The 57,671-nt window shown below is 51.5% G+C and carries 41 protein-coding genes and 1 tRNA gene (2 of these 42 only partly in view); 22 read left to right on the top strand and 20 right to left on the bottom strand.

The window, feature by feature from the left end:
* The 3 genes from GmarT_RS19720 to pglW form a co-directional block, all read right to left on the bottom strand.
* On the bottom strand, positions 1-2,523 hold the 5' portion of the coding sequence (locus tag GmarT_RS19720) for a DUF6079 family protein (protein WP_002646768.1). The gene continues 1,182 nt to the left of window position 1, outside the view; the window shows 2,523 of its 3,705 coding nt (coding positions 1-2,523); its start codon is at positions 2,521-2,523; its stop codon lies off the left edge, out of view.
* Between the two features lie 268 nt (positions 2,524-2,791).
* Positions 2,792-6,529 (bottom strand): BREX-2 system adenine-specific DNA-methyltransferase PglX, encoded by a 3,738-nt coding sequence (pglX, locus tag GmarT_RS19715; protein ID WP_002646769.1) that lies wholly within the window; start codon positions 6,527-6,529, stop codon positions 2,792-2,794.
* Between the two features lie 556 nt (positions 6,530-7,085).
* The gene (pglW, locus tag GmarT_RS19710; RefSeq protein WP_002646771.1) at positions 7,086-11,303 is read right to left on the bottom strand and encodes a BREX system serine/threonine kinase PglW; all 4,218 of its coding nucleotides are present in this window, start codon (positions 11,301-11,303) and stop codon (positions 7,086-7,088) included.
* A 428-nt stretch (positions 11,304-11,731) separates the two neighbouring features.
* Here pglW and GmarT_RS19705 point away from each other — a divergent pair, with 428 nt between their 5' ends.
* The 4 genes from GmarT_RS19705 (at position 11,732) to GmarT_RS19690 (ending at position 14,817) form a co-directional block, all read left to right on the top strand.
* Positions 11,732-12,838, top strand: coding sequence for a DUF4268 domain-containing protein (locus GmarT_RS19705; RefSeq protein ID WP_002646772.1), 1,107 nt, complete (start codon positions 11,732-11,734; stop codon positions 12,836-12,838).
* Between the two features lie 165 nt (positions 12,839-13,003).
* Positions 13,004-13,648: an endonuclease/exonuclease/phosphatase family protein gene (locus GmarT_RS19700; protein WP_002646773.1), complete on the top strand. Its 645-nt coding sequence runs from the start codon at positions 13,004-13,006 to the stop codon at positions 13,646-13,648.
* Positions 13,649-13,868: 220 nt separating this feature from the next.
* Positions 13,869-14,135, top strand: coding sequence for a hypothetical protein (locus GmarT_RS19695; RefSeq protein ID WP_002646775.1), 267 nt, complete (start codon positions 13,869-13,871; stop codon positions 14,133-14,135).
* A 73-nt stretch (positions 14,136-14,208) separates the two neighbouring features.
* The gene (locus GmarT_RS19690; protein ID WP_149303148.1) at positions 14,209-14,817 is read left to right on the top strand and encodes a helix-turn-helix domain-containing protein; all 609 of its coding nucleotides are present in this window, start codon (positions 14,209-14,211) and stop codon (positions 14,815-14,817) included.
* A gap of 445 nt (positions 14,818-15,262) precedes the next feature.
* Here the strand turns inward: GmarT_RS19690 and GmarT_RS19685 are convergent.
* From GmarT_RS19685 to GmarT_RS19675, 3 genes are all read right to left on the bottom strand, one after another.
* A tRNA-Ser gene (locus GmarT_RS19685) sits at positions 15,263-15,349 on the bottom strand.
* A gap of 55 nt (positions 15,350-15,404) precedes the next feature.
* Positions 15,405-15,653, bottom strand: coding sequence for a hypothetical protein (locus GmarT_RS19680; protein ID WP_002646777.1), 249 nt, complete (start codon positions 15,651-15,653; stop codon positions 15,405-15,407).
* 263 nt (positions 15,654-15,916) lie between these two features.
* Positions 15,917-16,183 (bottom strand): BON domain-containing protein, encoded by a 267-nt coding sequence (locus GmarT_RS19675; RefSeq protein ID WP_002646778.1) that lies wholly within the window; start codon positions 16,181-16,183, stop codon positions 15,917-15,919.
* Between the two features lie 427 nt (positions 16,184-16,610).
* Here GmarT_RS19675 and GmarT_RS19670 point away from each other — a divergent pair, with 427 nt between their 5' ends.
* Positions 16,611-18,434, top strand: coding sequence for an ArnT family glycosyltransferase (locus tag GmarT_RS19670; RefSeq protein ID WP_157158953.1), 1,824 nt, complete (start codon positions 16,611-16,613; stop codon positions 18,432-18,434).
* Positions 18,435-18,480: 46 nt separating this feature from the next.
* Entirely contained in the window at positions 18,481-19,824 is a 1,344-nt protein-coding gene (locus GmarT_RS19665) for a CehA/McbA family metallohydrolase domain-containing protein (protein WP_002646780.1), read from the top strand.
* A gap of 4 nt (positions 19,825-19,828) precedes the next feature.
* Here the strand turns inward: GmarT_RS19665 and GmarT_RS19660 are convergent, their stop codons facing one another.
* The 3 genes from GmarT_RS19660 to GmarT_RS19650 form a co-directional block, all read right to left on the bottom strand.
* Positions 19,829-21,820 (bottom strand): hypothetical protein, encoded by a 1,992-nt coding sequence (locus tag GmarT_RS19660; protein WP_002646781.1) that lies wholly within the window; start codon positions 21,818-21,820, stop codon positions 19,829-19,831.
* A 199-nt stretch (positions 21,821-22,019) separates the two neighbouring features.
* Positions 22,020-23,477, bottom strand: a complete 1,458-nt coding sequence (locus GmarT_RS19655) for a DUF1501 domain-containing protein (RefSeq protein WP_002646782.1) — start codon at positions 23,475-23,477, stop codon at positions 22,020-22,022.
* A 232-nt stretch (positions 23,478-23,709) separates the two neighbouring features.
* Complete coding sequence (locus tag GmarT_RS19650; RefSeq protein WP_002646783.1) at positions 23,710-26,400, bottom strand: FAD-dependent oxidoreductase; 2,691 nt, start codon at positions 26,398-26,400, stop codon at positions 23,710-23,712.
* Between the two features lie 301 nt (positions 26,401-26,701).
* Here GmarT_RS19650 and GmarT_RS19645 point away from each other — a divergent pair, with 301 nt between their 5' ends.
* From GmarT_RS19645 to GmarT_RS19605, 9 genes are all read left to right on the top strand, one after another.
* Positions 26,702-27,658, top strand: coding sequence for a DUF1559 domain-containing protein (locus GmarT_RS19645; RefSeq protein WP_002646784.1), 957 nt, complete (start codon positions 26,702-26,704; stop codon positions 27,656-27,658).
* A 169-nt stretch (positions 27,659-27,827) separates the two neighbouring features.
* Positions 27,828-28,289, top strand: a complete 462-nt coding sequence (locus GmarT_RS19640; protein ID WP_002646786.1) for a transthyretin-like family protein — start codon at positions 27,828-27,830, stop codon at positions 28,287-28,289.
* Between the two features lie 377 nt (positions 28,290-28,666).
* Positions 28,667-29,602, top strand: a complete 936-nt coding sequence (locus GmarT_RS19635; protein WP_002646788.1) for a DUF1559 domain-containing protein — start codon at positions 28,667-28,669, stop codon at positions 29,600-29,602.
* Between the two features lie 390 nt (positions 29,603-29,992).
* Complete coding sequence (locus GmarT_RS19630; RefSeq protein WP_002646791.1) at positions 29,993-30,928, top strand: DUF1559 domain-containing protein; 936 nt, start codon at positions 29,993-29,995, stop codon at positions 30,926-30,928.
* Positions 30,929-31,038: 110 nt separating this feature from the next.
* Positions 31,039-31,434 carry a carboxypeptidase-like regulatory domain-containing protein gene (locus GmarT_RS19625; protein ID WP_149303146.1) on the top strand — a complete coding sequence of 132 codons (396 nt, stop codon included), beginning with the start codon at positions 31,039-31,041 and terminating at the stop codon, positions 31,432-31,434.
* Positions 31,435-31,638: 204 nt separating this feature from the next.
* Entirely contained in the window at positions 31,639-34,251 is a 2,613-nt protein-coding gene (locus tag GmarT_RS19620) for a PSD1 and planctomycete cytochrome C domain-containing protein (protein WP_002646793.1), read from the top strand.
* Positions 34,252-34,256: 5 nt separating this feature from the next.
* Complete coding sequence (locus GmarT_RS19615) at positions 34,257-35,705, top strand: DUF1501 domain-containing protein (protein ID WP_002646794.1); 1,449 nt, start codon at positions 34,257-34,259, stop codon at positions 35,703-35,705.
* Positions 35,706-35,774: 69 nt separating this feature from the next.
* Positions 35,775-36,800 (top strand): hypothetical protein, encoded by a 1,026-nt coding sequence (locus GmarT_RS19610; RefSeq protein WP_002646795.1) that lies wholly within the window; start codon positions 35,775-35,777, stop codon positions 36,798-36,800.
* Positions 36,801-37,060: 260 nt separating this feature from the next.
* The gene (locus GmarT_RS19605; protein WP_002646796.1) at positions 37,061-37,855 is read left to right on the top strand and encodes a hypothetical protein; all 795 of its coding nucleotides are present in this window, start codon (positions 37,061-37,063) and stop codon (positions 37,853-37,855) included.
* Between the two features lie 20 nt (positions 37,856-37,875).
* Here GmarT_RS19605 and GmarT_RS19600 read toward each other — a convergent pair whose 3' ends face one another.
* Positions 37,876-39,333 (bottom strand): TolC family protein, encoded by a 1,458-nt coding sequence (locus tag GmarT_RS19600; RefSeq protein ID WP_187782310.1) that lies wholly within the window; start codon positions 39,331-39,333, stop codon positions 37,876-37,878.
* Between the two features lie 731 nt (positions 39,334-40,064).
* Between GmarT_RS19600 and GmarT_RS19595 the strand changes: the two genes are divergently transcribed.
* Both GmarT_RS19595 and GmarT_RS19590 read left to right on the top strand, forming a co-directional pair.
* The gene (locus tag GmarT_RS19595; protein WP_149303144.1) at positions 40,065-40,520 is read left to right on the top strand and encodes a hypothetical protein; all 456 of its coding nucleotides are present in this window, start codon (positions 40,065-40,067) and stop codon (positions 40,518-40,520) included.
* A 585-nt stretch (positions 40,521-41,105) separates the two neighbouring features.
* Positions 41,106-41,333 (top strand): hypothetical protein, encoded by a 228-nt coding sequence (locus GmarT_RS19590; RefSeq protein ID WP_149303142.1) that lies wholly within the window; start codon positions 41,106-41,108, stop codon positions 41,331-41,333.
* A gap of 77 nt (positions 41,334-41,410) precedes the next feature.
* On the opposite strand, the gene GmarT_RS19585 is transcribed toward GmarT_RS19590, so the two are convergent.
* Both GmarT_RS19585 and GmarT_RS19580 read right to left on the bottom strand, forming a co-directional pair.
* Entirely contained in the window at positions 41,411-42,325 is a 915-nt protein-coding gene (locus GmarT_RS19585; protein ID WP_002646800.1) for an aminotransferase class IV, read from the bottom strand.
* Positions 42,326-42,337: 12 nt separating this feature from the next.
* Positions 42,338-43,369, bottom strand: coding sequence for an FAD:protein FMN transferase (locus GmarT_RS19580; protein ID WP_002646801.1), 1,032 nt, complete (start codon positions 43,367-43,369; stop codon positions 42,338-42,340).
* A 54-nt stretch (positions 43,370-43,423) separates the two neighbouring features.
* Here GmarT_RS19580 and GmarT_RS19575 point away from each other — a divergent pair, with 54 nt between their 5' ends.
* From GmarT_RS19575 to GmarT_RS19555, 5 genes are all read left to right on the top strand, one after another.
* Positions 43,424-44,473 carry a formylglycine-generating enzyme family protein gene (locus tag GmarT_RS19575; RefSeq protein WP_149303140.1) on the top strand — a complete coding sequence of 350 codons (1,050 nt, stop codon included), beginning with the start codon at positions 43,424-43,426 and terminating at the stop codon, positions 44,471-44,473.
* 142 nt (positions 44,474-44,615) lie between these two features.
* Entirely contained in the window at positions 44,616-45,944 is a 1,329-nt protein-coding gene (locus tag GmarT_RS19570) for a Gfo/Idh/MocA family oxidoreductase (RefSeq protein WP_149303137.1), read from the top strand.
* 142 nt (positions 45,945-46,086) lie between these two features.
* A complete protein-coding gene (locus tag GmarT_RS19565) occupies positions 46,087-46,536 on the top strand; it encodes an acetyltransferase (protein ID WP_149303135.1) in 450 nt (149 codons plus the stop codon).
* Between the two features lie 175 nt (positions 46,537-46,711).
* On the top strand, positions 46,712-48,163 hold the full coding sequence (locus tag GmarT_RS19560; RefSeq protein WP_157158968.1) for a hypothetical protein: 1,452 nt from the start codon (positions 46,712-46,714) through the stop codon (positions 48,161-48,163).
* Between the two features lie 149 nt (positions 48,164-48,312).
* Complete coding sequence (locus tag GmarT_RS19555; protein ID WP_002647615.1) at positions 48,313-49,164, top strand: ion transporter; 852 nt, start codon at positions 48,313-48,315, stop codon at positions 49,162-49,164.
* Between the two features lie 5 nt (positions 49,165-49,169).
* On the opposite strand, the gene GmarT_RS19550 is transcribed toward GmarT_RS19555, so the two are convergent.
* From GmarT_RS19550 to GmarT_RS19515, 8 genes are all read right to left on the bottom strand, one after another.
* The gene (locus tag GmarT_RS19550) at positions 49,170-50,528 is read right to left on the bottom strand and encodes an MFS transporter (RefSeq protein ID WP_002647616.1); all 1,359 of its coding nucleotides are present in this window, start codon (positions 50,526-50,528) and stop codon (positions 49,170-49,172) included.
* 138 nt (positions 50,529-50,666) lie between these two features.
* Positions 50,667-51,560 (bottom strand): hypothetical protein, encoded by an 894-nt coding sequence (locus tag GmarT_RS19545; RefSeq protein WP_002647617.1) that lies wholly within the window; start codon positions 51,558-51,560, stop codon positions 50,667-50,669.
* Positions 51,557-52,420 (bottom strand): hypothetical protein, encoded by an 864-nt coding sequence (locus tag GmarT_RS19540; RefSeq protein WP_002647618.1) that lies wholly within the window; start codon positions 52,418-52,420, stop codon positions 51,557-51,559. Before GmarT_RS19540 ends, GmarT_RS19545 begins: the two co-directional genes overlap by 4 nt.
* A 3-nt stretch (positions 52,421-52,423) precedes the next feature.
* Entirely contained in the window at positions 52,424-53,152 is a 729-nt protein-coding gene (locus tag GmarT_RS19535) for a hypothetical protein (RefSeq protein ID WP_002647619.1), read from the bottom strand.
* The gene (locus GmarT_RS19530) at positions 53,149-54,411 is read right to left on the bottom strand and encodes a fibronectin type III domain-containing protein (protein ID WP_002647620.1); all 1,263 of its coding nucleotides are present in this window, start codon (positions 54,409-54,411) and stop codon (positions 53,149-53,151) included. The genes GmarT_RS19535 and GmarT_RS19530 overlap by 4 nt, the downstream gene beginning before the upstream one ends.
* Before the next feature lie 6 nt (positions 54,412-54,417).
* On the bottom strand, positions 54,418-55,548 hold the full coding sequence (locus GmarT_RS19525) for a hypothetical protein (protein ID WP_002647621.1): 1,131 nt from the start codon (positions 55,546-55,548) through the stop codon (positions 54,418-54,420).
* Between the two features lie 25 nt (positions 55,549-55,573).
* Positions 55,574-57,412 (bottom strand): glutamate mutase L, encoded by a 1,839-nt coding sequence (locus GmarT_RS19520; RefSeq protein ID WP_002647622.1) that lies wholly within the window; start codon positions 57,410-57,412, stop codon positions 55,574-55,576.
* Positions 57,413-57,477: 65 nt separating this feature from the next.
* On the bottom strand, positions 57,478-57,671 hold the 3' portion of the coding sequence (locus GmarT_RS19515) for a hypothetical protein (RefSeq protein WP_002647623.1). Its footprint extends 193 nt past the window's final position; only the last 194 of its 387 coding nucleotides appear in the window; the start codon falls outside the window, past its right edge; the stop codon is at positions 57,478-57,480.

The raw sequence follows: 57,671 nt of genomic DNA, 5'->3' as shown, positions 1-57,671 counted from the left end.
CAGCGTACTCTTTTTGATCTCGCCTTCAAACAGCGGGGCTGCCGGAAATTCGTGTTCCAGCGCCTGGCTGAGTAGATTCTCCATCGCGCCTGACAGATTCGCTGCGACCGGTGGTTGCGGCGTAAAGCCTGGTTTCAGAGAGGCATAATGTTCGTTCAGCTCCAGGTCGTGTGTGCTGTCGATGGACTCACTGGCGTGACGATCCAGACCGTAGGCGGCATCCAGGTTATTTTTCACACGCTGTCTCAACTGGTTCCGTTGACTCTCCAGAATAGTTTTTGCCGACTGACGATCCTGCGGAGAGAGGTGGCTGGAATACTCGCTGAAACGCTCACCGGTCATCAGAAAGTCCAGCAGGTAAAGCATGCCCACATCCTTTTGGGAATCCGCAGTAAAGAACGAGGGGACCCAGCAGAGGGTACGACTTCCTTCCGGATGCGACTGCATAAACCGCTGGAGCGTGCTCAGGTCGTCGCGGGGTCCATGGCCTGGTTCATCAAAGGGAAAATCGATGACCAGCTTCCAGTCGGCGCTTTCATTATCCAGCGATGAATCTGGCAGCTCACGAATATTACGGAACAGCACATTGCAGACCCGCTTTGTATTCCGCCAGGTAAATTCGTGAAACTGTTCGAACTGACCCTCTCCCTGAATGCCGAGCTGCTCGAACAGAATCTGCCGGATCAGGCGGCTGCGGTTCCCCTGGTTGTCTTCGCGACGGACCTGCTCGATAATGCTTTCGGTATCCACGCCGGAAAGCTGGACTGTGATCGTCGGGTTGCTTTCATCGCCCAGCCGGATTTCACCAACACTTCCAGACCAGTGCTTGAAGCGACGGAGTACCTCGGCTGCTTCCTTACCGGGGATCGGAGTTTTGATAGTGCCGTGATTCAGCGCAGCCAGCTTTTCAGCATTCAAAGCCCGCAGTGATTCCACATTGGGAACCAGGGCCGAGAGCAGCAGGGTTTTGATCAAGCGGTCATCGTTGCGAAATGCCTTCCGCGTGGGGTCATTGTAAGGCAGGTCTTCCAGATCTTCGTGATGTATGTTGTGTTCTTTTTCGAGCAGCGGGAGCAGCTTGAGATGATAGAGCCGCTTGGCATTGTCGAAGTGAATCCCCATTTCCGGGCTGAAGGCTTCGTCTCCATGCGCGACGACATCGAACAGGTCGCCCACCGGAATCAACTCGCCCAGTTCCAGCGTTTCGCGATGATCGACGAGCAGCTGCAGCATGACCTTGAGCGCCGTTCGTTCGCGCTGCAGGACACTTGAGACGCCAATCAGCGTCTGTACCAGCGCGGGGCTGAACGGGTAGACCTGCCGGAACATCTCCTGGTTCCCTTCATGGGTCAGCAGAATATTCATGACGTTGTCTTTGATCCGTGCGGTTTTGTCGAAGGCGGCATTCAGTTCCCTGCGGGCCGAATCATTCTTACATCGCAGAACACGTTTGGAAGCGATCGCGGGCAGGTTGCGGTCTTCCAGGGTAATCGTGTCGAAGCGTCCCTGCTGCCAGTCGAGCGAATCGCTGAAGCTGAGTTTTTCGGCACCGGGAACATGATCGCCGACCAGCTCGCGCAGATCCCGCTGCCGGGCCACGAAGCTGATCAGGGGGATCGGGCGTTCGGCGGACTGGGCTTCGACCAGATTGGTCAGCTTGGCGGCTTCGCTGCGGACAAAACTCAGATCGGCCGATTGTGTCGCCAGCCAGAGAATCAGTTCGTCCAGAAACAGGATCAGCGCATCGTAGCCCAGGCTGTGGGCGTGCTGGCTCATCAGCGAGAGCCCTTTGTCGAAACGGACAAAGTTCCCGCCGCGCTGGCTGACGACTTCGGCGTGGGACGAAGCGACTGTCTTAAGCAGCGTGCTGACCAGCTTGAGATGCGGTTCCGAATCGGGATCGGCGGCCGCGGCTGCTTCGAACGACTCTGCCGTCCAGACGCTTTCCAGGTCTCCCCATCCGCCGCTGCTGGCACCCTGGTCATTGTTGAGGCGTTTGAAAAAGGGTTCGTCGCCGTAGTTTTCACGTTCGTTCTGCGCCTGTTCGATGAGTGAGGCAGAAAGATAAACGGGGGGCGTGGGGGCCTCGGGATGCGTGCGCCGCATGAAGTCGACGTAGTTCCCCAGGATGCCCGATTCCATGTCGTGCGCGCCGATCATGTGGTAGGGAACCAGCAGGAACTTTTTGCCGCCCAGCCAGGCGTTGTGTTTCTGAATGACGGCCGCCAGTTCGGGAATGCTGCGGGCGGCGGTGTTCCCCTGCAGGATCAGATGCAGGACCGCCATGAAATGACTCTTCCCGGAACCGAAGCTGCCGTGCAGGTAACTGGCTTTGCTGGAGCGGTTCTGAACCGAGTTGCCGATAAACGAGAGCGCACTGTCAAAGCAGGTCGCCAGCTCAGGCGTGACGACATAATGATCGAGGACCACATCCGGCCGATCAATGTCCTCAGAGAGCTTTAAGACAAAATCCCCCTTCTGCACACGCTCGGGGATGTCGATGAGTTCTTTGATGAGTGTCATGGGTATCGTATCGCTTGAACTGTTGATGTTGTTATTTATTTCGCTGATTTATTGCTAAGTCAGTCTGACTGTTTTCTGATTGTCGCTGATTTACTGCTCCAGTTCGTGGTCTGGTTTGCTCATCAGAGCAGTCTCTGTTTCGGAAGTCGAACCGGGGCTAACGCCCTGCGGCTAATGGTCTTTCTGGCTTTCATCGTATCCGAAATTAAGGTCAGCTGCCTGTTTTCGGGCGCGGATATTTTCGATTCTGCTAAATCGATGCGATTTATCATTTCCCGGCCTTTCGTTTGGCTTTGCTCACTTTTTTGGGCGGTTGCCAGTTTTTGATTTCTGCTGATGTCATTTCGAGGGCTTTGGCTTCGGCGGTGATGAAGCCGGCGAAGACTTCGTCCATGCGTTGGTTGAATTCGGGGTCGAGGTCGTGGTGCCACTGTTTTAGCCAGGGGAGTAGTTCGATCTGACATGCTAACAGCGGGATCAGGCGGGGATCGTCGCGGCCGCCGAACTGTTCCTGGACTTCGACGAAGTAGGCGCTGATGGCGCGGGCGAGTTGCAGATGGTCGTAGCCGGCCCAGGCGATGACGGGGGTGCCGTCGGGGCCCTCGCAGTGGGGGAAGCTGATCCAGCGTTCCTTGGGGACGTCGAGCTTGCCGCGGAGCGCCCAGTAGCGGACGCCGCCGGTGGAGAAGAAATCGCTGCTCTTATATTTCGGGGGGACGGGGATGTCGCCCACCTCGGCCTGTTTGAGATCGCGGGCGGCTGCCTCGGTCAGGTACTGCGGATCGTCCTCGGGGAGCTGTGTGCGGGCGTCGATGGCGTCTTCGCGGCGCTGGAGTTCCCAGGTCTGTTCCCACTCAGCGCGTTTGCGGAGACCGGCGGGTTTGTAGCGGAGGATGGGGAGCAGGGGGACCTGTTCGGCGTGGACGAGTTCGGCGATCAGCCGCTGCACGTCGAACGCATCGTCATCGCGGTACACCGCGCCGACCTCCAGGAACTGCGGATCGCGGCCCGCGATATCGGCCAGCTGGGCGATGCTGATGAGCTGAATGTCGACCTCGGCGGTCGGCGTCCCCTCGGGATTCATCCGCCCGTCAAAATCAAAATACCGCTCCAGACGATCCAGCAGCCAGTTCTTTGCTGCATCAAGTAGTTCATTATCTGAACGTTGATGATTGAACAGACCTTGTCGACCAATCCAGCGTCGTTTGTACATGGAACTCTCGATAAGTCGCAGTGACTTATTCGATTCCAGTTCTTTGAGACGCGCGTTCCACAGTGCCTGAATTTCTTCTGGCCAGTCTTCCGGAACCGATGCAGGCACATCAAATCCATCTTCATTCTTACCAGCACGAATGCAGAAGGGACGTGCTCCAGCCGTAAGATCGAAATCGATTTGATCTGTCTCCTCACCAATCAGTCTGTCGGGTATGAGATCGAACATTCGGTAGACGGTGAAATCGATCTGCTCCTGTAAAAAGATCTGACGTGAACGCAGCTTCTGTCTTTGATGCTGATTTTCTTCCCATGTTTTTAAAAGTGAATCCTTGGTGAGGTTGTCTGCAGAGAGAACTGTTTCAGCTTTTAAATTGCTGAACTTCATAGTGGCTTGGTCCATCTCTTGTGTTAGATCTAACAGTCGGTCGCGTAATGCTCCTTTGGTCCAGCTTTCAGGAATTGGCAATTTGCCAACGGCAGTGGCATTGAATGCGTAAGGTACTTTGGCTTTGGATTCGATCCGGATACCATCGCCTCCCATCATTTGTTTCTGATGGCATACCTGTTTCATCCAGAATCCAACAGTCGAACTGTTGAGCAGCCCTAATAAGGTCAGATGGTCGTCTTCGGATGCTTCTTCTGATAATTTAATAACAGGGGCGGTTTGTTTAAATACTTTATCACCTCGGTCTAAAGCGAAATGATTGTGTGTAGCCACTTCTGCTTGACCAATCCTGAAATTCCCACTCAAACGATCTTTGAAGAACATAGAATATTCATACCAGGTCTTACCATGTTCTATTTGTGATTTACCAAATGCAATTCGACTTGATAACCCTGACCGGTAAGGCCAAAGATAACGGTGCTGTTCTTGATCTTCAAAGGGATTGAATGTTTCTGGATTGTATGGCCAAATGCCTAATTCAAATCCATCGATAGCCCAATCCCGAACATGTTCACCATCAATAAGCGCACGTGATTGAAATGTTGAAATCCTTTTTCTACTAAGGGTTGATTTTCCAGTCTGATAAACATCATCTTCTCTTGTTACTACACTTGCACCTATCTCTGAAATCAAGTTTTGTAATTCACTAGAAGTTCTATTCTCTATTATTTCTTTTAGCTCTGATGCTCCCCCCCCTGTGATTGACCAGGGATGTTTATGAAAGAGTTCCCGGTCTGAATCCGCGACACTCATGAATTCGCTTTCTGAATCGACGTGGTCAATTTGATTGACGATGGCAGACCAAACGAATCCCTGGGCCGGATTTTTTGGCGTACTCGGTTCGCCACGGATGCCCATGACAGTGCGGATCGTGCTGGTGACCGGTTTGCGGTGACGGCCGAAGAGGATCACGGTGGGGGTGCCGTGGCCCGGGATGTACGCGCCGCTAGTGTCGATAACGTGCGTCAGATCGATCTGCGGGAGGAACTGTTCGATCAGTTTTTTGCCGAATTCCCGTTTCATGAAGCTGTTGGCGGTGATCTGTCCCGTGAAGCCTCCCTCAGCAGCCAGTTGAAAGATGCGTTCCATGAAAGGAACGGCCAGCGAATACTGACGGTGACATGACTTGAAACGTGAGCGATAGCGTTGATTCAGTTGTTTATCTTTCACCGTGATGTACGGTGGATTGGCGACGACGGCGTGGTAGATGCCGGAGCGGAGCGTCTGTTTGAGGGCGGGGAGGTCTTCGCTCTGGTAGGCGTGTTCGCATTCGGCGTCGTCGCTCGTCAGTTCGAAGTCGAAGACCTGCTGTCCACCGCGGAGGGGGCTGTGGAGCAGTGAGTCGCCGCAGGCCAGGTGGAGCGTGAAGGCGGGGGCGTTTTTGAGCTGGTGAATGTCGCAGGCCTGCATGGCTTTGAGGAGCAGGCGGAAGCGGGCGATGGCGATGGCGTAGGGGTTGACGTCGACGCCGTGAATGCTGTCGAGGGTCTTCTGCACGAGGTCGCGGACTTTGCCGCCGGGCTGCTGGCGGAACCAGCGGTCGAGCAGGCGGGGGAAGGTGCCGAGCAGAAAGTGGCCGCTGCCGCAGGCCGGGTCGATCATGCGGAAGCCGGCTTGCGTGACGGGATGGCCCTGCGGATCATTGACGGGAGGCGCGTCGAGGCCGAACTCGTCGAGCGCGGGTTCGAGGGTGCGGTCGAGGATGAATTCTTCGACGAACTCGGGGGTCTGCAGCAGGGCGTATTTCTTGCGGGCCGCTTCGGAGAGGTCCTGGTAGAGGTCACCCAGGAAGCGGGTGTCCCAGTCGGCGTCGGTAAAGTCGTGGACGAGTCCGCCGGCGTTGGCGTCGATTTTCTGGAAGAAGTCGAGCAGTTCGCCCGCGGCGTCCCCGGAGAGCCACTGCGGGAGTTCGCGGAGCGGGTTGTGTTCGCTGAAAACCTCGCGCGTGCCGGGCAGCGTGGCGAGTTCATCGAAGACGGCGAGCAGGTATTCGCGATCGGTTTCGGTGGGATGCGTGCGGAAATAGAGTTCGCGTTCATCGCGGGCCCGCTGCAGCTGATCGCCGGGCCCGGAGAAACGGGGGGGCTCGATGAGCCGATTGTCTTCCAGAAACCGTACGAAGACCGCCGAGAGCACCCAGGCAGCCGCCGCCTGCGTAATGGCGTCGTTCCGCCAGTCTTCATAGTTCTGGGCGGTCCGCTCTGCCTGACGTGCCTGTTCATACTCGGCGCGCAGCGTCTCCCCGACCGCAGGCACGTCCGCCGATTCACTGCGTTCGAGCAGATCGGCTTCGAGCCGTTTGAGGAGTTTTTGCAGATCGGAGAGGAGAGCACTGCGGTTAATCATTGGGTGTTTTATCTACTTAAAAAATACTTGTTAGTGTCGCTTAATTCGAATGGTTCAGATCAAAGACACACCACCGGGCTGGTCGTGTTTCCTGATTTGGATGACAGATAACAAAATCGTTTCAACCGGGGCTAACGCCCTGCGGCTAATTTCGTCTTTATTACTTTCAATGTTCCTGAAAACAAGGTCAATGGTAACACTGCGGAAACGGTCCGTTTTTGCCCGGGTCAGCTTACCGTTCTCTGAATCTGGCTGGTCTATCACAGTGTTGTTTCAACTCAAATTATTTTGAAATCGGGTTCTGAGAATTATGGAAATGACACTCTCTTAATTGTGAGGAGTTTTCTCTAAACGGTAGAGATGTAAATGGTCTCCTCTCAACATGAGAATATTCCCATGGAATATCTGGAATTTGGTATGGCGATCGTATCGCTGATACTCACGATATATAGTCTCTGGAAAAAGGATAAATAGGAACTGGACCTATGATTCTGTTGATATTGATGAGGGGGGCCCGAGGGCCTCCCTTTTTTTATGTACCGGGGGTAAATGTAGTTCATGATGCGTCCTCCCGGTGAATATTCTTTAACCAGCTGCGGGGGATACGGGTACGTTGACCGGGGCCGATTAAAGGGACCGGTTTGCCGTCGATGAGGGCCTGGCTGTCGCCGGGGAGCAGGAGCCAGAGTCCGTGGATGCCGTTGGGCCGACCGACCTGTTGTGAGAGCTGGCTGAGCAGTTCCATCTGATCGTAGCGGGCGAGCAGGCCGGGGTAGATCATCAGCATGGTTTTGTCGGCGTGTTTAAGTTTCTGTTCCACCACAGGCACAGCCCGGTTGACGAGCAGCTTGAGTTTGTCCCAGTCGCCGCTCTGCGGGCGGGCATCGGTCTGCAGGACCAGTTCCCAGTTGACGCCGGCCTGGGAGGCGGTTTCCCTGAGGGCCTCGATGAGCAGGCCTTCGAGGTCGACCAGTTCCAGCGGGAAGCGACGGGTGAGTTCGGCGAGGGCGGTCTCGAACTCGCGGGGCCCGACGAGCAGTGTCAGAAACGAACCTTCCTGCAGATTGCGCTGCAGGCGTTCTTCAAACTGACGGGCGTCGGCCAGTTCGGGAGTGATCTCACCCGGATCGCTGGGGAGCGAGGAGCGCCGCTGCCGGGAGGTATTGCTGCTGGTGAGTGTGATCTGGTTGGGTTGTCGGCTGAAATAACAGCCGGGGGGATCTTCGTCGCTGGGTTCCCATTTGAGATCGAAGCCGGCCTGATCGAGCAGGTTGTTGAGCAGCGGCCGATCGGGGAGGGGGCTGGCATCTGGGTAACGCCCGGCGACCCGTTCCTGGATCTGGGCGACGGTCAGTTTTCGCTGTCCCAGCAGTGCGCCCTGTGAGAGCTTGAGTGCGCGGACGGGATCCATGTTGCGCGGATAGAGTTCCTGCCGACTGGAGAGGGCCGCGTGATCAGAGACTTCCGCTGCCAGGCGGACGAGGCGGGCATCGGGAATGAGCAGATCGTCGGGGGGTGTGACTTCCTGCAGGCGTTCGAGGATGCGGGCGGGGGCGAGCAGCGGGTCTTCGTCGGCCAGCTGATCGGCGATGACGCCCAGTTTGCGGGCCCAGGTAGCGAACTCGGTATGAGCGGCGATGAGGATGCTCTGATTTTCACGCCGCACCAGGAACCGGGGTTCGGTCATGGTGCGTTCAACTTCTACAGCCGCGCGGATGACGGCGCAGGCGTGCGCGGTTTTCTGCAAGAGTTCTTCCGAGGAGCCGCGGGCGACGATCAGGGCTTCGGCCAGTTCCCGGATTGACATGACGCCGGATTGAACAGCGAGCATTTCCGCCAGATCGGCGCGGAGCCGCGTGAGTGCGGCGTCTTTGCTCCAGCGGTCCTGCAGTCTGGTTACAATCTGACCGGCACGGGCGCGGGTGACGTCCAGCTCTCGCGCAATCTCGGCCTGGCTGGGCCAGGGATCCTGGAGTGCGGGATCGAGTCCGAGCAGCAGTCGCACGCCGCGCTGGAAATTCTCACCATCGCGGGCACCGGTATTCAGGAGGCGACTGACGAGCAGGTCGAGACTGAGATGTTCGACGGCCACCGGTTCAGTTTGAGTAGATTCCGGATCGCTGAGGGAGCTGGGATCTCGATCGGGTTTGCCCAGACGATCGCGGAGAATTTTGACGGCTGACGTGATTTCGCGGCGTGTTTTATTTCCGACGCCGCGGAGACGCATGAGCCGCCGCATGGGTACGGTGAGCAGATCTTCGACGGTCAGAATGTTCGCGCGGTCGAGGGCATTCGCCGAGCGGGAACCGAGTCCGAGTTCGGGAATCTGCGTTTCGAATTCGGCGTCGGCGAGGAGTTCCTGGAGCCTGGTTTCATCGGCGTGATCGGAGAGGGCTCCGGGTTCATCGATGCCTTCAAAGCAGTTGCGCCAGGCGCGGAGCATTTCTTCAGCGTTGTCGAACCGCTGGTCGATATTGCGGCGGAAGGCCTGTGTGAAGAACTCAGTGAGGGATTCGCGGAGCGCGAGATCGAAGAGTTCGGCATCGATGGTGATTTCGGTGTCAGTCGGCAGATAGATGGCGGTGGTGACTCCATCCCCCCAGACGGGGAGCGTGCCTGTCGCGAGTTCGTAGAGTGTGACAGCGGCGGCATAACGTTCGGCGTGCAGGTCCCAGCGGGGCGGGGCCGGTTCGCGCAGGGGGAGCAGTGGTTCGAGGTAGCCGGTCGTACCGGCGCGGATATTTTCCGCGGGAGTTTTCGAAAGTGAGAAATCGAAGAGAACCAGATGCAGTTTACTGCCGCGCCCGACCATGCCGACAGCGATGTTATCGGGTTTGATATCGCGGTGCGGGATGCCCTGTTCTTCAAGATGGTTGACCACCTGGAGCAGGTCGTCGCCGAACCGCTGGAGCAGGTCGATGTGGAGTCGTCCATCTTTACGCAGCCGCTGGCCGAGGGTTTCAATCAGTCGTTTGCCCCGTTCTGTATAGACGGGACGCATGAGGAAACCAAAGTGGTTGCCGAGCTGGACCGCATCGACAAAATCGACGATGTTGGTGTGTCGCATTTCCTGTCGACTGAGCAGTTCGGCTTCGGCGCGGAGTCGATCGTTGTGCCTGGTTTCGCTGGCGACTTTGAGGATAAAGTCCTGCTGATCGAGTTCGACGAGGAAGGCGACGGAACAGGCGCCGTGACCGAGCCTGCGCAGGATTTTGTAACCGCCGGGGAGGATATCATCAATCTTCGCGCGGGTCGGGTCCTCGAGTTGTTCATGATCGGGTGAGGTGAGTTCGTTCTCGACTTCGTCGAGCATTTCCAGGAAATCAACGATGGAGCCGGTGCGATCAGGGACGACCGGGTTGGTAGCCGAGCGGATCATTTCCTGCAGCCATTCACTGGCGCCATTCAGGACCGAACTGATCTGCAGCCCCTTGGTTTCACGAAGTTTCTCGCTGAGTTCGAGGGCATTGGCGGCTGGGGGTAACCCGGAAAAGATCTGATAGGCGATGGTTCCCAGCGAGAAGACATCGAGGTGTTCTCCGGTACTGGTCTGGGAATCGGTGAGTATCTCTGGAGCCATGTAAGCGGTGGCGGCGTCTTCTACCAGTCGATCGACGTGGGAAGTCGCGCTGACGGCGCGGGAGACTTTTGTGGATGTACTGCTTTCACGATAGCTGAGCTGCCAGTTGAAGACCTTGAGGCGAGGGTGCTCAGAATTGATGGATGTGACGAGGATGCTTTGCGGACAGAGGCCGCGATGGACGACTTTTTTCTCGTGCGCGTACTGCATGGCTTCTGCGAGTTGCCTGATGAGATCGAGTTGAGTTGCGATATCAAGCTGATCTTTCTGCCTGGCGAGAAAGTGATCGAGGCGCATGCTGAGCGGATCGTGTTCGAAGAGAAGTGCCGGGCCGAGTTCGTGCTCGGTGAAGTTATTCACGCGCAGGATGCCCGGATGTTCGAGAGTCTCAAGGATCTGGTATTCGCGGAGGGCCGCTCTCTGAACCGTGTCGCGATCCTCCGGGGTCGCTTCATTTCTAACGAGATAGAGGCGGACGCGGCGTTTGGAATTTTCCAGCGCGGTATGTTCGGCACTCCAGTCCTGATAGCCGGGACCTTCGCCGATGATCTGTTTCAGCAGATAGTCGCCGACCTTTCGACTTTTCTGCGAGGGGCGAATGCCGGCCTGGTTGAGGGCCTGTCCCACGGCATTGGACATGGGGGTATCGTGGGTGCCTTTGAGATGGGAATCGAGTCCGGGGCATTCACGGCGCGAGATGGCAGCCATGATGCCGGGACGTTTCGGTTCTTCCCGATCGCGGAGGCAGACCTTGGCGCGGGCATTGCCTTTCAATTCACACTGCAGACCGGCGGCTGAGCAGAAAACGAGGGGCTCGATGAACGGGAGGCGGCCTCTGTTTTTGAGCGCCTTCTGTTTCTGCAGCAGCGAACTGAGTTTTTTGGCTTTGAGGTTGGTGGCGATGAGCGGATTATCGACCGGGTATCGCTTGCCGTCCCGTTCCCAGGTCCAGGTGCCTGCATCGCCCTGGAGTCTGCCGGGACTGCTTTTGATCTCGATGAGAAAAAATCCCTGGGGCGAGAAGACAAGCAGATCGACCTCATTGATACTTCCATCATCGGCGATGAATTCGAAATTAGACCAGGCGCGGTAGGGCGCAAATTTAGGAAACTGACTACGCACATAGTCAAGGGCTTCCCTTTCCCAGGAAAACTTTGATTCAGTAACGGTTGTCCAGTTGTCTGCCTCGGCCATTATTGGAATCGCGTCTGTTGACTCTTTGAAAAACAGTGAGTTAATTCAAGTTCAGAGAGGAAGTTCCGAGCTGAAAGCACGGATTGTTTCAGGGTGAATTTGCTCGAACATATTTACACCTCACCATACCAGTTCAGGTTACGGTTTTCAATCAGTCGATTGCTGACAAATTGCTGATTTTAAGTTGCACACCGAAACCATCCCCTCACCAAAAAGAAGCATTGCATGGAATACATTGTTTTTATGTTAGTCTCTGTAGCTCTGTTATCTGGAAAGGTTGTATACATTTGGGTACTGTGGTTGTGTATTTTCAATTCAGTGAGAAGGAAGAGATTAAATGGGACTGGTTTTATCACTCTTTAATGAAACCAGTCACATGACTTAACTTATTATTCTGTACTTTACGTGAGTTGCACTGAGGAAACACCATGGCCATTTATGAAATCACGGCGGATTCCCTGCGGGAGTTGAAAGAGACCTCTTACGCCAAAGCGGGGGTGAAGGAGCGGAATGATCTGCAGCGGCTGTTGCGGATGCAGGTGGAGGTGATTTCGCCGGACACGCTGGTGATTGCCGAGGAGTTCGGGGAGTGGACCGAAGGGAGTCGGCGGATCGATCTTTTGGGCGTGGATAAGGATGCCAACCTGGTGGTCATCGAACTCAAGCGGACCGACGATGGCGGACATATGGAACTGCAGGCGATCCGTTATGCGGCGATGGTCTCGGCGATGACATTTGACCGGGCCGTGGAAGTGTTCTCCGGTTACCTGAATAAAATTAGCAGTACAACCGATGCACGCGAGGCGCTGCTGGAACATCTCGACTGGAGTGAGCCGGACGAGGACCGCTTTGCCCAGGACGTGAGAATCATTCTGGCCTCGGCCGAGTTTTCCAGGGAACTGACGACCGCCGTCCTCTGGCTGAATGAGCGGGATCTGGATATTCGCTGCATGCGGATGAAGCCGTACCAGGATGGCGAAAAGATTCTGATCGATGTGCAGCAGATCGTCCCCCTGCCCGAGGCGTCCGCCTATACAGTGCAAGTCCGGGAGAAGGAACGCCGGGAGCGGAAGGACCGGGCGGAACGATATTCAATCCGCAAAAGGTTCTGGTCAAAACTGCTGGAATATGCCAATACACAAACGGATCTGCATTCGAATATCTCACCTTCAGAATACCACTGGATCGGAACGGGCTCCGGCGTACGGGGGCTGGCCTATACATACAAGGTCACACAGCATACTTCGATCGTCGATCTGTATATCGATCGTGGCGCGGGGTGTAAGGCGGAAAATAAAAAGATCTTTGATACGCTATATTCCCATAAAGATCAGATTGAAGCCGTCTTTGGTGGCCCCCTGGAATGGCGACGGCTCGATGGTTCGAAAGCCAGCCGAATTGTGATAGAGTTTCCGGGAGGTTATCGGGACGATGAATCGGAGTGGCAAGCAATTATCGAAAAAATGGTCGATGCGATGATTCGTCTGGAGAAGACTTTCAGCCCCTTTATCGCGCAACTCAAAGCAGGGGGCTAGAAACACCCAGGGCTCTGAGTACCAGGTATGCGAGCAATGAAACTTATCAATCAGGTCGACCTGAAAGACCCGCCACTAAGTTAAAAAGAGTTAACAGGTAAGTGAATCATGCGATGTGTGATCTGGAAAACAGAATGGGCGGTGTCTCACAATGAGTGAGGGACATTGCTGCGGGAATTGATTCAAGGTCGCTCTCCGGATGTGATCTGTCTGACAGAAGCCCAGGCGGGGTTGTTACCGGATAGAGGCCATCTGATTGAATCGGATCCTGATTTTGGTTATCCACTCATAAAAGGTCGACGCAAAGTATTGCTATGGAGTTCTCTGCCTTGGAATGATGTTTCCATTCATGACGACCTGGGTTTTCCCTCCGGTCGAATTGTGAGCGGCGTGACTGGTGGAGTCCGGTTTGTGGGTGTCTGTATCCCCTGGAGTGCCGCACATGTTTCAGGCGGACGTAAGGATCGTAATATCTGGGAGGACCATTTGCTTTATCTGGATGCGCTCAAGGAACTGTTGAGCGAATTGATGAGCCAGGATCCTTTAATCGTCACGGGGGATTTCAATCAGTGGATCCCCAAAGCACGGCAGCCGAAATATGCCTATGAAAAATTAAAGGAAGTGCTGTCGTTGGGTCTGGAGTTGCATACGGCCGGGCCACTGGGGCCGGACGGTGATCAGCTTATTGACCATCTCGTAACCACACCTGATCAGCAGGTAAAGAATCTCGAAGTGCTTGCCAAAAAAACGGTGGAGGGCATGAATCTTTCTGATCACTACGGGATCTGTGCAGAGATTCAAACGATTTGACTGGTTCTCACTGATGATAACTTTTCAGTGCAGCATCTTTTGTTATCCGACATTTAATTATCTAAATCCAGTCAGAAAACGCGGCATATAAGGTGAGTCCTCTGGTATAGCCCTCAGCGACTTCCACTTTCCGTATAATCAACCCGCTGATGACCAGCAAAAATGTCTTCAACAGGCTGATTTTGTTCTCAGAGATCACTTTTCTGATTGAAAGGACCCCATGCTCACTCGAAAGGATCTACTCCTCATTATCGCGGCTTTGCAGTTCTGGGCTGATGAGAAGGACCCGGGAGATACAAAACTGCTGAAACTCTATGCTGACGATCCCACCGCTCATCAGGCCTGGACCTCAGAATCGATTCAACGTTTGCGGAAATGGCTGCGTTCGACTCATTTGAAATACGCGATCAAAAAATGCCGCGGGGACAGTGTTTCTGACCCCAGAACTGTTTGCAACTCTGGAAACGGCCGAACAGGCCAGACATGAAAACAACAGAACACTAAGTCTTGTGACTGGTGTCATTCTCGGGGGCAGGTCACTACGGGAGCAGCTTTCAAGCATGCACGAAGACCTACAGGTGTCTTCTCCTACCGCAAATCAGTCATTGCGTAACCTGATTGGAGGAGAGATTATTTTAGAGGAGTTTGATATTCCCTTGAGGAAAAGAAAGGCATTGCGTGGAACGTTTACACTCACAGCACATGGTGTATCTGGTGAGGTGGTTAATGGTTCTCCAACTCAAAATGCCTCTGAGCATGCGAAGCTGATATCAATAGATTTCATTCAGCCGGATGCAACAGAAAATCAGAGAAAGATCGCAAATGATATGTATGATAACGGTGAACCGATCAAGAACATCGCAGAGGCGCTTAATGTAGGAAGATCTCGTGTAATATTACTGTTGCACGAAGCTTTTGAATTACTGGGATTGGAAAAACCAGACGGACGCCAGCGGCGATGGCAGTTGGATACCGCACATCAAAAGCCCCTCTTCCATCAGAATATAGCTGATAATGTGATGGAATTGTTTCACAAGAAAAAGACATACGGTGAAATTGCCCGACAGTTGGGGGTTGACCGAAACGTTATTACCGCAGCCGTTAAATTCTGGCACCAGCAAAAAGGATTGCCCGTTCCCGATGGTCGAAGTCGGAGGAAGACACTGTAGTTTATGAACAGAAGCCACATCGATCGGTCGGCTACCAGGAATGGTAGTCGGCCGTTTTTTTTAGCTGTTCGCTTTATCTGGGGAGATCTCAGGCGACTCGAATCGTATTTCGAGTCGGTAGTCTCAAGCTGTAGTGGAGGGGTGAACCGGCCTTTGTTTAGTCATCCAACCAGGAAAAATGATCGATACGGTGATTTCAAAATGGCGTTCTAATAAAGAAGAAGGCCGGAGCTCTGTATTACTCAGAATCCCCGGCCGGTCATTAGTTGCGGCCTGATGAATCAGGCCATTTTGTACAGCGGCACTTTGAACCTTTTAATATTGTAATCACAATCAAACGGATTTCTAATCAACACAAATCTAGCACAAAATCAGAATCTTCAATTCCAGTTGATCGTTTGGTCCTACAAAAAAAGGGTCAAAAGCGGTCTTGTACAAAAATAAGCGGAGAGAGGGGGATTCGAACCCCCGGTCCCGTTTCCGAGACACAGCATTTCCAGTGCTGCACAATCGGCCACTCTGCCACCTCTCCGGGGTGGCTCCCTCTAAAAATAGGGGAGCCATAATCTCTGCTTGAAGACTATGTTCTAGTCTTCGGAAGACTCGGTGGAAGCGGCCAGTCCCTGTTTGATGGCTTCTTCGCGGTCTTCAATGACTTTGAGGGACTTCAGTCGATTCAGGATCTGAAGCCGCTGTGCATTGACCTGTTTCCACTTGGGATGCTTTTTCCGCTGCTGTGGAGTCAGGTTCTGTTCATCCAGGACCTTGCTGTAATCGGCAATCGCGGTTTCTGCGTTTTGTAACTGACGTTCCAGTTGAGATCTTCGTAAAGACATTGTCTTCCAGTGTCCCTTAGTTTGTATGAATGACGGTTTTATTGCGACGGGGGTTCACCCCGAATCCTCAGTGCGTACAATGACTACTTCCCCCCTTCGAAAATCCAGGGAACGGGGATTCTAACAAGATTCGCACGGATTTGACAACGGTCAGCCTGCGCAACCTGATGTATTGTCATGTTTTTTGCCGAAAACTATACATAAAAACATGTCGAAGCAGGCATGAAGACTTAAAGCGTTATCATTTACGTTTTTGCGTCACTTCAGTTTGTACTGAGTGTTGGCTGGTCCATCTGACCCGGCGTAACCGTCAGTCGATTATGAACCTGTCTGACTCCCTGAATGCGGCTGACTGATTCCTGGGCCAACTGTTTTGCGTAATAACTGTTGACGATGCCAGTGAGAACGACCTGTTCCTGTTCAATCTGATATTGAACATTCTGGTTGGCGACCAGTACAGATGTGGAAATCGCCTGTTTGATGAGTTCACTCAGTTGATGAGCGCGATCTATAGTGATGTGTGGTGACATATTGAAGCCAATACTCGAAGGATCTTAAAAATTCATTCTATCCTTATACCTATTTCTCATCCTGAGATTAAAAAATGACACAATGACTGCATGTGCGCATGTTGGTTTGTTCGACACTCCGTCTTGAGTCAAAACAGAAAAAATGTGATGATTCGACCGGTTCCGTAGTTCTGGTTGAGTTCAGGGATTACAATTAGAATAACTGTCATGAGCGGTGCTTGTGACTGGTGAAACCTGTTGTGGAGACTGAGGTTAAACCCTGCCAAGTGAGTGCCGTTCGAGGTTTTTTCCTGTAAGCAGAGTGTTCCTGAGTTTTCACGAGCGATACAATACGGGCTGTTTCAATAGAAATCGTATTTGAGTCATCTTGCATCGTGACAGTGGGCGACAGTCAATCTGCTGTTCTGGATGCATGGAAGGAAACATCTTGGTAATTATCAGTGATCAGGAACTGTTGCAGCGATCAGTGGAACCTGCTCATGATCTGTTTCCGGTGATGCGGCGTGCGTCTGTGATGTCGCCTCTGGTCGTGTTACTGGCTCTGGGACCAGGCCTGCTGGCCTTTCACTCTTATCGGATCGATGAACTTTCTGCCTGGTTTGGGCTGCAGTGCCTGGGGAAAGCGGAACTGATTGGGGACAGTACGAATGCGCTGATCTCACAGCCCCCCCTGATACGCTGGATGTTTACAGGGCTGCTGTCTGTGATTGGTCACTGGTCTTCCTCCCTGGTTCTATTCTCTTATTTTTCCACCGCACTCATGCTCTACGTAGCATATCGTCTGACCAGGAAAGTCTGTAATCCCCGTTATGCTTTGGTATTCTGCTTTCTGCTGTCATTTCATCCGGTGGTACTGAAACAGGTGCAGTTGATTGAAGCACCCGCGTTTCCGATTCTGTTTGCTCTGCTCACCATCTGGGGATTCATCACGCATCTCCGTTCCGAGTCGGGTATTGTTTCCTACAAACTGTTGTGTGGCGGTATTTCTCTGGGGCTGTGTCTGCTTTCGGGTGGCGCGTTGGCGCTGGCGGTACTGGTGATGCTGGGGCTCTACATCCTGAATCCGGCGGAATTGCCCAAAAGCCGTTCCGGGAGTGAGCAGAAGAAGGCCCCCGTTTTCAAGCAAGCCGTCCGAATCTGGAAATCTTTTTTTATTCTGGCCTTTACCGGATTTGCCGTTGGTGGCTGGTGGGAACTGATGGCGTCGTCCCAGATTGAAGGATTCTGGGGAAAGTGGTTTGCCGGTCCGGGCCAGCCGAATATCAGCCTGTACTGGAAAACGGAGTTTTATCCTTCGTACTTTGTACGTGATCTCATTTCTTCGATGGGTTTTCTGCTGGGGTTCGCCGTATTCGGACTGTTCCATGGACTGAAGCGGGTCATTAATCCCCAGGGGAACATGCAGGAGATTGCCTGGCTCAGGCTGGTTGTGATGTGGGTTTTAAGTGGTGCCTTGTTCTGGTGGGGCGTGCAATTTCTGCCTGAAATGAATACCAGCACGCGTGCGATGTGGAAGCTGTTTTTCATTATCCCGATGCTGGCGATTGTTGCCTGGGAATTTCAACAGATCGCACTGCGTCGCGTCAGTTACCCGACGGTCCTGGCAGTGTTTACTGTGGGGGTCCTGGCTGTCATTTTTATCAGTGCTTCGCATACGGATACGCTCAGTCCCCAAATCTCAACTCATTTCCTGCGACAGTTGATTACGCTGGGCTTGTCACTGGTGATGGTGCTCTGGTACAGCCATCGGTTCAAAAAAGAGCAGGGGCATCGGCTTGTGGAAATTGCGATGGTCATCTCTCTGTCCGCACTGCATGTGATCTATGGAGTGTATTCCGTTCCCAAACCAAACCCGGCTGGTGAGCGGTTGCTGCAATTTGAACATCAACTGAGACTGACTCAGAATGTAGATCACTGTCTGCTGGTCAGTAAAAGTGAACCTCCGCTGGAACTGACTTTTCTGATTTTCTATCTCTGGGGAGACATCGACTACAAACAGATTCAAGGGGCGGTGATCCCTCAGGATCTGGCTATACCGGCGGAAACAGGTACGGCGATCGCAGCAGAAAAACCGGACGAGGAAAAACCGGATGCGGGGAAACAGGTGATAGTTCGCTGGGGGGCTTCACCCGTATCGTTACGAAATCTGGTGAATGCCGGTTTTGTTTTGAAGCCGGTAGCGGCACCGGATGTCTATAAGCAGCATGAACTGCAGGCCGATCTGATTACTAATGCTCCCCAGGGGTTTTGATGTTAAATATCTTTAAAAGAGTGATCTTTACTTTGGAGTTATCAACATGAATCGTTTCCAGAACAGTTCTGCCTGCGGGCATTCCCTTCGTCTTCCGGCAGTCTGCCTGCTGTTTCTTGTCTGTGTCTGTCTGTCCGGCTCGCTGGCAGGTGCTGCAGAAACGATTGAGTTGAAAGAAACAGCAACTCAGAAGTGGTACAAGGGGAATTTGCATACCCATTCACTCTGGAGTGACGGCGATGATTACCTGGAAATGATTGCGGACTGGTATAAGTCGCATGGATATGATTTTCTGTCGTTTACCGATCATAACGTGCTGTCCAATTCAGAACGCTGGACAGTACCTGAAAAAAACAAAGGTAAACTGCATGCCTACGAAGAGTTGAAGAAGCGATTTCCTGACTGGGTGGAAGAGCGAAAAAACAAGGAGGGACAAATTGAAGTTCGCTTACGCACCTTCGAAGAAGTCTCGGACAAACTGGGAGAGCCGGGAAAATATCTACTGATTCAAAGTGAAGAAGTTACAGATCGCTTCAAAAATTATCCCGTGCATATGAATGCGACCAACGTGCATTCACTGCTGACTCCCCTGGGCGGTAAGAGCGTGTATGAGGTGATGCAGAACAATACCAATGCTTTACTGTCGCAGCGGGAGCGGACCGGGCAGAAAATGATGATCCATTTAAATCATCCGAACTTCCATTACGGAGTCACTGCAGAAGACCTGATGAAAGTGGTTGGTGAGAATTTCTTCGAAGTGTATAACGGACATCCCGGCGTGAATGATTCGGGTGATGAAGCGCATGCCAGTACCGAGCAGATCTGGGATATTATTCTGACGAAGCGGCTGGCGGAACTGAAGCTGCCAATCATGTACGGCCTGGGAACGGATGACAGTCATAATTACCATAAAATTCCGAGCCGCGCCAGCGAACCAGGTCGGGGCTGGGTCGTGATTCTGTCGGAAAAACTGGAGCCCGAAGCGCTGGTTGAAGCGCTGGAAGCCGGTCGTTTTTATGCTTCCTCGGGGGTCAGACTGAAATCGGTGACTTATTCAGACCAGGGAATTCAGATTGAAATCGATCCGGAAGAAGGGGTGAGCTACACCACTGATTTCATCGGTACGCTGGAAGGGTACCCCCGTCGGGGTATGCCTGTTCTGGATAAACGGGGGCAGGAAATCAATACAACTCAACGCTACAGTAAGAAAATCGGCGACACACTGAAATCCGTTAAAGGAACTTCCGCGAGTTATGAGCTGACGGGAAAAGAAATTTACGTCAGAGCTGTCGTCCGTTCTTCCAAACTGCATCCGAACCCGTCGGAAACTGGTGAAGTGGAACGCGCATGGGTTCAACCTGTCGCGGGGCCAGCTGCTCCGAAAGAGTAAGGTTTTAAGGATTCTCAGCCGATGCGGTTCTGGTCTGGCTGCTGCAGTCAGTCACAACCAGTGTCTGTCGGCTGAGAAGCAGACTGGATTCGGAGTCATAGACTGACGTTTCCAGTTTTGCGATACCAAATGGAATCTGGTCACAGAGCCAGAGATCTTTACGGTACCGAAGCGTCTGCTCTGCTGCCGTTTTCGCAGCAATTGTGACGGAGACCTGCGAAGCTGCCAACTGGCATTCAAAGGCATTTTCACGGAGTGGGGTAAAGAGATGCCGTGGTCTGCCAGGATTGTACTTCCGGGGACGTGGCATGCCGTAGAAGAAGCGGAAGGCTGCATATTTATCGGCCTGACTGACTTCCTGATTCGGCCAGCGCAGGAATTCCTGTGGCCATTTTCCTGCGTTGAAGTCTGCGATATTAATTGTGTATTGCCTGGTATCGCGTGTCTCACTGCCGAGGGAATGAGTCACTTGAATCACACGTAACGAATCGTCAGACGATGGTAGCAGGCTGATTCGCAGTTTGACCAGGCGACCATCAGTGGCAGGTCCGGAAAATTCGACAAAGGGCTCCGGGGCTTCCGGCGTGGGTTTCGGAAAGGAAGCCAGCCAGGTTGTCATCGGACGCGGCAGGGCAGGCGGGGGTTGTTTATAATTTATCCAGCCAGCCTGTTCGAACATGGTATAAATCCAGGGAGCCCGCCAGGGGTTGTGCAGAGGATGGTGTGCCGAGAAAACGGATCCGAGCAGGCAGAGAATTCCCAGTCCTTTCAGCCAGCGTTTCTCAGCGAATTCATCAAGCAGGGGAATCATGCTGATGAGCCAGAACGGGGTCAGCCAGAGCATCCAGCGGAGCGCGGCACTGTTACCGCCGTAATTATAGTTCCCCGTGCGTGACAGGTAGAAACCAAACACAATCACGCTTACGAGCAGGCTGGTCCACAACAGGGGACGCAGCAGATGTGTTTTGTATTTACTGATTCTCAACCAGGCGAAGAGTGTCAGGAAATAGATGGGCGACAGTGAGAAAATGCCATGATGACCGAGAGTGCAGTGGAAAAAGTAGACCAGGGGGGAATCGAGATTGCGGTCGAGGTCCTGGGGATTGTTCCAGTAGCTGGGGACCCCTTTGTGTTCGTACAGATACTTTTCGGTTCCATAGTACATGTAAAACGGTTTCCAGCCTCCGGTCGCCGCGTAATTGGTGATGAAGAAGCCAGCCAGGGGAACCAGGGCGGCAGGTGAAAAGACGAGTAAGGTCAGCCGGGGATTGGCGCGGAATAACAGGCCAAAGACTATCAGGCCAAACAAGGCTGCCGGCAGTTCATTGCAGCAGGTCAACATGGCGAAGAAACCGGCCAGCAGAAAATAGCGTTTGCGCTGTTCGCCGTCGATTAGAATCCGCATCAGGGGATAGAGTGTGAATATCGCACTGGTTGCAGCGATGGAATGATTATTCAAAGTTAACAGAAACGGTGTCAGTAACGTGGCGAAGCAGGCTGCGATGACGACAAAATAGCGTGTGAAGAGTTTCGTGGCGTAACGTTCTACTATTTTACAGATCAGCAGCAATGCCATCAGCATGGGGATTAAATTGACAGCGATCAGGATCAGGTGGGCCACATCGTGCAGATTCCGGTCCAGGTTCAATCCCGTTGTGGTTTTGATGAACCAGTAAATTCCCGCAACCATGGTCGGGAATAACGGAGGCTTGGATGAATAGAAGTGATCTTCGTGTCTGACTTTGTCAATGCTCGACCAGCCCGGGCGTTCGTTAATGGTATCGATCTGATAGGTGCCTTCTTCCACCAGCGACCAGACCGTGCACCAGCGAGAGCGGTCGTTGGCGCTCTGCAGCGGTGCGCTGTTCATGATGGCTGCCAGGCTCTGTCCACAGGCGACTGTGATCAGTAGCAGATACACGGTCCAGCGCAGGCGGGCATCCTGCGAAGAGGAATTGAGAGAATCGTCTGAAAGCGAGGCGGCGGAACTGGTCATGGAACTGGAATAGTTTCTGAAAGAGCGCAGGCTGGTTTGATATCAAGGTATATGCGAAATTAAGAGCCACGGCGCATCAGGCGACGGTCTCAGCATGCAGATTATCTCATGCTCCCGGAAAATCAAACGGGGAATCGCCGCGTTTCAGGATGGTTTTCGATATTTTTATAGAGCAGATGCGCTGGTGAAAATTCTGCGATCAGAAGAGTTCGTGAATCGGCTCACCATTTTCCACAGCAAAAATAGGGCGACCTTTATCATCGATATAGTGTGTATCAAGGGGGACACCCATATATCGATAGATGGTCGCTGCCAGATCTCCCGGTCGGACGGGGCGATGTTTGATCTCACTGCCGTCATGTTCGCTGGCTCCAATGACCTGTCCGTGATTCATACCACCGCCGGCCAGGCACATTGACATGACCACCGGCCAGTGATCGCGACCGTCTGTACTGCCTTGCGTACCCGAATTGGGGGAACGACCGAATTCTCCCATGGCGATGACGAGTGTATCATCCAGAATGGAACGTTCTTCCAGATCCGAAACCAGGGTTGTCAACAGATGGTCAAACAGGGGGAGCAGGGGACCGAGCCCATTTTTAATTCCGCCGTAGGGCGGAATATTGTCACCGTGGTTGTCCCAGGTACCGGATGCGGTATGGTAACTCAAATCCAGGGTGACGAAGGAACTGCCTGCTTCCACCAGCCTTCTTGCCAGCAGTGCCTGCTGACACCAGAGGTGTTTTCCGTAGCGGTCCCGGGTTTCGGGAGATTCCTGATTGAGATCGAAGGCATCCTGCACGCGCTGTCCGAGCACCATGTCATAGGCGCGACGACTGTAACTGTCGATGGCCTGCATGGAACCGGCCTGGTCAATGCCGCTTCGCATCTGATCGAACTGCAGCATCAGGTCACGGCGGTTTTTCATGCGATCAAAGGAGAGTCCCGGCGCAAACTGAAACATTTTTCCGCCACTGGTTTTTCCGGTATCATTCCCCAACATGTCATAGACGGGCAGGTCGGCGGCATCATTGGCGATGAACGGGTCGTATTGTTTTCCCAGGTAACCACCCCAGGCGATATGGGAATCGTGTTTCATGAATGAGACATAGGGAGGCATGCCGGGATGATTGGAACCGTGATGCTTGGCCACAATCGATGCCATGGCCGGGTAGCGGTCACCTTTACGATTGGTACGGGGAGTCGCGAGCAGATTGGCAGTCTGCATGACCTGATTGGGTTGATGGCTGCTCATTTTGGGATCGACAGAGCGAATCAGCGTGAAGCGATCCATCATCGCTGCCTGTTTGGGGAGCATGTCTGTAATCGTGATACCGGGGACTGATGTCTGTGTCACTCCAAACGGACCGCGGTTCTGAATGGGACGATCCGGTTTGGGATCCCAGGTATCAATATGGCTGGGGCCCCCTGTCATCCAGAGGAGAATAATACTTTTCTTCGGCAGTGAAGACTTTCCAGCCAACTGGAGCTGATCGGAGGCTTTTAAGAGACCGGGTACAGACAGACCAGCCAGGCCCGCGAGAGAGGCTTTCAACATGTTACGGCGACTCTGAAGTACTAAACCTTCAGGGACCAGCGGGTTAAACGCGGTGAAAGCATGTTGTGTATGAGTACGCGAATGGGGACCGAACTTCATTTCCGATTCCAGTTCCAGTAGTTAATTTCGGATTCTGAGCGATATCGTTTTTTATATTATTAATGTTATTAAATATATCGTCAAGTCTTGATGCGTTCAATACGATTCTCTGTGACTCGGAGAAAATAACGACAAATAGACCAGATGAGTCTGATTCTGACGCTTTTAAACGGAATGATGAGAGGAAGAATATCGAAACTCGGTCAGAGGGGCTGGAATTTATAGATGAACGTTACCGTGATGCTCCGGCTGAGGGGATCGGTTCAAATGCGAGCCAGTTCAGACAGGTATTGGTGCCTGCCCTGGTTTTTCCAATCTCAACGGTGAGGCGGCCATCTCTGACCTTCACCCGGGTCTGCTTTTTCTGAAACGACCCTTCGACGGTGGAAAGATCCTGAATGATCTGCTTTCCTTCCACCGTGACCCACTGTCCGATCTGATCATGGCCAGCATCGCCCACACAGACCGTGACTTGCCAGATGCCGTTCGGAACCGCACATTCCCAGCGGTCATGATCGCGAGTAAACACGAAGGTATCAAGATAGACTTCGTGTACCTGTTTTCTTTGACGCATATTCTGACTCAGATCCCGTTGCCAGCCGAAGCCGCGCTGCGGATTAAAGACAGCGCCCTGGTCCGACTCAAAGCCTGAGAGTGGCGGAACGTTTTTCCCGGCAAAATTGATACGGCGTTCTTGCGGAGATTTAATGAGACTCACCAGGCCATTATGATTTTCAGCAGCGACGGAAGTGATTTTTTTCCACTGAACCGGTTCACCGGGTGTAAACAATGTGGGATCATCTCGATCCGGGATGCCGTCTGCATCTGCATCGTCCGGCTGCAGGCGGGTATAAGGGCGGAGAGGCAAGTTTTTCAATCCAGCCCACAACTGCTGACAGAATTCTCCACGAGTCATGCCCTCATCAAATGTAAAAGGGAGGTTCGCCGCATTGACTGATTGAGAAGCGAGCCGCTGGATCTGCTGGCACCATTCGTGACTGGCTGGATCGTCGGGGTGGAAATCGACACTGCGAACATCCATCGGCAAGATGCCGCGTGCTGCCAGTCGATTGACGGCGATAAAAGCTGGATGCGCAGGTGCCAGATCGCGGTAGGGCCAGATCAACAAGGCGACGCCTGCGTCTGTTTCACCGCATAAAGCCGTTCTGACCTGTTCCAGCTTTTCACGATCGTAGGGGATTTCGCGTGGTGCGATATCATGTTGTAATGAAATCGCAGCCGTCGCACCTGCCGCCTGCCCTACGGCGACACATTGATCGTGCAGCCGAATCGCCGCACTGACAATGCTGCTGTATCCCACATTTTTCTGGGCGCCCAGCAGGCCATCCATTTCAATTGGTACCAGGCTTCGGAGCGGAAACAGGCTGCGATCACTGACCAGGCTGGTATTACGGCCCGGTTTTTCGTAGTCGATCCAGGGGCCGGTATTGCCTTCCGATTTCAGGTAGGCGCGACCGGTTCGATGGAAGTCGTAATGAAACTGCCAGGCGAAGAGTCCGTCCGGATACATGACCTGTGAAAAACGCTCGCGTGCGAACTTTTTGTTGGGACCATCCTGATTGCGTCCGTCCTGTTCGCGCATCATATACATGGCTTTCAACCGCAGTGACTCACGAATATAGGGTTTGGGAGGCAGGTGATCCGCCGTTCCGAATTCGTTGCTTAAATGAAAATGGCGAAAGCTGTTCGTTTTGTCGGGAGCGCGTTCATGGACGAAATTCTGCAGATGGTAGAGCAGGCTCAGAGAATGCCGTTTGGCGTCGTCAAAAATAATCTGCCGCTGTGCACGTGTCATTAACACGATGTTTTTTTCTGAGGCACCCGGTTCGGTTGCTTCGAGTGCGGTGGCGACATGCTGTGGTAATCGTTCGAGCGGATAATCCTGACCGAGCATGTAATTCAGCAGAATGCTGGTGCGCTGATCTTTGCTGGTCTCGCCATCCACAATCCGCCGCACAGTAAATATGGAAAGCTGTCGCGGAGAGGCTTTGCCCTGGTCGGGCCAGTGCGGGATCGAACCGAGTTTGACCGGACGGTCCCATTTTAAATGTTTCATCTCCGCCAGGCTCAGTCTGGAGGTACGGACAAAATTCCGATCGTCATAGTGATCTGGCTGTGGAATGGGAGTGTCCCGGTCCGATTCTTCCACGATCATTGCCCAGGTGATGGGGTTCATTTCATTGGCAGGATAGTCGGATAAATCCGCGGGCGCGCTTGGTTCTTGATAGCGCGAGCGAGGATCTGCGCCCATTTCAAAGTCTGCCCCTGAGACCTGGATCACATCGCCCCAGTCAGAAGCATCGATTGTCAGTCGCGCCTGAATGTGCAGGTCTGGCTGTTCTGAACCCGTGGGCGCAAACCAGAGGCCGGTTAAACGAGGACGTGCCCCTGACTTTTCGAGATCTGCTTTGACGGGATAATGGCGCGTGATCAATTTGACCTGTCCCTTGTCGATATACGGTTGTAACAGTTCCCGAAAGATGGCTTCAGCTTCTGCAGGACGAAAAGTTGACGGGCCATGGTAAGGGCGACCGGGCATGGGGGAGCCGTACTTTTCTGTATTAAACGCTTCAATCCGGTCCATCAGTTCTTTGAAGAGTCCACTGCGGTGGAAGGAGCGTTTCATAGGATGCCAGTCGACACCCCAGCCGACTTTTCCGGGGCCTTTGTTCTCATCCACACAGGCCAGCGCCTGTTCGGTGTATTGTCCGCCCAGCCAGTCACCATCCAGAACCAGCGTAACGGACTTCACTCCCTGTCGGGCAGCCTGAATGGCGGCGGCCCAACCGGACTCTGTGCCACCGACGATGAGCAGGTCGGTTTTGGTTACCGATGGTTCCGCCTGGGCAGTATTCAGGACAAGAGAACAGAGAGCCAGGAAAGCGAGCGCGACTGATTTCATAGATCGATTACACCTCATATAGAAATGTTAAGGTTGCATTGTTTTGTTCATCATAAGGTATGGCCATGTTGAATGTCATGCAGGGAATTGTTTGATGACTCAAAAATAATTTATTCATCCATCCATAACATTCGGCATTGATTTTGCATAACTAAAGTTTGTTGAAAAAAGCCGATTTTCAGATTCGATTTCAGCACAAAATTGTCGCAGCCTTGCAGGTTCGGCAAGCAGTTGAGCAGGCAGACTGATCGGAACGATTCAAATTATCCAAGTTTATTCCACTAAATTCCAGGAGATGCTGATGTCACGGTTCGTTCAACGTAAACGCGGTTTCACACTGATTGAGTTGCTGGTGGTGATCGCCATTATTGCGATTCTGATTGCGCTATTGCTGCCTGCTGTACAACAGGCGCGAGAAGCAGCCCGTCGATCCCAGTGTAAAAACAATCTGAAGCAACTCGGACTGGCGCTCCATAATTATCATGAAACATTTTCGGTGTTGCCACCGGCTCACATCGGGCGTTGTACGACTCCCTTGTTGAATGCCACGGGCCTGACAATGATCCTGCCGTACATGGATCAAGCGAACATTTATAATCAGTATAATCACAGTGGAGCTGCTACGACTCACACCAGTACGGGAGCTCCTGCTGCTCTGAGTGATCCTACTACAAATGGTAATGCTGCGGTCGTCAAAAACCTGGTGGTTGCCTTTCTCTGTCCAAGTGATTCAGGGACCGAATTTATTTCTGCAGCGACAGGCAGCTATGGGATTTCTGCAACCAATACCGGTACTGGTGGTGCAAAAACAAACTACGATTTCATTACGATTACCCCATACAACTCATGCGAGAACTGGGCAGGAACTGCGCCAACGAGTCGTTGTATGTTTGGTGATAACAGCAAATGCCGCCTGGATGACGTGAAAGACGGAACCAGTAATACGATGATGGTCGGTGAAACGACACGCAATGTTTATAACGGCGGCACCAATGCCTGGGGTTACCGTGGGCACGTGATGGTTGGTTTGAATCTTGTCTCTTATCCGATCAATCGGTTCTGGTATAGTTCTGCCTCACCACAGCAGCAGCCTCAGGGAAAACTGGGGAGCTGGGCGTATGCGGGAAGTCTGCATACCGGAGGAGCTCATTTTACTCTGGGTGATGGATCGGTTCGCTTTATCAGTGAGAACATCGATACCACCACACGACAGAACCTGGCCCGGATGTCTGATGGTAATGTGCTGGGCGAATTCTGATTGTCAATCTGTCGCCCGGATCTACTTTTCGGATTTGATACTGGCGTGTTTCCACTGTTTCTGATCGGTCGGAAACCGGTTCTCAAGCAGAAGTTTCAAATTAAATCCGGACTGATTCCCTCTGTTGAAATCCAAAGGGATCTGTCCGGAATTTTCAGGAAAAATTGCAATGTACTATCGATTGAGTCTTTATTCACTGTTCGTGGCAAGCACGGTCTGTCTGTCCGGCTGTGGTGGAACTACGGTTGCAGAATCGTTACCTGATACGGCTCCTGTTTCGGGAGTAATCACTTTGAATGGTAAGCCGATTACTTCTGCCACCGTGACGTTTGTCCCGATGGGGTCCACTAAGGGAGTAGAATGTGTCGGCGTAACCGACGAGTCAGGGAAATACACACTGCAGCAGATCCGGGGAGCCGCTGGTGCGCCTCCGGGAGAGTACCGGGTTGTGATCAATTATTTCCTGAAGGCAGACGGGACTCCGATTAAAATAGATGGATCAGAAGCACCGGCAAACCTTGGTGCTGATGAAGCTTTGCCGCCCATGTACAGCAGCTTTACCGATTCAACGCTGACCGCCAAAGTCACTGACGCAGGGGGTGAATTTCCCTTTGAGTTGAAGACAAAGTAATTCGCTCGCCATATGTTCCTCGCTTGAGTGAAGAACTGTTTATTGCATCTGCCTGTTCACGAGGTGGAACGATTCTCCTTCACGAAGACTCCCGTGATTGCTTGACGTCAATTTGACATTGATACGTGTACATATTGTTGTGATGTATCCTGGCTGATCGAACATATTTTCTCGAAGTTAATCCTGCTTCCCTTATCTGACTGATATTGTGGCATCGATTTTGCGGATCGATCAAGCAGCGTTAAAACTTCCCTGCATCTGCATTTGACTGATCTGGTAACAGCGCGCAAAGGATGCAATTGTGGAGGTTCTTGAGGCAGAAATCATAGGACTCTTGCAGTTCATCGAAATTATTCTTTATTTTTGAGGAGTTTTTCATGTCTTTTTCTCTGAAGCGAAAACGGGGTTTTACGCTGATTGAATTGCTGGTGGTGATTGCGATCATTGCCATTCTGATCGCTTTGCTGTTGCCCGCCGTTCAGCAGGCCCGCGAAGCAGCCCGTCGGAGCCAGTGTCGGAATAATCTGAAACAGCTGGGGCTGGCGTTACATAACTATGTTGATACGACTGCTGGTGTGATTCCGCGTGGGGTCAATCATTACAACTCACCCGCCTGCTGTTGCACTTATGATAATGGGAACTACGCCCATACGGTCTACACGATGCTGCTGCCTTATCTGGATCAGACACCCTTATATAACACCGTAAATTTCGCGGTAGGGCCGAGCGATCCTTCAAATGCTGAAGTGCGCCGAACCAAGGTACCCGCACTATTATGTCCGAGTGCAATTCTGATCGACGATGCGAATTATGCACAGCATAACTATCCGACTGCCAGTGCCAATCATGGCTATGGTCTGTGTGGAATCCATGGCTCCAGAACAACCAATGGGCTGTTTGCATCACGCTGGGGAATTGCAGATAGTGTCTCAGGTGCAGTTGCTGACCCGCAAATGCGTCTGAGAAATATTACTGATGGAACCAGCAACACGATCACCTTTTCGGAGTTTGCTAAAGGGCTGGATTACGTCCTGCCCACATCTCATAAAAATAATATGGGACGCAGCTGGTTCGACCACAGAGCCGGATATGGAAACGTTGGTTTTTCGACACGCATCGATGCGACACCTAATAACCCGAAAGCAACCTATGGTACAACCATTAACTGGGGGACTGTAGGCAGTGCCCACACAGGGGGCGTGCATTGCGGGTTCATGGATGGGGCGGTGCGTTTTATCAGTAGCAATATTGATGGCCGTCAGTGGCAGGCACTCTGTACTCCGATGGGCGGAGAAGTAGTTCAGGTTCCCTGATCCTGTTTCATCATTTCTGTCAAATCAACAGATGATAACCACGCCCTGAAGGGATCCGGGCGTGTGTCATCACGTTTCTTTCGAACCTCCGCTCCTGCAGATTCTGGTATCCAGAACATTGCCGCCGGTAGTGAAAATCCTGCTTGTGGAGACGCGCGATCAGCCCCAAATCAAGAAAATAAACTACGTTAAGAAAGAGGACGGTGGGATTTTTATTAAATAAAATTATTAAAAAGAAGTTAAAATAACATTGCTAATTATAAGTGAGTTTTGATGTAATAAAGGCATCCAATCTGAGCATTCTGCTCAATAAACTACTGCTACTGGAGAATTAATAGTTATTTACTGACATTTCTATATTAAATCAGTTCTTTTTTCAGGAGTTTTATTATGTCTCGATTTTCTAAACGCAAACGTGGTTTTACTCTGATCGAGTTGCTGGTAGTGATTGCAATCATTGCCATTTTGATCGCTTTACTGTTGCCCGCCGTTCAGCAGGCCCGCGAAGCAGCACGCCGCAGCCAGTGTCGAAATAATCTCAAGCAACTGGGGCTGGCACTCCACAATTACATTGATACTACATCCGGAGTGATTCCCCGTGCCGTCAATCATTACAACACTCCCGACTGCTGTTGTGTGACCGATAACGGCAACTATGCCCATACGGTTTACACGATGCTGCTGCCTTATCTGGATCAGACGAATCTGTACAACAAAGTTAATTTTGCAACGATACCATCCAATGCGGTCAATGCCGACGTACGACGCACCAAAGTGACGGTCTTCATGTGCCCGAGTGCGATCGTGATCGATGATGCAAATTACGCACAGCATAATTATCCCACTGCGAGTGCCAATCACGGTTATGGTTTATGCGGACGCCATGGATCCCGTACGACCAATGGTGTCTTTGCTTCTTCCTGGGGAATCTACAATACCGTTACAGGTACCGTAGTCGATCCGCAGATGCGGATGCAGAATATTACTGATGGAACCAGTAACACCATCAGCTTCTCGGAATTCGCCAAAGGATTGGATTACGTCCTGCCTACTTCCCATAAAAATAATATGGGACGCAGCTGGTTTGACCCTCGAGCAGGTTATGGGAACATTGGATTCTCAACGAAGACACAATCGACGCCAAACAGTCCCGTCCCGACTTACAGTACTACAATCAACTGGGGTACCGTAGGCAGTGCCCATACCGGAGGCGTGCATTGCGGGTTCATGGATGGTGCCGTGCGATTTATCAGCAGCAACATTGATGGCCGTCAGTGGCAGGCACTCTGTACTCCCATGGGCGGGGAAGTAGTCCAGGTTCCCTGATCCTGTTCTGCGGATGATTAAAAAAATCGGTTTTTCTTTTCAATACACACTGGGCGTTACTCAGTGTGTATTGCTCTTGGTTTGAATGATTTAGGAAAAGTGAAACGACAATGAGAACGATACGATATTTTATGCTGATGATTCCCGTAGTTTTCAGTCTGCTCTGCCTGGGTTGCTCTGAACAGAAAATGGCCGATCCCAGTGAAGCAGTCGAAATCTCAGGCGTGGTCACTCTGGATGGGAAACCACTTAGTGATGCGGAAGTCACGTTTCTTCCTGCTGACGGCGATCCACTGGTTGGTCCTGCTCTGACGATTACAGACAACAAAGGCAGTTATGCGATGTCAGTAAACGCACCCCGGGATTATAAAATTACGGTAGATCGCATGGCGAATGGTGGTCCGAACCCGGCTCTCAAAGAGTACCAGGGGGCAGAGACTTCATTGAAGGCAGGCGTTTCGAAAGAAAATACGTCCTTTGATTTTGAATTAACGAGCTCAAAATAAGCTGACGCTGAATTCACTTAAACTGGATGACAGGCTGGAAGATACCGTTTCTCCCAGCCTGTCTGCGTTTTTACCCGTTTCTGTTCGTGTTTAATATCCGTCTGAAGAATTAATCCTTTTCAACGTATAAATAATTGATTATATTAAATCGATTGAGATCAAACGGTTCCTGCTTCAGTGTGTCCATGAAGAAGAGGAGATTTGATGCGAGATCGATTCGCTCTCTTTAAGCTCAGAATCCTGCTTCTCAGCCTGCTGGTCAGTGGCGTATTTGTGCTGATACCTTTTTCGTTCCTGTCTGCGGACAAAGAGCCGGGCAGACAAAAGACGGATGCGGTTTCAATCCAGTTTACGCATGATATCCAGCCTCTTCTGGAAACGCATTGTCTGAGCTGTCATGGTCCCGAGAAGCCGGAAAGCGGTTTCTCACTCACTTCGCGAAAGTCTGCTTTGACTGGCGGTAATTATGGAACCGCCATCATCCCCGGTAAGCCGGATCAAAGTCCACTTTTGCTGATGATTTCCGGAACGCACCAGGCTGAAATCGTGATGCCTCCCGAGGGAGAAGGGGAACGACTTTCTGACAAAGCAGTCGCGGCGATTCGTCAATGGATCAGGGAGGGAGCCAACTGGCCGGATGCCCTGGTTCTCGGTGCGAAGTCAAAACAGCGAAAGCTGCACTGGTCGTTCCAGCCGATCATCAAACCGGAACTGCCTGTCGTTCAGAATGAAAACTGGTGCAAAAATGAAATCGATCACTTCATTCTGCATCGTCTGGAACAGGAAAAGATTTCCCCCTCAGAAGCCGCTGACAAAGCGACATTGATTCGACGCATAACGCTTGATTTGACCGGTCTGCCTCCCACGCCGGCAGAAGTGGATCAGTTTCTGAATGATTCCAGTCCAGAGGCCTATGAGCGTGTCGTGGAGCGTCTGCTGGCTTCGCCCCGCTTTGGTGAGAAGTGGGCTCGACACTGGTTGGATCTTTGTCACTATGCGGACAGCGATGGCTATCTGACTGACGCAGTCCGTCCGCATGCCTGGCGTTATCGAGACTGGGTAGTGAACTCATTGAATGAGAACAAGCCCTTTGATCAGTTTACGATTGAGCAACTGGCGGGTGACCTGCTGCCGGAGACAACACCTGCACAACACGCGGGAACGGGTTTTCTCAGGCAGACACTCAGCAATCGCGAAGGAGGAGCCGACCTCGAAGAGTTCCGGGTGAATAAAGTCGTTGATCGTACCAAACTGATGGGCACGGTCTGGCTGGGGCTCACCCTGGAGTGCTGTCGCTGTCACAATCATAAATACGATCCGATCACGCAAAAAGAATTTTATCAGTTCTATGCGTTTTTCAATTCCGCTTATGAAGTCAATATCGATGCGCCGTTAGCGGGAGAGGAAGAACGTCTGCAGCAGCAGGTGGAGTACCAGCAGAAACGCCAGGCTCTGATTGATCCCATCCGTGAACCACTGGAAAAACTACAGCGGGAATGGGAGCGGAAAATGCTCTATGCCGCCATGCATCCAGCCGACGATCATCACTGGGCACGTGCCTGGGAAGTAATGGGACTGGTCTGGGGCGTAGGGACCGGAGAAGGACAGCAGGAAGGGCTGGAGATACTCAAGATGGAACCCGCGCAGCGCAGCCAGAGACAGCAGGATGATCTGCTCGATTATTTTCTGGGGCGCGGGCATCTGGTCAATGGCGGCCAGTTCAAAGAACTCAAGCTGAATGAACTCGCCCGCAAACTGGGTGAACTGAGAAAAGAATATCCTGCTGTCTCCCGGGCACCGGCGGTGCGGGAAATGCTAATACCGCAACTGGCGTATGTGCATCTAAGAGGTTCTTTTCAGTCTCCCGGAATTCCGGTCGAGCCGGCCACTCCCGCTTTTTTACCTGCAATGGAGCAGCAGAAACAAAACCGCCTGGACCTGGCGCGGTGGCTGGTCTCGAACGACAACCCTCTGACAGCGCGGGTCACCGTCAATCGGATCTGGCAGGAATACTTCGGGCAGGGCATCGTGGTTTCATCAGATGATTTTGGCACCCAAGGCGATTCCCCTTCGCATCCACAGTTACTGGACTGGCTGGCGTATCGATTCCGCAGTCAGGGCTGGGATGTCAAAGACCTGCATCGCCTGATTGTCACTTCCGCCACGTATCGACAGTCATCTCGCATACGGGCAGATATCCAGCAGCGGGATCCGGCGAATCGTCTGCTCAGTCACCAGGTCAGCCTGCGACTACCGGCGGAAACTGTCCGCGATCAGGCGCTGGCAGTAAGTGGATTACTGTCTGAAAAGCAGGGCGGCCCCTGTGTAAGGCCCCCTCAACCCGACAGCGTGGTGATGGAGGCTTTCGGATACAACACCTGGGAAGTCAGTACAGGGGAAGATCGTTATCGACGTGGACTCTATACATTGACCTTAAGAACCTCTCCCTATGCCCAGGCGGTAATCTTTGATGCGCCCAATCCCAGTCAGAGCTGCAGTCGTCGCGATCGGTCGAATACGCCTTTGCAGGCTTTGACGCTGTTGAATGATCCGGTGTATTTCGAAGCGGCCCGACAACTGGCGAAACGGATCTTGAGCGAGGAGCAGGGAGATCTTGAGGAACGGCTGCGTTATGCCTTCCGACTCTGCCTGTCACGTGAGCCACTGGAACCGGAAGTGAAACGACTGAAGTTGCTGTACCAGCAGGAACGGAATCAGTCGGAAGCATCTGAAGGAAAGATTTCGAAGGAAGAGGCAGCGTGGACGGTCGTGGCGAGTGTGTTGCTGAATCTGCATGAATTTATTACACGGGACTGATTACGATGTGGGAACCAGACCAGTATCTCCATTTGAAACGACGTCATTTTTTACAGTCCCCTGCCTGTGGCCTGGGTTCGATTGCGCTGCAGCAGTTGCTGGCGGAAGAGTCGGTAGCAGAAACTGCGATGGCGAACGCCGTCAATCCTCTCGCTGTCAAATCGCCTCACTTCAAACCCAGAGCGAAAAACGTAATCTTCATTTTCATGTCGGGGGGACCCAGCCAGATGGATCTGTTCGACCCTAAGCCGGAACTGCAGAAACTGCACGGGCAGCCGGTCCCGGAATCGTTTCTGAAAGGCATCAATGATGCGTTAATTAAAACGACGGCTCAGGTCATGGCGTCTCCCCGGACCTTTAAAAAATATGGAGAAGCCGGGATAGAGTTTTCCGATCTGCTGCCTCACCTGGGTGGTTGTGCGGACGATTTGTGTATGATTCGCACGGTGCACACGGACGTCAGCAACCATCATCCGGCCCAGATGTTGATGAACAGTGGATCGACGATGTTTGACCGTCCCAGTATGGGGTCATGGGTGACCTACGGGTTGGGGAGCGAATCGAAGAATCTGCCGGGATATGTGGTGCTGCTTTCGAATTCGGGAAAAGGCGTGGATGGTGGTTCATCCCTGTGGACGAACGGAATTCTGCCATCGACGTATCGCGGGGTGACATTTCGCAGCCGGGGAGAGGCAATTCTGTACCTGTCCAATCCGGACGGGATTTCGCAGAGCACGCAGCGGAACCGGCTGGATGCGATACGCGATCTGAATGGACTGCGGTTTGATCAGAACGGCGATCCGGAAATTGCCTCGCGGATCGCCTCCTATGAACTGGCTTACCGCATGCAGACCTCTGCGCCGGAACTGCTGGATTTCAAGGACGAGTCCAAAGCGACGCTCGACATGTATGGGATTAATAACGAAACCACCAACTGGTTTGGCAGCAATGCCCTGTTGGCGCGAAGGATGGTTGAGCGCGGCGTGCGGTTCGTGCAACTCTATCATTCCACCTGGGACGATCATTCGAACTTGAATGAGAATCTGAAAACCAACTGTGGTATGACCGATCAACCCAGTGCCGCGTTGATTCAAGATCTCAAACAGCGTGGCATGCTGGATGACACCCTGGTGATCTGGGGAGGTGAATTCGGTCGTACGCCGATGACCGAAGTTCGCCGCGGTTCCAATCCGGGTAAAGAAGGTCGCGATCATCATCCCTTCAGTTTCACAATGCTGATGGCGGGAGGAGGGATGAAGTCAGGCACGATTATCGGCAAAACCGATGAACTGGGATTTCATCCCGTGGAAGACGAAGTCCACATCCATAATCTGCACGCGACTATTTTACATCAACTGGGCTTTGACCACACAAAGCTGGTCGTCAAGCACAAAGGTCTCGATTATCGTTTGACGGGCGTCGAAGGAAAAGTGCTGGAGAATCTGATCGCCTGATACGCGTTTGTCTGGAGAGAACAGTTTCGTCCACACTTTTATGAATGCTTTCCTTTAAAGGAAAAGATCATGCGACAGATTTCTTCATGGATCAGAATTGTCCGTTTCAATCCGGTTTTCTGCTTCTCTTTGATGTTGCTGATCATGTTCAGTTTTGATCGTCCGGCACTCGCGAACCGCAGTGACCAACTGCAGTTGATCATCAAGAAACTGCGCGAGAACGAGGCATTATACGACAGCATTGAAGTGCATTGGCGTGAAGACTACCGCAAGAAGTATTATTCAGAAGTGGAGAAAGCGGGCGTTCCACAGTCATCAGATATTGTGGGACACTGGGTCCGTCAAAAGGAAATGTTCTATCTGAACTATGAGGGCAAACGCACAGGGCCGCCTGCCGATGCACGGCAGACAGGAATTCATATCAAAAAGGGATATGATGGAGATGTTACCCGTCTACTGGAACTGCGACACAACTATGTGGGAAATATTATTCAAGGTCCTGTGTATGACTTCCGGGGATTCCAACCGCATACGATCCCTCTGCGGTGGGCTCGGACTGCGGTGCCGTTATCTGTCTTTCTGAGTGGTCGGGAGTCCATTCTTGAAGATCCGCGTGGAACTAAAGGAGATATTGTTTCAAATCTGTTTCCGACGGCTTCCTATGTGGGAGAAGAAACTCTGAATGGTCTTCGATGTTACAAAATCAGTCTGAGTCATGTCAGAAATAAAGGAACTTCAGCAGAGAGAATCAGTGGCAGACGAGACTTCTGGCTGGCTGCTGACAGAAACTATCTTCCGGTAAAGACGGAAAGTTATAACTATTATTACTCGAAAGTCATCTCCATCGAGAGTGCCGTGCTCGAAAATCTGCAGGAGATTCAACCTGGTATCTGGTTTCCGTTTACCAGTTCGATTACCGTGATGGATGGGATTACATTGCGTAAAAAAAACAGGCCCGTTGTCTCCTGGAAGCGAGAATACACTGTGACTAAGGTCGCATTGAATCCTGAGTATGCTGTGGATCTATTCCGAAATATTGAGTTTCCGGAAGACGCGCCTGTCTATAAAGTTGAGGATGGCAAGATCGTGAAGTGAGCAGAATAAGTTGTCAGGTTTAACACTGTTTAAAACTGGTGGCTTAAATAGCTCAGGTAAAATAAATATCTTCAGGTTATTGCGGTACCGAAGTCTGAGGGGTATGATGGTTATAGGATGTTTAGTGTTGGTGGACTGCACAAAATAGTTAGATTATCCAGGTGTCTGGATGTCTGTAAATCAGGCCGCCGTCTTCCAACTGGAAATACGTTCTTACTCTTTCAGATTATCGTAGATCAATCTACTCAGGAGATCCTGTCATGCAGCGTTGTTTGATTCTCGCAGTTACATTGGCCGTATCTCATTTTTCCTGCATTGCTTATTCCCAGCAGGGTAGAGCTGCAAACCTGCCTGAATCGCGTCAGCAATGGCGAATGATTTATGTGGGGGGGGCGAACATTGGATATGTTCACAATGCGGTTGAAACAGTCAGCCGTGACGGGAAACAGGTGGTCGTGAATACGCAGACTTCAGTCGTCGATGCCACACTGTCGCGGCGCCCCAGGAATCAAGTGGTTCGCTCCGAATCTCAATCCAAGATTACAATTCAGACAGAGGAAACGGTAGATGGTGATGTACTGGCCTATCGATATCAGGTTCAGCATCCGCCATTACTCAAGACTGACAAGCGGGGTCGTGTGGTCGATGGTCAATTGCGGATTCAGTCAGACACGAATGGCCGGGTAGCGGATCTCACCAGAGATTTTCCAATTGATGTCAAAGGACCGGCCTATGCGGATCGGATGTTGTTACAGAATCCGTTGAAAGCAAATGAATCCAGGGTCATTACCACTTTTGATCCCCGGTCGGCTCAAGCGGATACGATCCGTTTTGAAGCGCGCGACTTTGAAAATGTGCTGCTGCAGGATGGTACGGAGAAACGTCTGCTGCATGTGGTCGTTTCACACAGCACCGCCCCCAATCAGTTGTTCCATGAATTCCTTGATGAAGCGGGGCATTCCTGGAAAACAACGGTACCCTCGCAGGACATGGTCGTTTATACCACTTCCAGAGTCTCTGCAATCAAGCTGTTCGGCGATGCCAGAAATCCATAAACAACGTGCTTTCAACGAGTCTACTGCTGGCTGAATGTCTGATCTCGCAGACTGGTATCGCCGCTGTCGTCACGCACGCTGTTGAGACCACCGGTCAGCATGAAGCCATCGATTTTGGCCTGGGCTGCTGCCAGTTGAGACTGGGCATTCACAAATTGCAGGTTGGTATCAAAATAAGTTTTCCGGGCAATCAGGATCTGCACAAAACCGACTTCACCCGCTTTATAGGCCTGATTTGCCAGGTCCATGGACTCGAGGGCACTGGGTAGGATGTCGTTTGAGTATACGTCAATGGCGGCAGTGGCGGTATCAAACTCTTTGGAAACAACGGCCAGGCGTGCCTCAATATCGTTTTTAATTCGCTGGACTTCCATCTGGGCCCTGCAGATTTCCGCCTGAGCAGCATCGATGTTCCCGTAGTTTTTATTACTTACAGGGATGGGAACACCGACCTGAAGATTCACCATTCCCGAGTTGGTTCCATAGTCCATTCCCGCTCCCAGTTGGGCGGTGATGTTGGGAATGGCCTGCACCTCCTGACGTTCCAGGGCGGCATAGGCACGGGAAATTCGATCATGTGCTGCGCTGTATTCAGGGCTGGAGGCAACCATGCTTGTCGCTAGTTCGTCCCAGTTTCGCGTACCTGTGTCTGAGGGAAGGGTTCCCTGCAGTGTGGTATATTCCATCTCCGGAATTCCTGAAATCGCGGCAATCTCTCTCCAGACAGCGGCCAGCTTAGCTTTGGTCTGACGTTGGGTCAGCTTGACTTCGCTGTAGAGAATCTTTGACTGTAGCACATCGACGCGGGTCCCTTCGCCGGCTTCCAGACGCTGTTGTGCAAAATCGGCACCTTTTTCTGCTACCTGCAAGAATTCGGAAATCAGATCGAGTTGTTTTTGCATCGCCAGAACCTGGTAAAACCGAATTTGAATATCGGTACGGACCCGGAAACGCTGGGCTTCCAGTTCCTGCAACTGAGCAGACAGCGTCGCGTTCAAGACGCGGTTATTCAGTTCGAGTTTGTTGGCAGTGACGAATTCCCGTTCGATAAACGCCATGTGCTGATCCGTTCCACGATCGGCCAGCTGTTGTCCCTGATATCCTACCATCGGGTTCGGACGCGTGGTGACCTGAGTGCGGTATCCGGCTGCTTTCTGGGTGGAGGCTGCCAGTTCCTGAATCGCGGGGTTATTTGCCAGCGCGATGGATTCCAGTTCCTGCAACGTCATGCCGCTACCCAGGGCAGACTGCTCATTCACAGCCGCCGCCTGAATCGGTTCCAGAGGTACCGGATCGAACTGCTCTTCAGCATTGACGAGTTTCAGTGACTCCGTTTTCTCGAAGTCACTGGCAGCGGTGTCATGACTGACGGTTGAAATCGAATTTTGTTCCGCACTTTTTTCAGATTGATTGCTCTCAGTAGTGCTTACGGGAGGGGGCTTGATTTCAGTCTCGTTTTGCGTGAGGGAAGGATTCATCGAACAGCCTGTTACCAGCAGGGAACCTGTAACAAAAGCCAGTCCTAAGTTCTTAACCTGTAATCTGTGACCCTCTTTTTTTGACCTTAACATAATTGACTTCAACACCTGTAAGCAGTTCAGAATTGATGAATCGGCTGATTCTTCGAAATCTGTCGATACAACTGTTTTGTTCGGTTATATCGATCAATCGACCTGAGTGATTCCTGTCAAATCGGTCTCCCGTTGACATCAGCTCCTGTAGTAACCGGTAGAACCCGTACAGATTACTTCTTGTAGCCTGTCAAACAGGGTGAAATACGATCAAGGTGGCAGTGACTGCATTGACTTAATTCAAGATCGTCGCCGTCCCTATCGTCGTCTTTGCAATTTCATGCTGAGACTGGTTGATCCGGGACTCCGTCCATCTTCGGTTTAGACTGTCACCGGTGTTACTGTCGCGGCTCCAGGACCATTTGGACCGGGTATAACAGGGTGACTGAGACTCTCGTTAAAGGGGAGACGCTCTACATTTACTCTTCAGACTTCGCCAGTGACCAGATAACGTGCGTTACCTGGTCACGTTTGGTGATTGAATTGATAAATCAGTGATTCAGAGGTGCAATTTGGGGGAAACAGACGCCCCTTCTCTCAGTATTGGGGCTGTGTAAATGGTCATTGGGTATTTTTCCCCATTGCTTATCTTGTCGTTATTACTACAAACGACGCCATTACCCGGATCCTGATCGATCGTGAATATGCTTCAAACATCGTTTCCAGGCTGCTCCGGACAAAAAACAAAGAATGAAACGATCGGATGTATTAACAACAATGTCAATTTAGTGCGAATCGATCATCTATCCCGAAACAAGTATTCAAATCCATCAATCAACCTGAAGGATGATATTGATACAGGAGTCGTGCCTTTGCTTTCACATCTTGAATTATTAAAAGTTCGCGCTGCGGCTTTTCTTCGCCATTCTGATGACACAGACGGGATTCAGAAAGAAGAAATGATAGACAGCCTGACCGCTACTAATTTTAACCATCTCATTGAAGACATCACAAATTATATTCCAGACCTCAAGGGATCATTACCAGACAAGATTCGGTCTGAGAATTTACAGGACCCTCCGGTTACCTGCTCTCAATTAGAAAAAAATATTCAAGATGTGATTCAAATACTGGAACAAATTGAATGTGATTAATGAGAGGTTCTCAAAAAAATAAAGGAAGAAAGGAGAACTGAGGGCAGTCCCTGTGGGAATGGGGCCAATTGAACGGTTCACTGTTTTCAGGACTGCTCGTTCCAGCAGCCTGCATTGTGTCATCTCGATGCAAGCTATAATCGGGGAGAAGCCTGATTGTCGTTCGTGAAATTCGCATCGCGTGACTTGTGCCGTTCTGTATGATGGGCGGGTTGTTGTTCAGCCTGGGGCAGGTGGTGCTGGTCTATTAATTCCGAGGATGATTCACTTTATGTCAGCTTTCCCAATATCGGTGTTAACCGCGGCTAAGGCCGTGCGGCTGATTTTCTAAGGTGATTCGTCTGTCGGTATGACTAATTAGTCGAAGGGGCTTAGCCGCGGTTGTCCCACAACTGTAACCACGATTCGAATAAAAAAACGTTATGGTTAAATGTGAATCGCGCCAGTTCCTCTTATTGAATGGTCCTGTACTGAATGGAAAGACTTGATGAAAATGAAACCTTGCTTTGTCTCTTTGGGGGTGACGAAAAAAATGTTGTGCCAATGTGTGGATTTTCTCCAGGGGCTTGGGCAGGTCAAGAGCTGATGCTGCAAAATTTGTGGCGATATGGGCTGACCGGTGCCGACATGGGGGCGATGCTGGGGCGTTCCGTGTCGACAGGAGCGCGATGTGCTGGCGATCCACAGAGAATGTATGAGCAGCCTTTGGCCAAAATGGTTCAGAAACAGGAGACTTTTATAGTACAGGTTTTGTCAGTGGTTCGCGGTGATCAGCTGCAAAAATACTGGACCACGCGCGCGACACACTTATAAGCGGGGATGATGTTAAACGGCGGGCAGGCGTCAAGGGGAATTTTTTCAGTCAGAGGAAATTGATTCACTGGTGTATTTCAGGCAAGCGACTGTTGCGCCTGCTCCTGGATGTCGAGGCCCACGCGCTGACTCCAGGCTCTGATGAGATTTCTGGTGATCGGGCCGACTTCGCCGGTTCCGACAGTGATGCCATTAAATTTTGTAGCGGGCATGATGCAGTAAGGAGTGCTGGTGAAAAATGCTTCGTCGGCAGTGGTGACATCGTAGGGGAGCAGCTGGCATTCCTCGATGGGAATTTGAAGTTGATCTGCCAGTTGGAAGATGGTCTGGCGGCTGATGCCATTCAGGCAGTTGATGGTACTGGGCGTTTTAATACAGCCTTTGGTCACGAGGAAAAAGTTGCCGCCTTTGTTTTCGGAGAGGAAGCCGTCGGTATCGAGAATCAGACTTTGTGCCATCGGGTCGACCAGTTTGACTTCGGATTCGGCCATGGTGTAGATGAAGCGGCTGCGGTTTTTGATCCGGGAATCCAGCGATTGAGCCGGTTGCACGCGGGTGAAGGGAGTAACGGCATGACAGCCTGTTCGATAGAATTCAGCCCAGTAAGAAAGGTCGAGAGGCAGCGTGACGATCATGACGGTGGGTTTGGATTCCGGCGGCTTCTGTCCACTGGAGGGAACCCATTGACCGGGAGTAATGTTATGAATGATCCAGGCATCGGTGTTGGCAGGATAGTGTGGTCTGTTTTTCTCCCAGACTTCGAGGGTGAGCTGCTCCATTTCGTCCAGCGTCATTCCGGCGTCGAAGCGGGCTGCTTTGAGACTGACGTAGAGACGTTCCAGATGATCCCGCAGGCGAAAAGGCTGGTGGGCGAAGGTACGCGTGGATTCGGTGACGGTCATGCCGAGGCTGATCGCGCCATCAAAGATCGAAATTTTCGCTTCAGCAGCGGGAACATATTCACCATTGAGATAGACCAGATTCTGCGTCATGTCGGCTCCAGTTCAGGGTTGATTCCGTTTCAACTCGTATCGCGAAAAGCAGGAAGATTCGTATGATTTCATCTTACCGTTTTCATGACGCAAAATCAGGCAGGCGGTACCTGGTTTCTGGTTTAAAAGTTTGATTCCTTTATCGGGCCCGAGAACACTGATGGCAGAGGCGAGACTGTCTGCTGTCATGCCATTGGGGGCGATGACAGTAACGCGACTCTGGTCTGTGAGCCCGAGTCCCGTATGAGGATTGACAATATGAGAGTAGCGTTTTCCATCAATGACGACATGCTGCAGCGCGTCACCCGAGGTGGCGACGGCCATGTTGTGCAGATACAGGAAGCGGTCGATTTTTGCCTGCGGCGCGTCCGAGGAAGAAATGCCGATTTTCCAGCCACAACTGTCCGGCGGAGAGTCTCCGAGTACGAGGTCGCCGCTGGCGTCGATCATGGCTCGCTTGATGCCGTGCGCTTTCAAAACCTGCAGGGCGACATCGGCGGCATAACCTTTGGCGATGCCTCCGAGATCGAGTCGCATGTCGTCCTTCAGCAGTTCAACGGTTCGATTCTGTTCCGACAGTTTCAGGAACTGGTAACCGACTTTGGCTCGGGCCTCTGCCAGACGGGTGGAGCCCGGCATTTTGTTTTGTCTGCGAGCCCTGCGCCAGAGACGGACCACGGGACTGATGGTAACGTCAAATGCTCCTTCTGTTTCCAGTGAGAGTGCTTGACTTCTTTTCAGTACTGCAAACAGGGGAGGACTCACCGGGGTCGGCTTTCCCGGGCCGGATAACCGACATAACTTATTTAACTCACTTTCCGGATCATAATCACTGAGTAGTTTGTTAAGTTCCTTTACACGTTGGAAAGCATTTTGAGCAGCATTGTTTGCGATTGGTTTGTCGGTAGCATATAATACGATTCTCCATTGCACTCCCATATGTACTTCCTGAAATTCATACCGACTCAGAATTTCGCTATCCGTGCACTGTTGATTGCCTGACAATGTGGAGAGCAGCAGGCATGTCTGAAAAATGTATGACATTATCAATCCCGATTCAAAGTCCGATTGCAGCTTACCGATACGGAGTAAACTAATATGCTTAGCGTATGTCGTCACAGTCTCTTAATGCAAGGCAAATTCACTTTCCTTGCCGCGATCCTGTTTTCTGTCTCGATGGCTTCCGCACAGGAAGCAAAAACAGAAAAAGAGATGAAACCTTATACGGAAAAAATTCTGAATACCGATGTCACTTTTGACATGGTTCCGATCCCCGGTGGTGAGTTTCTGATGGGGAGTCCTGACAGTGAAAAAAATCGTGAAGATGATGAAGGTCCCCAGGTCAAAGTCAAAATCGAACCGTTCTGGATGGGCAAGCACGAAGTCACCTGGAACGAATACGATATCTGGAGTTTCAACCTTGATATCCAGCGGCGCAAACTGATGCGTGGCAAGTATGATGAAAAAGAAAAAGCAGCCGACGCGGTCACTCGTCCCACCAAGCCATACACTGACATGACATTTGATATGGGACACGATGGTTATCCTGCGATCTGCATGACTCAGCTGGCAGCGAAAACCTACTGCAAATGGTTAAGTGAAAAGACGGGGCACTACTATCGCCTGCCAACCGAGGCGGAATGGGAATATGCCTGTCGTGCCGGTACCAAAACTGCGTATTCGTTTGGTGATAATGCAGCGAATCTGGATGACTATGCCTGGCATTATGCCAACTGTAATGACACCTATCAGAAAGTCGGACAGAAAAAACCGAATCCCTGGGGCCTGTATGACATTCACGGCAACGTTTCGGAGTGGGTCCTCGATCAATACATTCCCGATGCTTATAAAAAATGGAGCGGAAAGGGGACGTTGAATTTTCCGGTCAATGTTCCAACAACTCTCTATCCTCGCGTCGCCCGTGGCGGATCGTGGGATGACGAACCGGAATCACTTCGCAGTGCAAACCGGATTGCCTCCAGTTCCGACTGGAAAATTCAGGATCCACAGATCCCGCAGAGTATCTGGTATCATACCGATGCCATTATGGTCGGGTTTCGGGTGGTTCGGCCTCTGAAAGTGCCCACTGCTGAAGAACGAAAAAAGTACGGTCTTGATCCTGTGATACCGGCTGATGAAGGCCGCTGATCGACACTTTGTTACTTGAAAATTATTGTGAAACAGCTGCATTTGCCGGAATTCCATCAACGGTTGTTCCGGCAAATGCATAAGTGTATTAGAAATATTTCTATCTTACCAAATCATCCTGCAGATTAGGGAAAGGCCTCTGATGACTCAATCTAACAATCAATCTACTTCCAGGCGCGACTTCTTGAAAGTAACAACAGCCACTGCGGTGGGTACAGGGATCCTTTCCACATTGGGTTCAACTGCTCATGTTCACGCGAGTGGTGATGATACTATTAAAGTCGGTCTGGTTGGCTGTGGCGGTCGAGGTACCGGCGCTGCTTCCCAGGCGTTGTCTACGAAAGGGAACGTCAAGCTGGAAGCAATGGCGGATGCTTTCAAAGACCGCATGGACAGCAGCTTGAACAATCTGCAGAAACAGTTTTCCGGTCGCCCTGAACGTGTTGATGTAGCTGAAGACAAAATGTTTGTCGGATTCGATGCCTATCAGAAACTTCTGGATAGTGGCGTCGATGTTGTCATTCTGGCCACTCCTCCCGGTTTCCGTCCGATTCATTTTGAAGCAGCCGTCAATAAAGGTGTCCACATCTTTATGGAAAAACCGGTTGCTAGTGACGTTACCGGTGTGAAGAAAGTTCTGGAAGCAGCCAAAAAAGCCAAAGAGAAAAATCTGGCTGTTGGCGTGGGCCTGCAGCGTCATCACCAGGCTCCTTACATCGAAACCATTCAACGTTTGAAAGATGGTGCGATTGGCGATATCACTTCCATGCGTTGCTACTGGAACAGTGGTGGAGTCTGGGAACCACGTCTGGCCCGGGAAGATGCTAAATCAGAAATGGAATACCAGATGCGAAACTGGTATTACTATAACTGGCTGTGTGGAGACCACATCAACGAGCAGCACATCCACAATATCGATGTTTGCAACTGGTTGAAAGATGATTTCCCCGTTAAAGCCTATGGCATGGGGGGGCGTCAGGTTCGAACCGACAAAAAGTACGGTGAGATCTACGATCACTTCGCCGTTGAGTTTGTCTATGCCGACGACACCCGGATGTACAGTCAGTGTCGACACATCCGTAACTGCTGGAACAGCGTGACAGAGCATGCCCAGGGAACCAAGGGATCCTGCGACATCAGCGGTGCCAAGTATGAAACCACGGGTGGCTATAAATGGAAATACCGTGGAAAGAAAGCCAATCCTTACCAGGTTGAGCACGATGATCTGTTCGCAGCCATCTACAATGGCACGCCTTACAATGAAGCAGAGTATGGTGCGAAATCCACGATGACTTCCATTCTGGGACGCCTGGCCACTTACAGTGGAAAGCCAGTCACCTGGGATGAAGCCATGGCTTCTGAAGTCAGCCTGATGCCAAAAGAATTCTCGTGGGAAGGTACTCCTGTTACAGTTCCCGATGAAAATGGATTCTATCCGATTCCAACTCCTGGCGTCTCAAACGTTCTGTAAAACGTTAGTAGAACTATTTCTCAGCCGCCCCGTTTCTTTAAAGCGGGGCGGCTTTTTTTCTTGATTAAAACAGGGTATTCTGGCTTCTCGATTTTGTTTAAGAACGCGCCAGTCAAATTTCCGATCACTTTCCTGATTTGTTATGACTCTTTCATTTCAGATTTCAAATCTCACACCAGAAGACCACCCGCGGACGTTGGAAGTCTGGGAAGCATCCGTGCGTGCAACGCATGACTTTCTGGATGAAGAGACGATCCGATCGTTGAAGCCCCTGGTGCAGGATGCCTGTTTAAGCAGCATGCCGGTGTATTGCATTCGTGACAAGTCCCAAACTGTGATTGGATTTATCGGTATCGATGCGCCCAAAATCGAAGCACTATTCATCGATCCTGACTGGCGAGGAAAAGGGATCGGGCGTCAGCTGGTTGAATATGCCATCAATGAACTGGAAGTTGAACTGGTAGACGTGAACGAGCAGAACGAGCAGGCATTAGGTTTTTATCAACATCTGGGATTCGTAGTGGCTCATCGCTCTGATGTGGATGGCTTTGGCAAACCCTTCCCCTTATTACATCTGAAGCTCGCGGAATAAATGATTCCGATTTTGTATTATTGGCTGATATTCTGCGGGAGATCTGGTATCGTAAAATAATATCATTTACCCGCCAGGAGAAACCACCATGCCTGCTTTCGCTTCACGATTTCAGTTCGTTTGTCTTCTCATAATACTTCTGAGTTGGTTGCCGCCCGTTTCTGCGGAACCACCTGTGAATATCGGTGATCGGCGAGAACTGTTTCTCGAACGTGGTTTGATTGATCAGATCACAGGTGATGCAGATCTGCGTCTGCAGAAACCAGTAGCTCGCGAAGTGGTTATCAAGTTTGATCAGCCCTGGGAGGGCAGCAGTTCGGGTTATCATACGATAATCCAGGAAGGCGATCTGTATCGGCTGTATTATCGGGGTTCACATATCATCGTTTCGGAAGGAAAACTGAATACCGGCAGTCATAAGCCATATTACTGTTATGCAGAGAGTCAAGACGGCATTCACTGGTCGCGACCGGAACTGGGAATTGTAGAATTCAAAGGATCAAAAAAGAATAACATTATCCTAGAAGGGAAGGGATGTCATAACTTTGCCCCTTTTCTGGATGAGAATCCTGATTGTAAGCCGGAAGGAAAATACAAGGCGCTGGGAGGCTTACAGGGAGAAGGAGGACTGTTTGCCTTTCAGTCAGCGGATGGAATTCACTGGGGACTGATGCAGGAAAAACCGGTCATCACGAAAGGGGCGTTCGATTCACAGAACCTGGCATTCTGGGATTCGGAACAAAAACAGTATCGAACCTATTACCGGGTCTTCACAGGAGGGGTCACGGATTCCAAAACCTGGAAACCGGAAGGAGACCGCGCAATCCAGACGGCGACTTCCCCCGACTTCATCCGATGGGAAAACGTGGCAGATCTGGTCTACGAGGATTCTCCCAGCGAAGAACTTTATACGAATCAGGTAAAGCCATACTTTCGCGCGCCCCATTTCAGAATTGGGTTTCCGGCGCGCTATATCGAACGGGGATGGTCAGAATCGATGCGAGCGCTCCCTGATTATGAACGTCGAAAGATGAGAGCATCGTCAGTCGAACGGTACGGCACAGCGATCAGTGAAGGACTGTTGATGGCCAGTCGGGATGGAGTGCATTTCAAACGCTGGAATGAAGCCTTTCTGAGGCCGGGCATCGAACGTCCGGGGACCTGGCAGTACGGGCATCAGTTTATCGCCGAGAATGTGGTTCAGACAAAATCCGCTTTCGAGGGGGCACCAGATGAACTCTCCCTCTATGCGGCTGAAGATTACTGGCACGGTAAAGGAGGCTCTCTCAGGCGTTATTCCCTCCGACTTGATGGCTTTACTGCCCTGCATGCTTCGATGAAGGGGGGAGAATTGCTGACTGTACCAATTACTTTTACGGGGAAAGAGCTGTCCCTTAATTTTTCCACTTCTGCTGCCGGCAGTCTGTATGTGGAAATTCAGTCGGCAGAAGGAGATTCGATCCCGGGCTTTGCAATTAAAGACTGTGATGAATTATTCGGTGATAGCGTCGATCGCAGGGTGACCTGGAATAAAAAATCCGATGTAAGCAGTCTGGCCGGTAAGCCGGTTCGCCTGCGATTTCGTTTGAAAGATGCCGACCTGTTTTCTTACCAGTTTCAGAATTGAAACAGGCAAGCCCTTTTAATTCACTTGTACTGTCTTCAAATTGGCTGGCCTGAATTTTCCGTCACTCAACAAACGCATTTTATCAATCACGTAAACCAATTGCTTGATATGCCAGAATCACAAAATTATTAACGATCGAAAGAATCTGAATGTCAGAACCAAATAAGCCACCTGAAGTCAAGCCGCGTGACTGGCGGGATCACTGGTATGAAATTATCTTCGAGGCGGATACGAAAGCTGGAAAAGCATTTGATGTCGTTCTGCTGATTGCCATTTTACTGAGCGTATTGGTGATCATGCTGGAAAGCGTCAATTCACTGGACGAGGATTATAATGACCAGTTTCATTATGCTGAATGGTTTTTCACGATTCTCTTCACCATTGAGTATGTGGCGCGCATCATCTGTGCCCGTCGTCCTCTTCGCTATATTTTCAGTTTTTATGGTATCGTCGATCTGCTTTCGATTCTTCCCACATACATCATGAATATTGCACCGGGGGAGACTCAACGTCTGGGAGTCATTCGCGCCCTGCGTCTGTTGCGCGCATTCCGGATATTTAAACTGGCGCATATGCTTTCGGAAGCGTCTGAACTGCGACGTGCCATCTGGGCCAGCCGTTCCAAGATCGCGGTCTTTCTGGCAACGGTCGTGATCGCTGTCGTGATTGAAGGGGCGACGTTACATCTGATCGAAGAGGACAAGAATAGTGGCTTTGATTCGATACCAGAAAGTATGTACTGGGCGATTGTGACAATGACCACGGTTGGTTATGGGGATATTGCACCAGTGACCCCGCTGGGAAAATTTCTGGCCGCGATCATTATGATACTGGGATATAGTCTGATCATCGTGCCCACGGGGATTGTTTCTGCCGAGTTAGCACATGGGGGAAGAGGCTCAGAGCGAATAAAAATAACCACTCAGGTCTGTCCGGAATGTATGCGGGAAGGCCATGATTCCAATGCCACGTTCTGTAAATTCTGTGGAGCCCGACTCTGACTGAATCACCCTGCCGATACTGTTGGAGTTTCTTCCTGTTTTTTAAACAGCTTGGGAGGATGTGCTGACCAGACTGCTGCTGCAGAGATCAATGGAATGGTCATGAATAAGTAAAGCACCGGGTCATAGGAGCCGAAGTAGTCAATCGACATGGCAACGGGCAGCGGGCCTAATGCAGAAGCCAGAATCATCATCGACCAGGCAACACCCCGGACGGCTCCCTGATTCATTCGGCCATAATAGTTGATCCAGACCACGGTAGCCGTACTGCGGAACACGCTGCCTGTTAAGCCGAGCAGAAACGTATAGACGACAACCATCCACAGGGCCGGCATGGTGAGTACAATCAGATTCGCCAGTGACAGACAGATCATCGAGCCACAGAGAATGTAACGGCTGGGAAAACGATCGGTTAACCAGCCGGCAGGAAACATCAACACTGTTGCACAGATGGCCTGAAAGGACATCATGCGAATAGCCCAGTTCATGGGAACACCGTGACTGCCTAACAAGGCGATCTGGTGAAATACAAGACCGGTTCCCACCAGGGCGTGAGTCGTGATGACCGTCAGGAGTTTCCAGAAGGTCGGATCACGTAAAACCTGGCGGACGGTCCAGGATTCGATGGTTGCTGTGATCAGGGGACGTTTCTGTCGTCCGCCGGGTAGCTCTTCTTCAGGTTCCGGTTCTTCTGCGGGATCGATCCCATCGGGGTGCAGTCCCAGGTCTTCCGGACGATTTCTGACAATAAAGATCCCTGGCAGGATCAGGCAGACCGCTACTGTGACTGCATGAAATACCCATCCGGTCTGCCAGCCATAATGGGTGATCAGCCAACTGTTGAGCAGAGGAATTGTCATGACGGAAAAGGCGCTCCCAAACCCCGCTAGTGCGGTGGCTCGTCCCCGTTTTTTCTCGAACCATTCTCCGACCATCCAGACGGAGATCAAAGTGAGGGCACCCTGTCCGAGGCTGCGGACGAGACTGAATCCGACATAAAGTTCCGACAGAGAATGAATTCGCGACATGAAAAAACAGGCGGCAGCGAGGCCCACGGCGATGATAGGCAGAATAATTCTCGCTCCAAAGTGGTCCAGCAGGCGTCCGACAAACGGGAGCAGACAGGCGCTGACAATCGTGGCAAAGCCATAAGCGAGAGAGTATTGTGTTTCCGTTAACCCCAGGGAGATCCGCATTGGATCTTTGAAGACCGCTACGGAGAATGACTGACCGGGAGCCGATAAAAACTGTGCCATGGCTGCGATGCCGAGCATGCTCCAGCCGGGAAAAAATCTGTAGGTGGGGAGAGCCAGTTCGGGGGAGGATGCATTCAGTTCTGCGTCAGCAGTCGACTGCGAGTTCATTACAATTTATTTCTTACCTGAGATATTTGGGGTATCAACCCGGGGCGGGCGACCGGTGGGCTGTGTTCAAATATAACAGATGAGGAAATGAACGCGTAGCGCAGAACGGAAATGCTTTTCACAAAAATCGTATCTTCATCAAATACCCAGCCAGTCATTAAACAGGAAGACAAGTCGACCGCTGAGCAGGGCAATTCGACCCATCACGGTGTACGCAAAACTGGCACCAAATGTGACCATTAAAAACCAGATTCCCAGACGGGAGATGTATTTGACGATGCCTTCATGCTCGATTGAGAAAAAGAAATAAACCATGCAGGACAGTACGCCTACAATGAATATGGTATTTCGTAATGATTTGATCCACAGTAAAGATCCATCGGAGGCAAACACAAGGAAGGGCATGACGGTGCTTTGCAACTGGCCAATAAAGTCCGTTTCCAGATAACTGATCAAGCGGATGCCGGCCGTTGCGCCGATAAAGAATGCCAGTGGCCAGCGGGCAATCCAGCTTCCTTTGGGGGACAGACGCCATAACAGCAGAATGCTTAAGACGAGAGGGATCAGGTAAAGTTCATCCGGCTTTGCGGTGGAATCAATATCAGGAAAAAACGTGATACGTGCCAGACCGGGCAGAAGTTTCGCGTACAGGTTGGTCATGATTTCCGTCCAGAAGGAGACAATCATCGCATAGGCAGCAGAAACTCCGACAAAAACCGATTCCGTAAATTTGTAGATCGGGTTGTCGCCATACAGAAAGGAAAAAATGGCCAGAGTACAGAAGGCGGCAACCCATAATCCCAGCGTGCGTGAAAAACTGAAACGAACATCCGGTTCCCCTTTCTCACTCTCTGTCACCTGTTGATATTTGTTCCAGTGGTAAACCTGTTTCTCTCCTTCGGGCTGAGATGACTGGGCTTCAACGGGAATTTCACGCACATAGACGCGTCCGTTTCCTTTACTGGCCTGGAACAGCAGAAACGCACCACCGGCGACCATCAAGATTGTCCAGATGAGTGTTGATTGTTTCATGGATGCAGTCCCTGTTTTCGTTCCCAGAAATAAATCACATTACCCAATAATATCAGGCTGATGAGCAGAATATGTGCCACCAGTTGAGGTCCCATGCGAACCAGGCCTTCCTTGGCGTCTGGATTAGTTTTCAACTCGGGGTAGGCATTGATAATGGACTGTTCATATTCGGCAGCTCCTTTAATGGCGGCAAGCATGCCTGTCAACTGGTCGGGAATATAAGGCAACATGATCGGCGCCTGGACTCCGGTACAACCAACGACCGTCGGAATATCAAAGGGAGAGGAGCCGTAAAGTACCCATTCCTGTGAACCGGGGTATCCGGCACTCACGTTGCATAGCAGGTCGACCTGCTGAATGTTTTTGAGGTTCTTCGTGAGGGGGATATTATCCAGGTTCGTTCCATGAATGTCAGTAGAGTAGGATTTTTTCAAATCTTCGACAACCAGTTTAATGACGCCTTCATTGCCGGCCCGGAAGCCGAGGTTGACGTATTTTGTTCCGTATTTATCTTTGTAGGTCTCAGGATATTCTTCCTGCAGAATATCGATCGACTTCTGGATCATCGAAATCCCCTGGGGCCAGAGTGTCATAAAATAGATGTTATGTTTTTTGATGGCACAGTGACGTGTGAAAGCAGAAGCCATGGGCTGAAGTTCTCCCTGGCTGGCAGGGTCATAGTCTAATGCCATCACAACATTGGAACCATCGGGCAGTTTATCGACGGCTTCAAAGACCGCCATTACCTGCGGTGAAGGTGTTTCAGGAAACGTGGTGCCCATAATGAGGGGGACGGCAACCGCGATAAACATCAGTAAAAAGATCCAGCGGCGATCCAGGTGTTGTAGAAAGTTCTGCATTGATTACGCCTCCTGATCTGAGCCAAGGTAAGAACGGTCAACGCCTAATAAAACTTTCAGCGAAGTCGAAGCCACCCCAAGTGCAATTCCAATCTTGATGGCACGCATCCCCGGAGTCATAAAGTCTTCCATAATGATTTCCGATAAATTCTGCAGTTTAAAATCACTGTATTTGATGCCACTTTCACCGAGAATAAATTCATCCGGAAACCAGCCAGTCAGCCAGACACTGGCATAAGTGCGTCCCAGTAAAATGATGACGGCAATGATCAGTAGAATCGTGGCTTCCGTATTTTTGGCACGGAAGGCCCGAAAGGCGGCGGAAGAAATATAAAACGCCAGTAAGGCAAACATGGTGGCAGAGAGCGGCGTAAAAATATATTCGAACAACCACCAGAAGGCCCCATCTTCCTGCAGGTAATCTCCCGACCAGGTAAATTCGGGGAAATTGATATTCGGGTGTACGCCGACTTTTGCCAGTCCTACAAAAAGGGTAATGAAGAACGCAATCAGGGTGACTGCCGAATAACCCCAGCCTGGTTGTTGTGCTGAGATCTTCTGCAACTGCATCTTGAGCAGATTGCCTCCACCGAGAATAAAGGCGAACGCTGCAAGGAGATTGAACCACGCCATCGCAATATTACCCCAGTCGACAAACCTGGGGATGAATGCAGTGCCAATCAGAACAAACCCTGTGATAGCGGAAATCAGCAGAGGGATGGTTCGCTTCATGATTTGAAGCCTCCTTTACCGAGGATATTCTGTATGATGTAGTTCGAGGCGGACTGCAGGTAGGTCGGTTCCTCATTGTCGGGAGGGACTCCCCGTGACTGGATTGAAGAAACCGTCATGATGAGGCAGCCTGCAACCAGCAGCAGTCCCCCGACCAGTTTTCCAAAGTCCTGTCCTTTCAGGCTGCCCAACTGCTGAGGTTCCCCTGACAGGTATGCCGAAGCCGCAAAAAATTCTTCTCCAATCAGAGTGAAATCACAGGCGGCAACGAAGAAGGGGAGCTGGGTAGGCATCGCTGTACCTGCGATCTGAATGGCGCCGACTGAGTTACCCGTCTCTGCCAGAATCAATGACTCGGCGTAAAAGGCACCCATGTAAAAACAGGCCGCAGGTTTATCACGGACCATTTTTCCCGTGACACTGGCGACATATCCAAACTGTTCGTCGGTGATGTAGTAAATATCGTCTTCGTTATATTCATCAGGTCTACCGGCTGACAGGTAAGCGGCTTCGACGGTATCGCGGGCTGTAGTCATGACGAGTGAGCGGGAAGTAGGGACTTCCAGTTGGGCGCGATAATCCGCCGTCGTTTCTGCTACCTGTGCAAGGATGGTGATTCCGGCAACCGTCTGAATGTCATTGATATCCTGAATACCGGGGACAAACAGGCAGGATCGCCCCATTTCTGTCGCGCGGCCCACTGCATCGTTAATCGCTTCCAGACCAGCAATTTTTCGGACTTTCAGTTTTTTGCCGCTTCGCGCCAGTCGGATAAAGAAGATCACCGAGCCACAGATCAATACAACAAAGACCGCAAACCAGCTGCGCTGCAGGTTAAACCATTGCAGCGTCGCAACAATCGGTTCTTTGATGACGGCAGGGGGGGATGTCATGCTTTCCTGCCCGACGGCTTCGATACGGTAGAGATAGGGGGTGTCGGGCTCGCAGTTTGAATCACGAAATGTATTGACCCGATAGGTGGGCTCGCCGATATTTTCAAATTTGGCATTCTCTACATCTACTGCTTTACGGGAGATGACATATCGTAAGACCTTGCGCGGTTTAAGATCGGGTTTGTCATCCGGGGAGAGCGTCCAGAACAGATCGATGGCGGTTCCGGCATCTCCGGGTACATCTTCAGCGCGAAAATCTGTTGGAGGGGCAGGTGGTTCCGCTGCGCGCACCCCTGAGAATCCGGAAGCGAAGATCAGCAGCAGTAGTGGTGTTTTCAGGCACACCTTATGATTCCAGTATTGCATGAATGGTTATCCTTCGATGAGTTCCACATTGGCGCGGGGAACAATCACGTTTTCTCCCGAATCCAGAATGACTTCCAGGACGCGTGACAATGACCCGGATTCAAGCGTCCGCAGTTCCGTAGGCATTTCACCGACCTGTCCCAGCAGTCCGAAATAGGGATCGCGAATAATCCGCACAGGGACACCCGATTCCAGTATTCCCGCTGAAATGGTTTGTCTGGATTCTTTTTCTCCAGAAAGTTTTTCATCCAGGGGAATGACTATTTCGGGTCGCAGAACGCCAGCACGGATTTGTGTAGTCCCATTGACGGCGGCGTCTGCTCCTTGCTGTTCTTTCAGCAGGTTGAACGTGCGATCCGCCATCGCGATATCACCGAAACCTTCCGTGATGATCAGGGTCGTACCAATATGCTCTGAACCGGTGACGGCTACACCCAGATCGTAGCCGAGAATTTCTTTCAGGTCTTCATCATCAATTCCTCCTGAAATCATCGCCGCGACCCCAATTTCGATTCCCCGCATCACGGCTTTGCCAGTCATACGAGCACCGCCAATGACGATTTTTCCCCGCATTGATTCGTCAAGCAGTTCTGCTGTCAGGGGCTGCTGCTTATTCTCGCAGGCGAAAGTAATTGTTCCAAAGGCTTCTCCGCCGATGCCAAGAATTCCCTGTAAAAAAGAAACTTCCGATTCGATGACGACTCCCTGATTCGGAATCACTTCTTTCACTGTCCCTGCCTGATAGGCACAAACCTGAATCGGCATCGGAGCGCCCCGTAAAATGACCTGCCCCGTCACATGCGAGATAGATTCTATGGTTCCTGCCGATTTTGCCCTGGTTTCTGATTTGAAAAACCCAAAAATTCCATTGCTGCGTGCCAGTATGTCTCCGATATGAACTTCCTCTCCTTCTGCAACGAGCATGCAATGGGGGACTTCGGAGGGCGCGACTGATATCTGATTGGCGATATTGATCGGAGTGACGTCGCCGGGCATAAATGTCTGTGCCACAATCTGATCTGCGGTAACCTGATCCCCCTCCTGCACCAGTACATCTCCGGGAATGGGGAGGATCCGCCTGCTGGAATGCAGGACGCGCTGACTGATCTGTAACCCGGGGGAATATGCCTTCGCCATAATACTTATATTTCTGTTGGTGGAATCATACTTCAGTAAGAGCCGGTTCAGGATACAGCTGCAGTTCCTCAATCCAGCTGTTTAATTCTGTTAAATGGTCTTTTTCACTGGTGGGAACAGCCAGAGGTCTGCCACGTGCATCCAGAATCAGTCCCACTTTACCGCCTCGTGCTTGAAACTCTTTCCGTTTTCCAGAACCGGCGCCAAAATCGTAACCGCGCAGGGGCTCTACCGTCACTGTTGCCTGTTCGGCTTCATCCAGTGGGAACAGCTTCATCTCACCACAGAGCATCTCACCAGACTCCTCTAGTGAATCACTCCGGATGTGATAGCGAAAGCATGATTTCCCTGCACGATATACGCCACGGGGCGCGATACAGGTTCCCAGGTAAATCAGACAATCGCGTTCGAATACCTGCAGCGCTGCGCGGGGATGGACCTGTGCGAGTACTCCCAGATGAGGCATCATGAATATACTGTCCTTGGCCAGTACGGTCATGCCTTCTGGTTCAAATGCATCAATCATCATCGCAGCGGTCTGATTCATGTTCGGGGCATGAGATAGAACTCCACCCGAAGCGACCAGCAGATTGAGTTTCATGTTATCGACGATCGAGGCACCGCTGGAGTTCTGGCTGAAGGTATCCCCCACTGTTCGCTGTTGTTGAACACCCTTTAATGTGGTCGCGAACTCTTTGTGCTGAATGTATGCCAGGCGTAATGCCTCGCGTGCTACCGCCTGTTCGAAGACCAGCGCTTCCCGGGTTTGCGGAATCGTCGTCGGGCGAATCATTTTATTTTTGATATGGTTACGCAGTTCACGCGGATCCATTTCCAGATGAACCCAGCGTAAAATCATGGGCAGAGTCGCTGAGGCACACACGTTGGAAATCGAATAGCTCATCCCCAGGTTGGCACTCACCGTGCGGTTAAAAGTTCCATCAAAAACACTGAAGACGTCGGTCGTGGCACCGCCAATATCGACTCCCAGGGCATTGATATTCTGTTGCTCGGCAATCGTCTGCAGGATGTTTCCGACCGCGCCGGGGGTGGGCATGATCGGGGCGTCGGCCCAGGAAATCAGTTTGTTGTAACCCGGGGCATGCGCCATCACATGCTCCAGGAACAGATCGTGAATGGCGTCTCGTGCCGGGGCCAGATTTTCCTGTTCCAGCACCGGGCGGACATTCGCCACGGTCATCAGCTTTACATCTTCGTCAAATGCGTCCTCAACCAGTTGGGCTGCTTCGTGGTTACCTGCATAGATGATCGGCATTTTGTAGGTGCCGCCAAAACGGGGTTGAGGTTTGGCGGGAGCGATCAGTTCCGCCAGTTCCACGACGTGTTTCTGGGTTCCTCCGTCCGTACCACCTGCCAATAGGATCATATCAGGACGCAGTTCGCGGATGCGCTGGATCTGTTCGTGAGGCAATCGTTTATCGTTAGAGCAGATCATGTCCATGACAATCGCACCCGCTCCCAGAGCGGCGCGCTTGGCGCTGGCGGCAGACATTTCGCGAACCACGCCAGCCACCATCATTTGCAGGCCGCCCCCTGCGCTGGAAGTCGAAATATAAATATCACAACCGGTATCTCCCTGTGCCGGTCGAATGATTTCACCATTGTCGTCGATCAGCTTGCGACCAGCCAGCTCACCGACTTCTGTGACGGCATTGGCAACGCCTACTGTCACATCTGCAGCGGGTTCTTCTACAGTGGTAGGGGCTTCGCCACGAAATGTCTGGCGGTATTCACCATTGATTTTTTCAATCAAAATGGCCTTGGTGGTCGTGCTGCCACAATCGGTCGCCAGGATGACATTGATCTGTTCCGGGTCGAGTTGTTTTGCTGTCGTTGAGTTCATATCTGACTCACCATCCGTGTCAATCTGAGAGCAGTTGAAGTGTCGTTCAGGCGAAATGTCACTTATCAGGAATCATCGTTTTTCAGGACCGGCACTGGAGCATGATCAACAGGATGATTCTGATTTTCCTGCTTCGCATTGCTTAAGAATTCCAATCGCTGGCAGAGCCATTCAATGGAGGCACGCTGCTCCAAAAGGTCAGCAAAGATCTTCTGGGACCTTGGATCTACCAGGATTGAGAGTAAGGGAGTGAAGAAAT

The sequence above is a fragment of the Gimesia maris genome (assembly GCF_008298035.1).
GTDB lineage: Bacteria > Planctomycetota > Planctomycetia > Planctomycetales > Planctomycetaceae > Gimesia > Gimesia maris.
The sequence above is the reverse complement of the archived record's forward strand: the minus strand, read 5'-3'. Positions and strand labels throughout refer to the sequence as shown.

Coding starts and splice junctions, on each gene's coding strand:
- pglX (WP_002646769.1), bottom strand. CDS start 6,529: ATGATTAACCGCAGTGCTCTCCTCTCCGATCTGCAAAAACTCCTCAAA.
- pglW (WP_002646771.1), bottom strand. CDS start 11,303: ATGGCCGAGGCAGACAACTGGACAACCGTTACTGAATCAAAGTTTTCC.
- GmarT_RS19705 (WP_002646772.1), top strand. CDS start 11,732: ATGGCCATTTATGAAATCACGGCGGATTCCCTGCGGGAGTTGAAAGAG.
- GmarT_RS19695 (WP_002646775.1), top strand. CDS start 13,869: ATGCTCACTCGAAAGGATCTACTCCTCATTATCGCGGCTTTGCAGTTC.
- GmarT_RS19690 (WP_149303148.1), top strand. CDS start 14,209: ATGCACGAAGACCTACAGGTGTCTTCTCCTACCGCAAATCAGTCATTG.
- GmarT_RS19680 (WP_002646777.1), bottom strand. CDS start 15,653: ATGTCTTTACGAAGATCTCAACTGGAACGTCAGTTACAAAACGCAGAA.
- GmarT_RS19675 (WP_002646778.1), bottom strand. CDS start 16,183: ATGTCACCACACATCACTATAGATCGCGCTCATCAACTGAGTGAACTC.
- GmarT_RS19665 (WP_002646780.1), top strand. CDS start 18,481: ATGAATCGTTTCCAGAACAGTTCTGCCTGCGGGCATTCCCTTCGTCTT.
- GmarT_RS19660 (WP_002646781.1), bottom strand. CDS start 21,820: ATGACCAGTTCCGCCGCCTCGCTTTCAGACGATTCTCTCAATTCCTCT.
- GmarT_RS19655 (WP_002646782.1), bottom strand. CDS start 23,477: ATGAAGTTCGGTCCCCATTCGCGTACTCATACACAACATGCTTTCACC.
- GmarT_RS19650 (WP_002646783.1), bottom strand. CDS start 26,400: ATGAAATCAGTCGCGCTCGCTTTCCTGGCTCTCTGTTCTCTTGTCCTG.
- GmarT_RS19645 (WP_002646784.1), top strand. CDS start 26,702: ATGTCACGGTTCGTTCAACGTAAACGCGGTTTCACACTGATTGAGTTG.
- GmarT_RS19640 (WP_002646786.1), top strand. CDS start 27,828: ATGTACTATCGATTGAGTCTTTATTCACTGTTCGTGGCAAGCACGGTC.
- GmarT_RS19635 (WP_002646788.1), top strand. CDS start 28,667: ATGTCTTTTTCTCTGAAGCGAAAACGGGGTTTTACGCTGATTGAATTG.
- GmarT_RS19630 (WP_002646791.1), top strand. CDS start 29,993: ATGTCTCGATTTTCTAAACGCAAACGTGGTTTTACTCTGATCGAGTTG.
- GmarT_RS19625 (WP_149303146.1), top strand. CDS start 31,039: ATGAGAACGATACGATATTTTATGCTGATGATTCCCGTAGTTTTCAGT.
- GmarT_RS19620 (WP_002646793.1), top strand. CDS start 31,639: ATGCGAGATCGATTCGCTCTCTTTAAGCTCAGAATCCTGCTTCTCAGC.
- GmarT_RS19615 (WP_002646794.1), top strand. CDS start 34,257: ATGTGGGAACCAGACCAGTATCTCCATTTGAAACGACGTCATTTTTTA.
- GmarT_RS19610 (WP_002646795.1), top strand. CDS start 35,775: ATGCGACAGATTTCTTCATGGATCAGAATTGTCCGTTTCAATCCGGTT.
- GmarT_RS19605 (WP_002646796.1), top strand. CDS start 37,061: ATGCAGCGTTGTTTGATTCTCGCAGTTACATTGGCCGTATCTCATTTT.
- GmarT_RS19600 (WP_187782310.1), bottom strand. CDS start 39,333: ATGAATCCTTCCCTCACGCAAAACGAGACTGAAATCAAGCCCCCTCCC.
- GmarT_RS19590 (WP_149303142.1), top strand. CDS start 41,106: ATGCTGCAAAATTTGTGGCGATATGGGCTGACCGGTGCCGACATGGGG.
- GmarT_RS19585 (WP_002646800.1), bottom strand. CDS start 42,325: ATGACGCAGAATCTGGTCTATCTCAATGGTGAATATGTTCCCGCTGCT.
- GmarT_RS19580 (WP_002646801.1), bottom strand. CDS start 43,369: ATGTCATACATTTTTCAGACATGCCTGCTGCTCTCCACATTGTCAGGC.
- GmarT_RS19575 (WP_149303140.1), top strand. CDS start 43,424: ATGCTTAGCGTATGTCGTCACAGTCTCTTAATGCAAGGCAAATTCACT.
- GmarT_RS19570 (WP_149303137.1), top strand. CDS start 44,616: ATGACTCAATCTAACAATCAATCTACTTCCAGGCGCGACTTCTTGAAA.
- GmarT_RS19565 (WP_149303135.1), top strand. CDS start 46,087: ATGACTCTTTCATTTCAGATTTCAAATCTCACACCAGAAGACCACCCG.
- GmarT_RS19555 (WP_002647615.1), top strand. CDS start 48,313: ATGTCAGAACCAAATAAGCCACCTGAAGTCAAGCCGCGTGACTGGCGG.
- GmarT_RS19550 (WP_002647616.1), bottom strand. CDS start 50,528: ATGAACTCGCAGTCGACTGCTGACGCAGAACTGAATGCATCCTCCCCC.
- GmarT_RS19545 (WP_002647617.1), bottom strand. CDS start 51,560: ATGAAACAATCAACACTCATCTGGACAATCTTGATGGTCGCCGGTGGT.
- GmarT_RS19540 (WP_002647618.1), bottom strand. CDS start 52,420: ATGCAGAACTTTCTACAACACCTGGATCGCCGCTGGATCTTTTTACTG.
- GmarT_RS19535 (WP_002647619.1), bottom strand. CDS start 53,152: ATGAAGCGAACCATCCCTCTGCTGATTTCCGCTATCACAGGGTTTGTT.
- GmarT_RS19530 (WP_002647620.1), bottom strand. CDS start 54,411: ATGCAATACTGGAATCATAAGGTGTGCCTGAAAACACCACTACTGCTG.
- GmarT_RS19525 (WP_002647621.1), bottom strand. CDS start 55,548: ATGGCGAAGGCATATTCCCCCGGGTTACAGATCAGTCAGCGCGTCCTG.
- GmarT_RS19520 (WP_002647622.1), bottom strand. CDS start 57,412: ATGAACTCAACGACAGCAAAACAACTCGACCCGGAACAGATCAATGTC.